45 protein-coding genes are annotated in these 45,150 nt (G+C 71.8%); 24 read left to right on the top strand and 21 right to left on the bottom strand.

What is annotated here, in order from left to right; translation table 11 throughout:
• Positions 1 to 517: 517 nt before the first annotated feature.
• The 4 genes from ABZ842_RS18125 to ABZ842_RS18110 all read right to left on the bottom strand — a co-directional run bounded on the left by ABZ842_RS18125 (position 518) and on the right by ABZ842_RS18110 (position 5,082).
• Positions 518 to 1,273, bottom strand: a complete 756-nt coding sequence (locus tag ABZ842_RS18125; RefSeq protein WP_361537689.1) for an SDR family oxidoreductase — start codon at positions 1,271 to 1,273, stop codon at positions 518 to 520.
• 4 nt (positions 1,274 to 1,277) lie between these two features.
• The gene (locus ABZ842_RS18120) at positions 1,278 to 3,065 is read right to left on the bottom strand and encodes a glycoside hydrolase family 15 protein (protein ID WP_361537688.1); all 1,788 of its coding nucleotides are present in this window, start codon (positions 3,063 to 3,065) and stop codon (positions 1,278 to 1,280) included.
• A 118-nt stretch (positions 3,066 to 3,183) separates the two neighbouring features.
• Complete coding sequence (locus tag ABZ842_RS18115) at positions 3,184 to 3,975, bottom strand: SURF1 family protein (RefSeq protein WP_361537687.1); 792 nt, start codon at positions 3,973 to 3,975, stop codon at positions 3,184 to 3,186.
• Positions 3,976 to 4,059: 84 nt separating this feature from the next.
• Entirely contained in the window at positions 4,060 to 5,082 is a 1,023-nt protein-coding gene (locus ABZ842_RS18110) for a DEDDh family exonuclease (protein ID WP_361537686.1), read from the bottom strand.
• 279 nt (positions 5,083 to 5,361) lie between these two features.
• Between ABZ842_RS18110 and ABZ842_RS18105 the strand changes: the two genes are divergently transcribed.
• The 3 genes from ABZ842_RS18105 to ABZ842_RS18095 all read left to right on the top strand — a co-directional run bounded on the left by ABZ842_RS18105 (position 5,362) and on the right by ABZ842_RS18095 (position 7,776).
• Positions 5,362 to 6,039 carry a VIT family protein gene (locus ABZ842_RS18105; protein ID WP_361537817.1) on the top strand — a complete coding sequence of 226 codons (678 nt, stop codon included), beginning with the start codon at positions 5,362 to 5,364 and terminating at the stop codon, positions 6,037 to 6,039.
• Between the two features lie 148 nt (positions 6,040 to 6,187).
• Entirely contained in the window at positions 6,188 to 7,093 is a 906-nt protein-coding gene (locus ABZ842_RS18100; protein ID WP_361537685.1) for a sterol desaturase family protein, read from the top strand.
• A gap of 26 nt (positions 7,094 to 7,119) precedes the next feature.
• Complete coding sequence (locus tag ABZ842_RS18095) at positions 7,120 to 7,776, top strand: lysoplasmalogenase (protein WP_361537816.1); 657 nt, start codon at positions 7,120 to 7,122, stop codon at positions 7,774 to 7,776.
• A gap of 168 nt (positions 7,777 to 7,944) precedes the next feature.
• On the opposite strand, the gene ABZ842_RS18090 is transcribed toward ABZ842_RS18095, so the two are convergent.
• Entirely contained in the window at positions 7,945 to 9,486 is a 1,542-nt protein-coding gene (locus ABZ842_RS18090) for a S8 family serine peptidase (protein WP_361537684.1), read from the bottom strand.
• A 288-nt stretch (positions 9,487 to 9,774) separates the two neighbouring features.
• On the opposite strand from ABZ842_RS18090, the gene ABZ842_RS18085 reads away from it, so the two are divergent.
• From ABZ842_RS18085 to moaA, 3 genes are all read left to right on the top strand, one after another.
• Positions 9,775 to 10,146, top strand: coding sequence for a DUF485 domain-containing protein (locus ABZ842_RS18085; protein WP_361537683.1), 372 nt, complete (start codon positions 9,775 to 9,777; stop codon positions 10,144 to 10,146).
• A complete protein-coding gene (locus ABZ842_RS18080) occupies positions 10,143 to 11,789 on the top strand; it encodes a cation acetate symporter (protein WP_361537682.1) in 1,647 nt (548 codons plus the stop codon). Before ABZ842_RS18085 ends, ABZ842_RS18080 begins: the two co-directional genes overlap by 4 nt.
• Positions 11,790 to 11,996: 207 nt before the next feature.
• Complete coding sequence (moaA, locus tag ABZ842_RS18075) at positions 11,997 to 12,986, top strand: GTP 3',8-cyclase MoaA (protein WP_361537681.1); 990 nt, start codon at positions 11,997 to 11,999, stop codon at positions 12,984 to 12,986.
• Between the two features lie 40 nt (positions 12,987 to 13,026).
• Here moaA and ABZ842_RS18070 read toward each other — a convergent pair whose 3' ends face one another.
• Entirely contained in the window at positions 13,027 to 13,506 is a 480-nt protein-coding gene (locus ABZ842_RS18070; RefSeq protein ID WP_361537680.1) for a carboxymuconolactone decarboxylase family protein, read from the bottom strand.
• Between the two features lie 208 nt (positions 13,507 to 13,714).
• On the opposite strand from ABZ842_RS18070, the gene ABZ842_RS18065 reads away from it, so the two are divergent.
• Complete coding sequence (locus ABZ842_RS18065) at positions 13,715 to 14,650, top strand: RNA polymerase sigma-70 factor (protein ID WP_361537679.1); 936 nt, start codon at positions 13,715 to 13,717, stop codon at positions 14,648 to 14,650.
• Between the two features lie 123 nt (positions 14,651 to 14,773).
• Here the strand turns inward: ABZ842_RS18065 and ABZ842_RS18060 are convergent, their stop codons facing one another.
• Together ABZ842_RS18060 and ABZ842_RS18055 are read right to left on the bottom strand one after the other, a co-directional pair.
• Complete coding sequence (locus tag ABZ842_RS18060) at positions 14,774 to 15,013, bottom strand: hypothetical protein (RefSeq protein WP_361537678.1); 240 nt, start codon at positions 15,011 to 15,013, stop codon at positions 14,774 to 14,776.
• A 175-nt stretch (positions 15,014 to 15,188) separates the two neighbouring features.
• The gene (locus ABZ842_RS18055) at positions 15,189 to 15,539 is read right to left on the bottom strand and encodes a DUF3099 domain-containing protein (protein ID WP_361537815.1); all 351 of its coding nucleotides are present in this window, start codon (positions 15,537 to 15,539) and stop codon (positions 15,189 to 15,191) included.
• Between the two features lie 208 nt (positions 15,540 to 15,747).
• On the opposite strand from ABZ842_RS18055, the gene ABZ842_RS18050 reads away from it, so the two are divergent.
• Positions 15,748 to 16,023: a GlsB/YeaQ/YmgE family stress response membrane protein gene (locus ABZ842_RS18050; RefSeq protein WP_361537814.1), complete on the top strand. Its 276-nt coding sequence runs from the start codon at positions 15,748 to 15,750 to the stop codon at positions 16,021 to 16,023.
• Positions 16,024 to 16,104: 81 nt separating this feature from the next.
• Here ABZ842_RS18050 and tyrS read toward each other — a convergent pair whose 3' ends face one another.
• From tyrS to ABZ842_RS18035, 3 genes are all read right to left on the bottom strand, one after another.
• Complete coding sequence (gene tyrS / locus ABZ842_RS18045; protein WP_361537677.1) at positions 16,105 to 17,367, bottom strand: tyrosine--tRNA ligase; 1,263 nt, start codon at positions 17,365 to 17,367, stop codon at positions 16,105 to 16,107.
• Positions 17,368 to 17,478: 111 nt separating this feature from the next.
• On the bottom strand, positions 17,479 to 18,870 hold the full coding sequence (locus tag ABZ842_RS18040) for a metallopeptidase TldD-related protein (RefSeq protein ID WP_361537676.1): 1,392 nt from the start codon (positions 18,868 to 18,870) through the stop codon (positions 17,479 to 17,481).
• A complete protein-coding gene (locus tag ABZ842_RS18035) occupies positions 18,867 to 20,390 on the bottom strand; it encodes a TldD/PmbA family protein (RefSeq protein ID WP_361537675.1) in 1,524 nt (507 codons plus the stop codon). The genes ABZ842_RS18040 and ABZ842_RS18035 overlap by 4 nt, the downstream gene beginning before the upstream one ends.
• Before the next feature lie 256 nt (positions 20,391 to 20,646).
• Between ABZ842_RS18035 and fabG the strand changes: the two genes are divergently transcribed.
• The 3 genes from fabG to ABZ842_RS18020 all read left to right on the top strand — a co-directional run bounded on the left by fabG (position 20,647) and on the right by ABZ842_RS18020 (position 22,760).
• Complete coding sequence (gene fabG / locus ABZ842_RS18030) at positions 20,647 to 21,351, top strand: 3-oxoacyl-[acyl-carrier-protein] reductase (RefSeq protein ID WP_361537674.1); 705 nt, start codon at positions 20,647 to 20,649, stop codon at positions 21,349 to 21,351.
• Between the two features lie 4 nt (positions 21,352 to 21,355).
• Positions 21,356 to 22,129: an enoyl-ACP reductase FabI gene (fabI, locus tag ABZ842_RS18025; RefSeq protein WP_361537673.1), complete on the top strand. Its 774-nt coding sequence runs from the start codon at positions 21,356 to 21,358 to the stop codon at positions 22,127 to 22,129.
• Between the two features lie 187 nt (positions 22,130 to 22,316).
• Positions 22,317 to 22,760, top strand: a complete 444-nt coding sequence (locus tag ABZ842_RS18020; protein ID WP_361537672.1) for a hypothetical protein — start codon at positions 22,317 to 22,319, stop codon at positions 22,758 to 22,760.
• Here the strand turns inward: ABZ842_RS18020 and ABZ842_RS18015 are convergent.
• A complete protein-coding gene (locus ABZ842_RS18015) occupies positions 22,732 to 23,418 on the bottom strand; it encodes a FadR/GntR family transcriptional regulator (protein WP_361537671.1) in 687 nt (228 codons plus the stop codon). The genes ABZ842_RS18020 and ABZ842_RS18015 overlap by 29 nt on opposite strands.
• A gap of 154 nt (positions 23,419 to 23,572) precedes the next feature.
• On the opposite strand from ABZ842_RS18015, the gene ABZ842_RS18010 reads away from it, so the two are divergent.
• The 4 genes from ABZ842_RS18010 (at position 23,573) to ABZ842_RS17995 (ending at position 26,136) form a co-directional block, all read left to right on the top strand.
• On the top strand, positions 23,573 to 24,937 hold the full coding sequence (locus ABZ842_RS18010; RefSeq protein ID WP_361537670.1) for an MFS transporter: 1,365 nt from the start codon (positions 23,573 to 23,575) through the stop codon (positions 24,935 to 24,937).
• A 4-nt stretch (positions 24,938 to 24,941) separates the two neighbouring features.
• Entirely contained in the window at positions 24,942 to 25,061 is a 120-nt protein-coding gene (locus tag ABZ842_RS18005) for an SGM_5486 family transporter-associated protein (protein ID WP_361537669.1), read from the top strand.
• 177 nt (positions 25,062 to 25,238) lie between these two features.
• The gene (locus ABZ842_RS18000) at positions 25,239 to 25,451 is read left to right on the top strand and encodes a hypothetical protein (RefSeq protein ID WP_361537668.1); all 213 of its coding nucleotides are present in this window, start codon (positions 25,239 to 25,241) and stop codon (positions 25,449 to 25,451) included.
• 124 nt (positions 25,452 to 25,575) lie between these two features.
• Positions 25,576 to 26,136 (top strand): histidine phosphatase family protein, encoded by a 561-nt coding sequence (locus ABZ842_RS17995; RefSeq protein WP_361537667.1) that lies wholly within the window; start codon positions 25,576 to 25,578, stop codon positions 26,134 to 26,136.
• An 84-nt stretch (positions 26,137 to 26,220) separates the two neighbouring features.
• Here ABZ842_RS17995 and serB read toward each other — a convergent pair whose 3' ends face one another.
• Positions 26,221 to 27,444 carry a phosphoserine phosphatase SerB gene (gene serB, locus ABZ842_RS17990; protein WP_361537666.1) on the bottom strand — a complete coding sequence of 408 codons (1,224 nt, stop codon included), beginning with the start codon at positions 27,442 to 27,444 and terminating at the stop codon, positions 26,221 to 26,223.
• An 83-nt stretch (positions 27,445 to 27,527) separates the two neighbouring features.
• Complete coding sequence (locus tag ABZ842_RS17985; RefSeq protein WP_361537665.1) at positions 27,528 to 29,105, bottom strand: streptophobe family protein; 1,578 nt, start codon at positions 29,103 to 29,105, stop codon at positions 27,528 to 27,530.
• A 262-nt stretch (positions 29,106 to 29,367) separates the two neighbouring features.
• Between ABZ842_RS17985 and ABZ842_RS17980 the strand changes: the two genes are divergently transcribed.
• Positions 29,368 to 31,986 carry an FHA domain-containing protein gene (locus tag ABZ842_RS17980; protein WP_361537664.1) on the top strand — a complete coding sequence of 873 codons (2,619 nt, stop codon included), beginning with the start codon at positions 29,368 to 29,370 and terminating at the stop codon, positions 31,984 to 31,986.
• Positions 31,987 to 32,064: 78 nt separating this feature from the next.
• Here ABZ842_RS17980 and ABZ842_RS17975 read toward each other — a convergent pair whose 3' ends face one another.
• From ABZ842_RS17975 to ABZ842_RS17965, 3 genes are all read right to left on the bottom strand, one after another.
• Complete coding sequence (locus tag ABZ842_RS17975; RefSeq protein WP_361537663.1) at positions 32,065 to 32,811, bottom strand: transglycosylase SLT domain-containing protein; 747 nt, start codon at positions 32,809 to 32,811, stop codon at positions 32,065 to 32,067.
• Between the two features lie 311 nt (positions 32,812 to 33,122).
• Complete coding sequence (locus ABZ842_RS17970; protein WP_361537662.1) at positions 33,123 to 34,211, bottom strand: S-adenosylmethionine:tRNA ribosyltransferase-isomerase; 1,089 nt, start codon at positions 34,209 to 34,211, stop codon at positions 33,123 to 33,125.
• Between the two features lie 47 nt (positions 34,212 to 34,258).
• Positions 34,259 to 34,954, bottom strand: coding sequence for an SDR family NAD(P)-dependent oxidoreductase (locus ABZ842_RS17965; RefSeq protein ID WP_361537661.1), 696 nt, complete (start codon positions 34,952 to 34,954; stop codon positions 34,259 to 34,261).
• 226 nt (positions 34,955 to 35,180) lie between these two features.
• Here ABZ842_RS17965 and ABZ842_RS17960 point away from each other — a divergent pair, with 226 nt between their 5' ends.
• The 3 genes from ABZ842_RS17960 (at position 35,181) to ABZ842_RS17950 (ending at position 37,361) form a co-directional block, all read left to right on the top strand.
• A complete protein-coding gene (locus ABZ842_RS17960) occupies positions 35,181 to 36,326 on the top strand; it encodes a GAF domain-containing sensor histidine kinase (protein ID WP_361537660.1) in 1,146 nt (381 codons plus the stop codon).
• On the top strand, positions 36,319 to 36,963 hold the full coding sequence (locus tag ABZ842_RS17955; RefSeq protein WP_361537659.1) for a response regulator transcription factor: 645 nt from the start codon (positions 36,319 to 36,321) through the stop codon (positions 36,961 to 36,963). The genes ABZ842_RS17960 and ABZ842_RS17955 overlap by 8 nt, the downstream gene beginning before the upstream one ends.
• A gap of 152 nt (positions 36,964 to 37,115) precedes the next feature.
• A complete protein-coding gene (locus tag ABZ842_RS17950) occupies positions 37,116 to 37,361 on the top strand; it encodes a chaplin (protein ID WP_361537658.1) in 246 nt (81 codons plus the stop codon).
• A 434-nt stretch (positions 37,362 to 37,795) separates the two neighbouring features.
• Here ABZ842_RS17950 and ABZ842_RS17945 read toward each other — a convergent pair whose 3' ends face one another.
• Positions 37,796 to 38,590: a hypothetical protein gene (locus ABZ842_RS17945; protein WP_361537657.1), complete on the bottom strand. Its 795-nt coding sequence runs from the start codon at positions 38,588 to 38,590 to the stop codon at positions 37,796 to 37,798.
• Positions 38,591 to 38,788: 198 nt separating this feature from the next.
• Here ABZ842_RS17945 and ABZ842_RS17940 point away from each other — a divergent pair, with 198 nt between their 5' ends.
• From ABZ842_RS17940 to ABZ842_RS17925, 4 genes are all read left to right on the top strand, one after another.
• Entirely contained in the window at positions 38,789 to 39,580 is a 792-nt protein-coding gene (locus ABZ842_RS17940; RefSeq protein WP_361537656.1) for an ABC transporter ATP-binding protein, read from the top strand.
• 110 nt (positions 39,581 to 39,690) lie between these two features.
• Complete coding sequence (locus tag ABZ842_RS17935; RefSeq protein ID WP_361537655.1) at positions 39,691 to 40,119, top strand: NfeD family protein; 429 nt, start codon at positions 39,691 to 39,693, stop codon at positions 40,117 to 40,119.
• A gap of 88 nt (positions 40,120 to 40,207) precedes the next feature.
• Complete coding sequence (locus ABZ842_RS17930; RefSeq protein WP_361537654.1) at positions 40,208 to 41,158, top strand: SPFH domain-containing protein; 951 nt, start codon at positions 40,208 to 40,210, stop codon at positions 41,156 to 41,158.
• A gap of 54 nt (positions 41,159 to 41,212) precedes the next feature.
• Positions 41,213 to 41,989, top strand: coding sequence for a sulfite exporter TauE/SafE family protein (locus tag ABZ842_RS17925; protein ID WP_361537653.1), 777 nt, complete (start codon positions 41,213 to 41,215; stop codon positions 41,987 to 41,989).
• Positions 41,990 to 42,049: 60 nt separating this feature from the next.
• Here the strand turns inward: ABZ842_RS17925 and ABZ842_RS17920 are convergent, their stop codons facing one another.
• From ABZ842_RS17920 to ABZ842_RS17910, 3 genes are all read right to left on the bottom strand, one after another.
• Entirely contained in the window at positions 42,050 to 42,559 is a 510-nt protein-coding gene (locus tag ABZ842_RS17920) for an HNH endonuclease (protein ID WP_361537652.1), read from the bottom strand.
• A gap of 211 nt (positions 42,560 to 42,770) precedes the next feature.
• Positions 42,771 to 43,310: a YbhB/YbcL family Raf kinase inhibitor-like protein gene (locus tag ABZ842_RS17915; protein WP_361537651.1), complete on the bottom strand. Its 540-nt coding sequence runs from the start codon at positions 43,308 to 43,310 to the stop codon at positions 42,771 to 42,773.
• Between the two features lie 57 nt (positions 43,311 to 43,367).
• The gene (locus tag ABZ842_RS17910; RefSeq protein WP_361537650.1) at positions 43,368 to 44,150 is read right to left on the bottom strand and encodes a sporulation protein; all 783 of its coding nucleotides are present in this window, start codon (positions 44,148 to 44,150) and stop codon (positions 43,368 to 43,370) included.
• An 83-nt stretch (positions 44,151 to 44,233) separates the two neighbouring features.
• On the opposite strand from ABZ842_RS17910, the gene ABZ842_RS17905 reads away from it, so the two are divergent.
• Positions 44,234 to 44,875, top strand: a complete 642-nt coding sequence (locus tag ABZ842_RS17905; protein ID WP_361537649.1) for a DNA-3-methyladenine glycosylase — start codon at positions 44,234 to 44,236, stop codon at positions 44,873 to 44,875.
• Positions 44,876 to 45,150 lie beyond the last annotated feature (275 nt).

Here is a 45,150-nt window from a genome sequence, read left to right as displayed (position 1 = left end):
GGCTCCTGCGGCTCGGTGGGTGGCTTGTCGCGCAGTTCCCCCCGCCCCTAAACCCCTCGCCGTCACCCTGCGGGAGCGTGGGTCTCTGCGGCCTGTGGTCGGTTGCTCGCGCAGTTCCTCCCGCTGTGCCCTGCGGGCACGGGGGTACCCCACCTACGCCCAGAGGGCGTGGGTGGGGACCCCCAGCGCCCCTGACACCCCCGCCGTGGTGCTACGGACGGGTGCATTGGCTTCCGCCCCCTACGCCCAGCAAGCGCGGGGGACCCACAGCGCTCCCAAGGACCACTTCCCCGCAGGTAAGGCACCACGGGATGTGGCACCAGGGGCGCGGGGAACTGCGCGACAAGCCACCCATGGTCCGCAGGGACCAACGCTCCCGCAGGGTTACGGCGGGGGTGTCTTAGGGGCGCGGGGAACTGCGCGAACAACCACCACCGGGGCGCGGAGACCAACGCACCCGCAGGGAAACGGCGCGAGAGGCCGCAGGCCGCAACCCGCAGGGGAAGGCGCGGGTGGGTTAGAAGCCGCGGCGGGCTCCGCCGTCGACGGGGAGCATCACGCCCGTCACGTACGACGCCGCCGGCGACAGCAGAAACGCCGCCGCGCGGCCGAACTCCTCCGGCGCCCCGTACCTCCGCAGGGGGATCCGCGCCTCGTGCCCCTCGCGCGCCGCCTCCGCGTCCCCCGTCAGCGCGTCCAGCTCCCGCACGCGGTCCGTGTCGATGCGCGCCGGCAGCAGGCCGACGACCCGGATGCCGCGCGGGCCCAACTCGTCCGCGAGGGACTTCGCGAAGCCGGCGAGCCCCGGCCGCAGGCCGTTGGAGATGGTGAGCCCCGGCACGGGCTCGTGCACCGAGCTGGAGAGCACCAGCCCGATGACGCCCCCCTCGCCCAACTCCTCCGCCGCGGTCCGCGCCAACCGCACCGCACCCAGGAAGACCGACTCGAACGAGGTCCGCCACTGCTCGTCCGTGTTGTCGGAGACGAAGCCCGGCGCCGGCCCGCCGACGCTGATGAGGATGCCGTCGAACCGCCCGAAGTGCGCACGGGCCGCGGCGACCAGCCGCTCCGCACCCGTCGCATCGGAGTTGTCGACGGCGATGCCCACCGCGTCCGGCCCGAGCTCCGCCGCCGCGTCCGTGACCGTGCGCTCGTCGCGGCCGGTGATGACGACCTTCGCGCCGTCCGCGACCAGCGCCCGTGCCGACGCGTTGCCCAGCCCCCGCGACGCACCCGTGACGACGTACACGCGGTCCTTCAGTCCAAGATCCATGGGCCTATCCTGCCTGCTCCTCGTGGGCGAAGGCGAGGGCGGTGTTCACCAGGGCGATGTGGCTGAACGCCTGGGGGAAGTTCCCCAGCTGCCGCCCGGCCACCGGGTCGTACTCCTCGGCGAGCAGGCCCACGTCGTTGCGGAGCGCGAGCAGCCGCTCGAACAGCTCGCGCGCCTCTTCCGTGCGCCCCGTCATGCGCTCCGCGTCCACCAGCCAGAACGAGCAGGCGAGGAACGCGCCCTCGGACCCCGGCAGCCCGTCGACCGCCGTGCCCTCGGTGCTGTAGCGGCGGACGAGGCCGTCGGGGGAGCCCAGCTCCTCGCGGACCGCGGCCACCGTCCCGACGACCCGGGGGTCGTCCGGCGGCAGGAAGCCCACCCGGGGGATCAGCAGCGTCGCCGCGTCCAGTTCGCGCGAGCCGTAGTACTGGGTGAACGTGCCGCGCCGCGGGTCGTACCCCTTCTCGCAGACCTCCCGGTGCACCTCGTCCCGCATGGTGCGCCAACGCGCCACGTCCCCGCGCAGCGACGGATCGGCCTCCAGGGTGCGCACGGCGCGGTCCGCCGCCACCCACGCCATCACCTTGGAGTGCACGAAGTGGCGCCGCGGGCCGCGCACCTCCCACAGCCCCTCGTCGGGCTCGCGCCACTTCGACTCCAGGAAGCCCAGCAGGCTGAGCTGGAGGAACCAGGCGTGCCGCTCGCTGGGGATGCCCTCCTGCGCGGCGAGGAAGAGGGAGTCCATCACCTCCCCGTACACGTCGAGCTGGAGCTGGTCGACCGCCGCGTTCCCGGTGCGTACGGGCGCGGAGCCGGCGTATCCGGCGAGCCAGGGCAGCTCCGTCTCGGGCAGTCGGCGCTCCCCGGCCAGCCCGTACATGATCTGGAGGTCCGCCGGGTCGCCGGCCACCGCCCGCAGCAGCCAGTCGCGCCACGCCGCGGCCTCCTCCTGGTAGCCCGCGGTGAGCAGGGCGCCCAGGGTGAGGGTGGAGTCCCGCAGCCAACAGAAGCGGTAGTCCCAGTTCCGTACGCCGCCGATCTCCTCGGGCAGCGACGTCGTGGGCGCGGCGACGATCCCGCCGGTGGGGCCGTACGTCAGGGCCTTCAGCGTGATCAGGGAGCGGACCACGGCGTCCCGGTACCGGCCCCGGACCTGGCACCGGTCGGACCACTGGGCCCAGTCCGACAGGCTGCACCTGAGCGCCTCGTGGGGGTCGACGAGGTCCGGCCGCTGGTGGTGGGAGGGGTGCCAGCTGAGGACGAAGGCGACCCGCTCGTCCGCGGCGACCGCGAACGACGAGACCGTGCTGAACTGCTGCCCCCACGTCTTGACCGGCGGCTCGCTGCGCAGCCACACCGAGTCCGGCCCCGCGACCGCCACCCGGTGGCCGTCGGAGCGCCGCATCCAGGGCACGATCGAGCCGTGGTCGAAGCGGAGCCGCAGCACCGCCTCCATCTCCACCTCGCCGTTGACGCCCTCCACGATCCGCACCACGTCGGGGGTGACGTCCCGCTGCGGCATGAAGTCGATGACCTTGACGGTGCCGGTCCGGGTCTCCCACACGGACTCCAGGACGAGCGAGTCGTCGACGTAGCTCCGTCGGGTGCAGCGGGTGGCGCCCTTGGGGGCCAGGCGCCAGTGCCCGTTCTCCTTGTCGCCGAGGAGCGCGGCGAAGCAGGCGGCGGAGTCGAAGCGCGGCAGGCAGAGCCAGTCGATGGAGCCGTCCATGCCGACGAGCGCGGCCGTCTGGAGATCGCCGATGAGGGCGTAGTCCTCGATGCGTTGGGTCACGCTCTGGCGTGTTCCCGTCTTGTCCGCGAACCAATCAGAGTGGCGCCGTCACTCGTTCGGGGCGGATGGGGCGGGCGGGGCGTGAGGAACGGGGGGGCTGACGCGGGGCGGGCCCGCCTCAGGCGTGCGCGGGCTCCGGCTGCTGGCTGGTCTCGCGCGCCGCCGCCGCGCGCCGGTCACGGACCTCGCGACGGACGAGGACCACCCACCCGACGGGCACGGCCGTGGTGAACAGCCACCACTGGATCGCGTACGCCATGTGCGCGCCGATGGACTCGTGGTCGGGGTCCGGGATCTGCTTGGGGTTGTTCTCCGCGGACTTGGGCGAGGTCTGCTCGACGTAGCCGGCGAGCACAGGCTTGCCCAGCGCCTTGGACTGCTGCTCGCTGTTGATCAGCATCACCTGGCGCGGCGGCAGCCCCGCGAGGTCCTTGATGCCGCTGGCCTTCGTCGTCTCGTCGGCCTTGAGGCGGCCGACCACGGTCACCGTGCCCTTGGGCGGGGGCGGGACGTCGGGGTACGCCTTGGGGTCGGCGGGCGTGGCGACCCAGCCGCGGTTGACCAGGACGACCCGTCCGTCGGTGAGGACAAGCGGGGTCAGCACGTGCGCGCCGACCCGCTCGTCCGCGTCGGTGCGGCGGCGCACGACGACCTCGTTCGCCGGGTCGAAGGTGCCGGTGGCGGTGGTGCGGCGCCACTTGTCCTCGCGCGGGACCGTGTGGCCGGGGGAGGTGAGCTCCTCGATCGGCACCGGTGGGGCGTCGAGGTTGCGGGCGATCATCGCGTTCTGGTCGACCCGGCGTTCGTGGCGGTTGAACTGCCAGAAGCCCAGCTCGATCATCGTGGGGATGAGGACGAGCCCGATGAGGGTGAGGATCACCCACTGCCGGGTCAACAGGAAGCGGTACACGGATCGACGGTACCTGCCGCCGCTCCGGCGCCCGGAGGTGGGGCCCCTTCCCGGGCCGGCCGCGCCCTCGTCGCCGCCCGTGCCCTACCCTCCGCCCCTGCCGTCTTCGTCCGCCGGGGCCACGTCCCGCAGCAGCTGGGTGAAGGCGGCCTCGTCCATGACCGGAGTGCCGTACGTCTTCGCCTTCAGCGTCTTGGAGGTGGCCGAGTCCGGGTCGTTGGTGACCAGCAGGCTGGTCAGCCGGGAGACGCTGGAGGCGATGTGCAGCCCGGCGTCGAAGGCCCGGTCCTCCAGGAGGTCGCGCTCGACGGAGGTGTCGCCCGAGAAGGCCACCCGCATGCCCTGCTTCAGCGGCTGCCCCGTCTCGTACCGCCCCGGATTCGGATAAGGGCAGGCGGGCCGCTTCCGCGAGGTCCGCCACGTCCCTCCGTACGACGGGGCGCCCGCGGGCCGGTGTCCGTACGAGGGCTGATGGCCGACGCGCGGCCGGGGCGGGCCGTCCGACCACTCCGTGAGCGGGCGGCACTCCAGCAGCGGCAGCCGCACCCCGTCGCGCGCGGCGGCGTGCAGGCTCGGCCGGAACGCCTCCGCCAACACCCGTGCGTCGTCCAGCGCGTGGTGGGCCTGTCGCTGCACGACGCCGAAGTGCGCGGCGAGCGACTCCAGTTTGTGGTTGGGCAGGGGGAGGGCGAGCTCCTTGGCGAGGGCGATGGTGCACAGCCGCTGGCGCACGGGGGCGGTGCGGCTGGCGCGCGCGTACTCCCGGGCGATCATGGACCAGTCGAAGATGGCGTTGTGCGCGACGAGCACCCGGTCGGCCAGCCGCTCGGAGAACGCGTCGGCGACGTCGACGAACAGGGGGGCGTCGACCAGGACCTCTTGGGTCAGGCCGTGGATCCACACGGGGCCCGGATCGCGCTCCGGATTGACGAGGGTGTACCAGTGGTCCTCGACGTCGCCGTGGGCGTCCAGGCGGTACACGGCGGCGGACACTATCCGGTCGTCCCGGGCGAGACCGGTGGTCTCCACGTCGACGACCGCATACCCCTGGGGGTATGCGGTGGGCCAGTGTGCCGCTGCCGTCGTCCTGTCGTCGAGCATGGTCACAGAGAATACGGGGCGGCACTGACAGCCCTGTCGGCGCCGCCGCTCCCGCCGCGCCCCCGCGCCCTTCTTCCGCTTCGGCGCAGCCGAGGTGACGAGCCGTGGAACTGGCGGGTCGACAGATGCCCCACCAGTACGCCGACCCGCCCGCGCTCCTCCCGGGGCGGGTCGGTGCGGGTGCGGGGGCCCCATCGGTGGGAACCTCCCGGGGTGACGCACGACGAACTCCCCGCCCCGGACCCGGGCGGCGCCGGCCCCCACCACGAGCCCCACGCCTCCGGCATGGGCACCCGGCTCAACTGGCTGCGCGCCGCCGTGCTCGGCGCCAACGACGGCATCGTGTCCACCGCAGGGCTGGTCGTCGGCGTCGCCGGCGCGACCGGCGACCGGGGGACCCTGCTCACCTCCGGCCTCGCCGGACTGCTCGCCGGCTCCATGTCCATGGCGGCGGGCGAGTACGTCTCCGTCTCCACCCAGCGCGACTCCGAGAGGGCCGCGCTCGCGGTCGAGAAGCGGGAGCTGCGGGAGGAGCCGGAGGCGGAACTGGAGGAGTTGACGGGGCTGTTGACGCAGCGCGGCCTGTCGCGCGAGGTCGCCCGGGAGGCCGCGGTCCAGCTCACCGAGCGCGACGCCCTGCGCGCCCACGCGCGCGTGGAGCTGGGCATCGACCCGGACGCCCTGGCCAACCCCTGGCACGCGGCCGGCGCCAGCTTCCTCGCCTTCACCGTGGGCGCGCTGCTGCCCCTGCTGGCGATCGTGCTGCCGCCGGCGTCCGTACGGCTGGCGGTGACCGTGGGCTCGGTGCTGCTGGCCCTCGCCTTCACCGGCTGGTGGAGCGCCCGGCTGGGCGCGGCGCGACTGGGGCCCGCGGTGGCGCGGAACGTGGCCGGGGGAGCGCTCGCGATGGGCGTCACGTACGCGGCGGGGTCCCTGCTCGGCGCGGTGGGGGTCGGCGGCTGAGCTCCGGCGGGCGGGCATGGGTGGGGGCATCGGTGGGTCATTGGTGGGTCATTGGCGGAAGTCACCAAAGCCTGCTGACAATTCGTCTCGCATACTTGTGGGTAACAACGTCTAGTCGCGGCCCGGGCGCCGCACCTACGGTGCAGCCATGCCCAACCTGCCCGATGTCGTGCTGTGGTCGGTCCCCGCGTTCGTTCTGCTCACCGTGGTCGAGATGGTCAGCCACCGGCTCCGTCCGGACGAGGACGCGGCGGGCTACGGCGCCAAGGACACCGCCACCAGCCTCACCATGGGGCTCGGCAGCCTGGCCTTCGACCTGCTGTGGAAGGTGCCGATCGTGGCCGTCTACACGGCGGTGTACGAGCTGACCCCGCTCAGGGTCCCCGTCCTGTGGTGGACCGTGCTGCTGATGCTGCTCGCGCAGGACTTCCTCTACTACTGGTCGCACCGCGGCCACCACGTCGTCCGGGTGCTGTGGGCCTGCCACGTGGTCCACCACTCCAGCCGCAAGTTCAACTTCACCACCGCGCTGCGCCAGCCCTGGACCACCTGGACGGTGTGGCCGTTCTATCTGCCGATGGTCGCGCTCGGGGTCCACCCGGCCGCGGTCGCCTTCTGCTCCTCGACCAACCTCGTGTACCAGTTCTGGGTGCACACCGAGCGGGTCGGCAAGCTGCCGCGGCCCTTCGAGTACGCACTGAACACGCCCTCGCACCACCGGGTGCACCACGCCTCGCAGGGCGGCTACCTGGACCGCAACTTCGGCGGCATCCTCATCGTCTGGGACCGGCTCTTCGGCTCCTTCGTGGCGGAGACCGAGCGGCCCGTGTACGGGCTGACCAAGGACATCGACACGTACAACCCGCTGCGCGTGGCCACCCACGAGTACGCCGCGATCGCCCGGGACGTCCGGGCGGCGACGACGTGGCGCGAGCGCGCGGGGCGGGTGTTCCGCGGGCCGGGGTGGCAGCCGGCGTCCGCTCCGCCCGGCCCTTCGACGTCCGGCGACGACGCCTCGACCACCCCTCAGCTCACCCAGGGACGTGCCGCGTGACCACCCCACCCACCTCCACCGCGGCCCTGTCGGCGCAGACCGTGCGCCGCGTGCTGCTCACCGTCTTCGCCCTCGTGCTCCTCGTCGACCTCGGCTCGCTCGTCGTCGACGCGGAGAAGGGCCACTGGATCGCCAAACCGCTCCTCATGCCGCTGCTCGTCGCCCTGGTGCTGCTACGGGGCGGGCCGCGGCTGCTGGTCGCGGCGCTGCTGTTCGGCTGGGGCGGCGACGTGTTCCTGCTCTCCGGCGCGGAGTGGGCCTTCCTCGCCGGAATGGGCTCCTTCGCGGTCGGCCACGTCTGCTACCTGGTGCTGTTCCGCCGTACGTGCGAGGGGGCCCGCCCTCCTGCGGCGCTCGCCCCCGCGTACGGGCTGGCGCTCGTCGTCGCGGTGGCGCTGCTGTGGCCGGGGCTGCCGGCGGACCTCAGGATCCCCGTCGCCGGGTACGCGCTGCTGCTGACCGCGATGGCCTGGCGCGCGAGTGCGTTGGGGCGCGTGGCGGGGTTGGGCGGTCTGTTCTTCCTGGTCTCGGACCTGATCATCGCGAGCGGTGTGGCGGAGTGGCCGCAGCCGCCGGTGCCGGACGTCTGGATCATGCTCATCTACGGCGCGGGCCAGTTGCTCCTGACACTGGGCGTCCTGACCCACGCGGAGCCCCACACCCCGACTCCGCCCGTCCGGTAGCGGAAACCTTCTCGCGGTTTCCCTGCGCGAGCACCCCACACCGGGCCGCAGAGACCAGTGTTCGCGCGGGGAAACGGCGAGGGTGTCAGCCGCAGAGGCCGCAGAGGCCGCAGAAGTCGCAGAACAGAGGTGCGGGCCCCACAAAGAGGCCCGCACCCCGGGGCGCTGCTAGCGGCGGACCGCGTCGAGCGCGTCGGTGACGCCCTCGCCGTAGAAGCCGTTCTTCCGGACGTCGCCCTCGCACACCGCGTCGACCACGCCGTCCCCGTTGATGTCGTACGGGTTGGTGCACTCGCGGTCGTCCGCCTGCCCGGCCAGCAGCGCCTTCACGGCCGCCGGCGAAGCGTAGGGGTGCTTCGACTTGATGAGCGCCGCCACGCCCGCGACGTGCGGCGAGGCCATCGACGTACCGGCCTTGTAGCCGTACCCGCCGTTCGGCAGCGTGGACAGGATGCGGCCGTCGACCGCCGGGCCCTCCGGCGCCTGGTAGCGGGTGGAGTCACCGCCCGGCGCGGAGATGTCGACCACGCCGTTGCCGTAGTTCGAGAACGACGACTTCAGCCCCTTCGCGCCCAGCGAGGACGTCGTCACGACGCCCGGCAGCTGCGTCGGGATGTCCAGGCACTCGCTCGGGTCGATGGTCCGCGTGACCTCGGTGCTGTCGTTGGGGCTCGTGGTGTCGGTGAGCTCGTCGGCTGCGAGGTCCATCCGCGAGTTGCCGGCGGCGGCCACGTTCACCGCGCCCTTGCGCTCCGCGTACCGCGTCGCCCGGGCGAGCGCGTCCACCAGCGCGGCCTGGTCGGCGTCGTTGCGGCAGTTGAACAGCCACGGGTCGACGTAGTAGCTGTTGTTGGTGACCTCGACACCGTTCTCCGCGGCCCACATGAAGCCGCAGACCACGGCCTCCGTGTAGAAGAACCCGTCGGGGTTGGACACCTTGATGCCGGAGACCTTCACGCCGGGCGCGACGCCCGTGACGCCAACCCCGTTCTTGGCCGCGGCGATGGTGCCCGCGACGTGCGTGCCGTGGTCGGACTCGGTCGGGCCGGGACGCCAGGAGCCGGGCGTGGTGTCCGCCTTGCCGGTGACGCAGTTCGCCGACGCGCGGGTGTCGAAGTTGGGCGCCAGGTCGGGGTGGGTGTCGTCGACACCGGTGTCGATGACGGCGACCGTGACCTTCTTGCTGCCCAGGGTGCGCTCGTGCGCCTTATCCGCCTTGATGGCGGGCAGGCTCCACTGCAGCGGCTCCAGCGGGTCCTGGCCGCCGTCGGCGATCCGGGCCGCCGCAGCGGCCTCCTGGGAGGTCAGCGGGCGCTCGGAGTCGATCGCGGTGTCCTTGGCCGCGGCGATCGGCGCGGTGCGGGTGGCGCCCGCCGACTGCACGCCCTTGACCGCGCGGATCGTCGGCCCGAAGGCCGGGTTCTGGGAGTGGACGACGATGACGCCTATCTGGTCGTAGGACGTCACTATCGTGCCGCCGGCCGCGGCTATCGCCTTCTTGACCGACTTGGCGACCCCGTGGCCGCCCTTCACGTTCACCACGTACGACAGCTTGGGACCGTCGGTCGAGACGGCCTTGACCGCCGGTGCGCCCTCCGCGGCCGGGGCGGCGGTCGCGGCCCCCGCGGGGAGGAAGCCGAGCGAGGCCGTGAGCGCCAGACCGGCGGGCAGGGCGATGACACGCCGTCGTCTGGATCCCGGATGAGCCATGGGTTCTCCACATCATCGGTGTCGAAACACTGGTGTCCACCCGTCCGGCACGGTGTGCTTTTTGGGCGGGTACATGACGAGCGAAACTATCGTTGATCTTGGTCGTCATCAATGCGTTCGAGCGGAAAAACGAAAGAAAGCTCCAAGAAAAAAGACCGAAGTTGAACCGGCCCGGCGTGCTCCCCGTGCCGTTGTCAGGGGGTGGAGCAACATCAAACCGCCCCTGACCCCGTGGAACGAAGGTCCGCTTTGTCCATTCCGACGACGCCCGCGTCACGAGGAGATTCCGTGACTACCGACGCACCCCCGCCCCCGCCCCCGGGCGACACGGTCCCCGCACCCGCTCAGCCCAGCACCGAGACGTTCGTCCAGGTCCAGCAGAGCGAAGAGTTCGGTCAACTGCGCCACGCCCACCGCTCCTTCGCCTTCCCCCTGACCGTCGCGTTCGTCACCTGGTACCTGCTGTACGTCCTGCTGTCGAACTACGCGGGCGGCTTCATGGGCACCAAGGTGATCGGCCACATCAACGTCGCCCTCGTCTTCGGCCTCGCCCAGTTCGCCACCACCTTCCTCATCGCCTGGCTCTACTCCCGCCACGCCGCCGCCAAGCTCGACCCCCTGGCCGAGTCCATCAAGTCCCGCATGGAGGCGGACGCATGAGCGCCACCTACCCCGCCGTCGAGTACGACGCGGTCGTCCTGGCCGCCGAGAACGCGACCAGCGAGCACCGGCCGCTGATCATCACCCTGTTCGGCCTCTTCGTCGTCGCCACCCTGATCATCACCGTCTGGGCCGGCCGGCAGACCAAGAGCGCCGCCGACTTCTACGCCGGCGGCCGTCAGTTCACCGGCTTCCAGAACGGGCTGGCGATCTCCGGCGACTACATGTCCGCCGCGTCGTTCCTCGGCATCGCCGGCGCCATCGCCCTCTTCGGCTACGACGGCTTCCTGTACTCCATCGGCTTCCTGGTGGCCTGGCTCGTCGCCCTGCTGCTGGTCGCCGAGCCGCTGCGCAACTCCGGCCGCTTCACCATGGGCGACGTCCTCGCCTACCGGATGCGCCAGCGCCCGGTCCGCACCGCAGCCGGCACCTCCACCATCGTCGTGTCGATCTTCTACCTGCTCGCCCAGATGGCCGGCGCGGGCGTCCTGGTCTCCCTCCTGCTCGGGATCACCAACGACGCCGGCAAGGTGTTGATCGTCGCCCTGGTCGGCATCCTGATGATCCTCTACGTCACCATCGGCGGCATGAAGGGCACCACCTGGGTCCAGATGGTCAAGGCGGTGCTCCTCATCGCCGGCACGCTCCTCATCACGTTCCTCGTGCTGCTGAAGTTCAACTTCAACATCTCCGACCTCCTCGGCACCGCCGCGGAGAAGAGCGGCCACGGCGCGTCCTTCCTGGAGCCGGGCCTGAAGTACGGCGCCACGGAGACGTCGAAGCTGGACTTCATCTCCCTGGGCATCGCCCTCGTCCTCGGCACCGCGGGACTGCCGCACATCCTGATCCGGTTCTACACCGTCCCCACCGCCAAGGCCGCCCGGAAGTCCGTCAACTGGGCCATCGGCATCATCGGCGCCTTCTACCTGATGACCATCGCCCTCGGCTTCGGCGCCGCGGCGATCGTGGGACCCGCCGAGATCAGCGAGTCCAACAAGGCGGGCAACACCGCGGCCCCGCTGCTCGCCCTGCACATCGGCGGCACCGACTCCGCCGGCGGAGCGATCCTGCTCGCGGTGATCTCCGCGGTGGCCTTCGCCACCATCCTCGCCGTCGTCGCCGGCCTCACGCTCGCCTCGTCGTCGTCCTTCGCCCACGACATCTACGCCAACGTCATCCGCAAGGGGAAGGCCACCGAGAAGGAGGAGGTCCGCGCCGCACGCTGGGCCACCGTCGCCATCGGCATCGTCTCCATCGCGCTCGGCGCCCTCGCCCGCGACCTGAACGTGGCCGGGCTCGTCGCCCTCGCCTTCGCCGTCGCCGCGTCCGCGAACCTGCCGACGATCCTCTACAGCCTCTTCTGGAAGCGGTTCACCACCCAGGGCGCCCTCTGGTCCATCTACGGCGGACTGATCTCCTCCGTCGTCCTGGTCCTCTTCTCGCCGGTGGTCTCCGGCAAGCCGACGTCGATGTTCAAGAACGCCGACTTCTACTGGTTCCCGCTGGAGAACCCGGGCATCGTCTCCATCCCGCTGGGCTTCCTGCTCGGCTGGCTCGGCTCCGTCCTCACCAAGGAGAAGCCCGACAAGGGCAAGTACGCGGAGCTGGAGGTCAAGTCCCTCACCGGCGTCGGCGCCCACTGACCGACCCCGGCGCACCGGTGATCGCATAGCGCACCGGCCACCGGACCGCGGCCGTGCCGCAGGACTTCGTAGGGTCCTACGACACGGCCGCGCCACGTGTGGCAGCACCGTGACTACGCGTGCTGTCGTACGTCTGGCGTAGGCTCGTACGAAGCAGCGGTACCTCGTGTACCAGCCGTCTTCGTCTCGTCGGGGGAGGGGCCGAACGTGCTCGTCGACACCTACGGCCGGACCGCCACGGACCTACGGGTCTCGTTGACGGACCGGTGCAATCTGCGGTGCACCTACTGCATGCCCGAAGAAGGGCTCCAGTGGCTGGCCAAACCGGACCTCCTCACCGACGACGAGATCGTCCGGCTGGTCCGCATCGCCGTCACCGACCTCGGCATCACCGAGGTCCGCTTCACCGGCGGCGAGCCCCTGCTGCGGCCCGGGCTCGTCGGGATCGTGGAGCGCTGCGCCGCCCTCGACCCCCGCCCCCAGCTCTCGCTGACGACCAACGGCATCGGGCTCGGCCGCGTCGCAGCCGCCCTCCAGAGCGCCGGACTCGACCGGGTGAACGTCTCCCTGGACACCCTGCGGCCCGACGTCTTCAAGACCCTCACCCGGCGCGACCGCCACCAGGACGTGATCGACGGACTGGGCGCCGCGCGCGCCGCCGGCCTCGCCCCCGTCAAGGTGAACGCCGTGCTGATGCCCGGCCTCAACGACGACGAGGCCCCCGACCTGCTCGCCTGGGCCGTCGCCCACGACTACGAACTGCGGTTCATCGAGCAGATGCCGCTGGACGCCCAGCACGGCTGGAAGCGGGACGGCATGATCACCGCAGGTGACGTCCTCGCCTCGCTGCGCACCCGCTTCGCCCTCGCCCCCGAGCCCGGCGAGGAGCGCGGCTCCGCGCCCGCCGAGCGCTGGATCGTGGACGGCGGCCCCCACCGGGTCGGTGTGATCGCCTCCGTCACCCGTCCCTTCTGCGCCGCCTGCGACCGCACCCGGCTCACCGCCGACGGACAGGTGCGCACGTGCCTGTTCGCCCGAGAGGAGACCGATCTGCGCGAAGCCCTGCGCTCGGGCGAGCCGGACGGGGAGATCGCCCGCATCTGGCGGCTCGCGATGTGGGGCAAGAAGGCGGGCTCGGGGCTCGACGACCCCACCTTCCTCCAGCCGGACCGCCCCATGTCCGCCATCGGCGGCTGAGCCGGTCCGTGCGACCCCCTCCGTCCGACGGCACGGCCCTTCAGTTCGACAGCGCGGAGAACATCCCGGGCTCGTACGAACCCCCCGGGTTGTGCACGATCACGTTCATCCGCGTCGCCGCGTTGATCAGGGAGACCAGGCAGACCAGCGCACCCACCTGGTCGTCGTCGTAGTGCTTGCGCACCTGGGCCCACGTCGCGTCGGACACGCCCTCGTCACCGAGCCGGGTGCCCTCCTCCGCCAGCGCCAGCGCGGCCCGCTCGGCCTCGGTGAAGACCGTGCTGTGGCGCCACGCGGCGACCAGGTTGAGCCGGACCGAGCTCACGCCGGCAGCCGCCGCCTCCTTGGTGTGCACGTCCACGCAGAAGCCGCAGCCGTTGAGCTGCCCGACCCGCAGCTCCACCAACTCCCTCAGCGCCTTCGGCAGCGTCGACTGCTCCAGCACCGACGACACGTTGTAGAACCGCTTGGCGATCCTCGCGGCGGTCGGGCTGTCGAACAGGTTGAAACGGGGTTCCATGACGTCGTCCTCACTCGTGGAGTTGCCTGCCGCGCGGATCGTTCCCGCGGCGTCGTGACGGACATGGAGATGCCGCCGCCCCACACCCTGTGACAGCCGCGGAGTGTGACGAGCGCCACTGGCCGAGGCTGTCACGGGGCGGTGCCGGCCGGCGTCTTGTGCGCGGCACGGACGACACCGATACGGCTTCGACGGACGGGAGAACACCATGGGAGCGCACGGCGAACGAGCGGAACACCGGGCCGGGCCACCCGCCCGGGAACCCCGTACGGACCCCGCCACCGAGGCGTTCGTCGCCCACCGCAACCTGCTGTTCACCGTCGCCTACGAGATGCTCGGCTCGGCCGCCGACGCGGAGGACGTCCTCCAGGAGACCTGGATGAAGTGGGCGGACGTCGAACTCGACGCGGTACGGGACCGGCGCGCCTATCTGGTCCGCATCACCACCCGCCAGGCGCTGACCCGGCTGCGCACCCTGCGTCGGCGCAAGGAGTCCTACATCGGACCCTGGCTGCCCGAGCCCCTCCTCACCACGCCCGACGTCGCCGACGACGTCGAACTGGCCGACAGCGTCTCGACCGCGATGCTGCTGGTGCTGGAGACCCTCGCCCCGACCGAGCGCGCGGTCTTCGTGCTCCGCGACGTCTTCGACCTCGGCTACGACGAGATCGCGGACGCCGTCGACAAGAGTCCGGCCGCGGTACGCCAGATTGCGCACCGGGCACGGGGACACGTCGCGGCACGTCGACCGCGCGGCGCGGTGTCCCCGGCCCGGACCCGGGAGGCGATCCGGGCGTTCCACGGAGCGGTCGCGACGGGTGACCTCCAGGCCCTGCTCGACGTCCTCGCGCCGGACGTCGTCTTCCTCGGCGACGGCGGGGGAGTCGTGCAGGCGGTGCTGGCCCCCGTCGTGGGAGCCGGTCCGGTGGCCGAACTGATGGCCGGCATCGGCAAGTTCGGCGCCACGGCCGCACTGACACCGGCGCAGGTCAACGGCCACCCGGCGCTGATCCTCCGGCTCGACGGCGAGGTCGACACCGTCGTGACCGTACGCATCGACGACGGCCTGGTCACCGGCCTCTACGCGGTGCGCAACCCCCAAAAACTGGCCCGCGTCGAACAACCGACCCCGCTGCGCCGCTAGGGCGCTTCTGATGGACCTTGCTGGGCTCGCGTGCCCTGGCACCCCTCCCCCTACGCCCGGAGGGCGTGGGAGGGACCCCCACCCTGATCCAGCCTGATCCGTCAGAAGCGCCCTAGTCGCCGTCTACGCGGTGCCGCCCGGGCGGGCGTTCCACTCCGTGAGGGTGACGACCTCCTTCAGGAAGCCGCGGACGTCGAGGAAGTCGGCGAGGTGCTGCCGGTGGTCGTCGCAGGCGATCCAGGTCTTGCGCCGCTCCGGGGTGTGCAGCTTGGGGTTGTTCCAGGCCAGCACCCACACCGCCGCCGCACGGCAGCCCTTGGCGGAGCAGATCGGGTTCTCGTCGTTGACCGGGTCGAAGATCACCGGCCCATTCTCCCCCGCCGCGAACGCGCCGCCGGCGCGGGGCCCCGTACAACGGCGACGCCGAGCAGCCACGGGGGGAGCTGCCCGGCGTCGGTCCATCGCTCCGACGGGGGATGCGGAGCGCGTAGGAAGTATGTCACGGGTAACGGCCCGCGGTGCACCGGAACTTCACTATTCAGTTGCGCTTTTCCTGAGCCCGGTGGGAGCCTGCGGCGTGACCTCCGCCGGCGTCGCCTTCGAGCATCGGACGAGGCGCGGCGGACACGAAGGTCGACGGCAGCGAGGGCGGCCGTTCGCGACCCGCGTTGGCGATCACGACCGAGACGTAGGGCAGCAGCATGCCCAGCACGATCGCCACCACGGCCACGTGCCGCTCCACGTTCCACAGCACGGCCCCGGCCACGAAGGACAGCGTCCGCACCGACATGGTGATCACATAGCGGCGCTGGCGTCCGCGCACGTCGTCGGCGAGCCCCTGTCGCGCCCCGGTGATCCGGAAGACCTCCGAGCCCACCCGTCTGCGCATCGCGTCCCACCGCCCGTCGTCCCCGGCGACCCCAACGGTCACGCCGTGTTCCACCGTACGCCCGGCCCCGTACGGCCACGAGACCGGGGGACGCCACCTCGCCGCCCGACATGCGGCCCATGACGGACAGGCCCAGAATGGCGGCGTAACTGCTGATGCAGTGGCCTTGCGCGCCCCACGGGCGCAGGGGCCGGACGAGGAGGCCGCGATGGGCTGGCTGTGGGCGATCATCTTGGGCTTCATCCTGGGGCTGCTCGCGAAGGCGATCCTGCCCGGGAAACAGCACCTCCCCCTGTGGCTCGCCACCATCTGCGGCATCGGGGGCGCCGTGATCGGCAACTGGATCGCGGCCGGGTTCGGCGTCGAGGAGACCCCCGGCTTCGACTGGAGCCGCCATGCGTTCCAACTCGTCGCCGCGATCATCCTGGTCGCCCTGGGGGACCGGGCGTGGGCGGCCACCCGCGGCAAGAAACAGCGGGTCTGACGCGATCCCGCGACTCCGCGACGCACCACGGGTCGGACGGGTCGAGCCCGTCCGACCCGTGGTGGGCGACTGCCGACGAGGTCAGCCGACCTCGACCGCCGCGAGGTTCTTCTTGCCCCGGCGCAGCACCAGCCAGCGCCCGTGCAGCAGCTCGTCCCGGCTGACGACCGCGTCCTCGGCGGTGACCTTCGCGTTGTTCACGTACGCACCGCCCTCCTTCACCGTGCGCCGCGCCGCGGACTTGCTCGCGACCAGCCCCACCTCGGCGAACAGGTCGACCACCGCGCCCGGCTCGGCCACGGTGACGTGCGGCAGCTCCGACAGCGCCGCCCGCAGCGTCGGCTCGTCCAGCTCCGCCAGCTCACCCTGCCCGAACAGCGCCTTCGACGCGTTGATCACCGCGGCGCACTGGTCGGCGCCGTGCACCAGGGTCGTCAGCTCCTCGGCCAGCGCCCGCTGGGCCGCCCGCGCCTGCGGACGCTCCGCGGTCTGCTTCGCCAGCTCTTCGAGCTCCTCGCGGCTCTTGAAGCTGAGGACGCGCAGGTACCGGTCGACGTCCCGGTCGTCGGTGTTCAGCCAGAACTGGTAGAACGCGTACGGCGTGGTCATCTCGGGGTCGAGCCACAGCGTGCCCGTCTCCGACTTGCCGAACTTGGTGCCGTCCGCCTTCGTCATCAGCGGGGTGGCCAGCGCGTGCACCTCGGCGTCGGGCTCCAGGCGGTGGATCAGGTCCAGGCCCGCCGTGAGGTTGCCCCACTGGTCGCTGCCGCCCTGCTGGAGGGTGCAGCCGTAGCGCCGGTACAGCTCCAGGAAGTCCATGCCCTGCAGCAGCTGGTAGCTGAACTCCGTGTAGCTGATGCCCTGCTCGGACTCCAGGCGCCGGGCCACGGAGTCCTTGGTGAGCATCTTGTTGACGCGGAAGTGCTTGCCGACGTCCCGCAGGAACTCGATCGCGGACATGCCCGCGGTCCAGTCCAGGTTGTTCACCATGACCGCGGCGTTGTCGCCCTCGAACGAGAGGTACGGCTCGATCTGGGCGCGCAGCCGGGCCACCCACTGCGCGATCGTCTCCGGATCGTTCAGGGTGCGCTCGGCGGTCGGCCGCGGGTCACCGATCTGGCCCGTGGCCCCGCCCACCAGCGCCAGCGGCCGGTGCCCGGCCTGCTGGAGCCGGCGCACGGTCAGCACCTGCACCAGGTGCCCGACGTGGAGGCTCGCCGCGGTCGGGTCGAAGCCGCAATAGAACGTGACGGGCCCGTCCGCGAACGCCTTGCGCAGTGCGTCCTCGTCGGTGGACTGGGCGATCAGCCCGCGCCACTTCAGCTCGTCGACGATGTCCGTCACGTCTCTCGTGTCTCCTCGGTACTCGCTTCGGTACTCATCCGGTACGCATTTCGAAGGGGCGGACCGTCGCACGCGCGCGTGGTCCGCCCCCTTGAGGTTATACGCCCGAGGCTATACGCCCTGGCTGACCGAGCTCATGTGGAAGTCCGGCACCCGCAGCGCGGGCATCGCGGCCCGGGTGAACCAGTCGCCCCACTCGCGCGGCAGGGTCTTCTCCGTACGGCCCGCCTCCGAGGCCCGCGACAACAGGTCCACGGGGGACTCGTTGAAGCGGAAGTTGTTCACCTCGCCCACCACCTCGCCGCCCTCCACCAGGTACACCCCGTCCCGGGTGAGCCCGGTCAGCAGCAGCGTCGCCGGGTCCACCTCGCGGATGTACCACAGGCAGGTCAGCAGCAGCCCCCGCTCGGTGGCCGCGACCATGTCGTCCAGCGACCGCCCGTCCCCGCCGTCCAGGATCAGGTTCCCGGCGCCGGGCGCCAGCGGCAGACCGGTCAGCCCCGCGGTGTGCCGGGTGGTCACCAGGTGCTCCAGCTTCCCGGCCCGCATCCAGTCGGTGGCGGCGATCGGCAGCCCGTTGTCGAACACCGACGCGTCGTCCCCCGACGCGTGCGCGATCACGAACGGCGACGACTCCAGGCCCGGCTCGTGCGGATCGCTGCGCAGCGTGAGCGGCAGCGGGCTCAGGGTGTCCCCGACGCGGGTCCCGCCGCCCGGCCTGGAGAAGACCGTACGGCCCTCGGCCGCGTCCCGCGCCGCGGACGACCACAGCTGGTAGATCAGCAGGTCCGCCACGGCCGTCGGCGGCAACAGCGTCTCGTACCGGCCCGCCGGCAGCTCGATCCGGCGCTCCGCCCAGCCCAGCCGGCGCGCCAGCTCCTCGTCCAGCGCCGTGGGGTCCACGTCCGTGAAGTCCCGGGTGGCGCGCCCCGCCCACGCCGAGCGCGCGCGGTCCGGCGACTTCGCGTTCAGCTCCAGCGTCCCGTTCGGCTGGTCGTGCCGCAGCCGCAGCCCCGTCGACGTCCCCAGGTAGGTGGAGGTCATCTCGTGGTTGGCGAATCCATACAGCTCGCGCCCGCCCGCCCGGGCCCGCGCGAACGCCTCGCCGAGCGCCGGAGCGAAGTCGGCGAAGACCGCCGCCGACGTCTCGGCCGGCGCCTCGGTGAAGCCGGGCGCCGTCGTGCCCCCGGTCACCAGCGGCTGCGCGTCCTCCGCCGGCTCGGACGTCCGGGCCGCCGCCTCCGCCGCCCGCACCAGCGGCTCCAGGTCCGCGGCGGTGACCGCGGAGCGGGACACCACGCCCGACGCCGAGCCCCGCGCCCCGTCGACGGTCGCGATCACCGTGAGCGTACGGCCCCGGGTCACGCCGTTGGTGGTGAGCGCGTTCCCCGCCCACCGCAGGTTCGCGGTGGACTCCTCGTCCGCGATGACGACGCAGCCGTCCGCGGTGGACAGCTCCAGCGCGCGCTCGACGATCTCGTGGGGCTTGCTGGTACGGCTCATCGGCCGGCCTCCTGCGTGGTGTTCAAGATGTTCACGCCCCGGAACAGGGCCGACGGGCAGCCGTGGGAGACCGCGGCCACCTGGCCCGGCTGGGCCTTGCCGCAGTTGAACGCGCCGCCCAGGACGTACGTCTGCGGACCGCCGACCTGCTCCATCGAGCCCCAGAAGTCCGTCGTCGTCGCCTGGTACGCCACGTCCCGCAGCTGCCCGGCGAGCCGGCCGTTCTCGATCCGGAAGAACCGCTGCCCGGTGAACTGGAAGTTGTAGCGCTGCATGTCGATGGACCAGGAGCGGTCCCCGACGACGTAGATCCCGCGCTCCACCCCGCCGATCAGGTCCTCGGTGGACAGCCCGCCCGGCGCCGGCTGGAGGGAGACGTTCGCCATCCGCTGCACCGGCACGTGCCCGGGGGAGTCCGCGAAGGCGCAGCCGTTGGAGCGGCCGAGGCCGGTCAGCTTCGCGATCCTGCGGTCGAGCTGGTAGCCGACGAGCGTGCCGTCCTTGACCAGGTCCCAGGACTGCGCCGCCACGCCCTCGTCGTCGTACCCGATCGTGGCCAGGCCATGCTCCGCGGTGCGGTCGCCGGTCACGTTCATCACGGACGAGCCGTACGCCAACTTGCCGAGCTGGTCGAAGGTGGCGAACGACGTGCCGGCGTACGCCGCCTCGTAGCCGAGGGCCCGGTCCAACTCGGTGGCGTGGCCGATGGACTCGTGGATGGTCAGCCACAGGTTCGACGGGTCGACCACCAGGTCGTAGCGGCCGGGCTCGACGCCGGGCGCCCGCATCTTCTCCGCCAGCAGCTCCGGGATCCGCTCCAGCTCGCCGTCCCAGTCCCAGCCGGTGCCCGTCAGGTACTCCCAGCCGCGGCCCGCCGGCGGCGCCAGCGTGCGCATCGAGTCGAACTCGCCGGTGCTGCCGTCCACCGCGACGGCGGTGACCTCCGGGTGCAGCCGGACCCGCTGCTGGGTGGTGACCGTGCCGGCGGTGTCCGCGTAGAACTTGTTCTCCTGCACGGTCAGCAGCGAGGCGTCCACGTGCGCCACCCCGTCCGCGGCCAGCAGCCGGCTGCTCCACCCCGCCAGCAGCGCCGTCTTCTCCTCGTCGGCGACGTCGAAGGGGTTGACCTCGTAGGAGGAGACCCAGGTCCGGTCCGCGTGCACCGGCTCGTCCGCCAACTCCACGCGCTCGTCGGAGCCGGCCGCCGCGATGATCCGCGCCGACAGCTTCGCCATCTCCACGGCCTGCCCGGCGACCCGCGCCGCCGCGTCCATGGTCATGTCGACGCCGGAGGCGAAGCCCCAGGCGCCGCCGTGCACGACCCGTACCGCGTACCCCAGGTCCGTGGTGTCCGACGAACCGGCCGGCCGGGCGTCCCGCAGCCGCCACGCCGCGCTGCGCACGCGCTCCAGCCGGAAGTCGGCGTGGTCGGCGCCGAGGGCCCGCGCCCGCGCGAGCGCCGCGTCGGCCAGCGCCCTCAGCGGCAGCGCCGTGAACGACGCGTCGATGGAATGAGGCACGAATGTCTCCTTGTTCGTCGTGACCGGCAGCCTCGGTCGCCGCACCGGTCGTGCCGATCATCGCGCGAGCGCCCGGCGCTTGCCCAGCCGCTTTCACCACCCGGTCCGCCCCGGGCGGCGCACGGGCGCTTCTGTAGGGATCCAACAGCGCCGTGCCGGACGCGCTGTCAGGCCCCGATTCTCCGGGAGCGTCCCGAGACCGATAGTTTCGAGGGGAGTACGGGGGAGACCCGTCCGCTATCGAAAGGGTGATCCGTTGAGCCGCTCGGTTCTTGTCACCGGAGGAAACCGGGGCATCGGCCTCGCCATCGCCCGGGCGTTCGCCGACGCCGGCGACAAGGTCGCCATCACCTACCGGTCCGGTGAGCCGCCGACGGGCTTCCTCGCCGTCCGGTGCGACATCACCGACGCCGAGCAGGTGGAGCAGGCGTACAAGGAGATCGAGGAGAAGCACGGCCCGGTCGAGGTGCTGGTGGCCAACGCCGGCATCACCCGGGACCAGTTGCTGATGCGGATGTCCGAGGAGGACTTCACCTCCGTCATCGACACCAACCTCACCGGAACCTACCGGGTGGTCAAGCGGGCCAACCGGGGCATGCTGCGCGCCAAGAAGGGCCGCGTGGTGCTGATCTCCTCCGTCGTGGGGCTGCTCGGCTCCGCCGGACAGGCGAACTACGCCGCGTCCAAGGCGGGCCTCGTCGGCTTCGCCCGCTCCCTCGCCCGCGAACTCGGCTCGCGGAACATCACCTTCAACGTCGTCGCGCCCGGCTTCGTCGACACCGACATGACGCAGGCGCTCACCGAGGAGCAGCGCGCGGGCATCCTCGCCCAGGTGCCGGTCGGCCGGTACGCACGCCCGGAGGAGATCGCCGCCGCGGTGCGCTTCCTCGCCTCCGACGACGCCTCGTACATCACTGGAGCCGTCATTCCCGTTGACGGCGGATTGGGCATGGGTCACTGATCACATGAGCGGAATCCTCGCCGGCAAGCGCATCCTCGTCACGGGCGTCCTCACCGACGCCTCGATCGCCTTCCACGCCGCGAAGGTGGCGCAGGAGGAGGGCGCCGAGGTCATCCTCACCGGCTTCGGCCGGCTCTCCCTCGTCGAGCGCATCTCCAAGCGGCTGCCGAAGCCCGCGCCCGTGATCGAGTTGGACGTCACCAACCAGGAGCACCTGGACGGGCTCGCGGACCGCATCCGCGAGCACTCCAGCGACGACACCGGGCTCGACGGCATCGTGCACTCGATCGCCTTCGGCCCGCAGAACGCCTTCAACTTCCTCCAGGCCGAGTGGGAGGACGTCTCCACCGCCGTCCACGTCTCCGCCTACTCCTACAAGGCGCTGGCCACGGCCTGTCTGCCGCTGATGGAGGAGCGCGGCGGCTCGGTCGTCGGCCTCACCTTCGACGCCACGGTCGCCTGGCCGGTCTACGACTGGATGGGCGTCGCGAAGGCGGCGCTGGAGTCCACCAACCGCTACCTGGCGCGCGACCTGGGCCCCAAGGGCATCCGCTGCAACCTGGTCTCGGCCGGCCCCCTCAAGTCGATGGCGGCGAAGTCGATCCCCGGCTTCGAGACCCTGGCGGACGGGTGGAACGAGCGGGCGCCGCTGGGCTGGGACCTGACCGACCCGGGCCCGGCGGGGCGCGGCATCGTCGGCCTGCTGTCGGACTTCTTCCCCAGCACGACGGGCTCGGTCGTCCACGTCGACGGCGGCGTGCACACGATGGGCGTCTAGCCCCCGGCCGGACGGCGCACGACGTCGACGCCCCGTTCCCCGCAGCGCGCGGGGGCGGGGCGTCGCCCGTTCGGCGCCCAGCGCGCGCGGTCCGCGCCGCGGCGGGGGAGGGTGGAGGAGCAACCCCCCTTGTGGTGCAGCCGAAGCGGCCCCGCGGGTCGTCGGTACGGCCGAGGAGGTCCCTGCTGTGCGTACTGTGCGGACGATCCTGCGCGCCGCCCCCGCCCCGGTCCTGGCGACCGTGCTGACGGGGGCGCTGTCGGGGGGCCTGCTGTGGGCGACGCCCCGGGCGGCGTCCCACGAACACGGCCCGGCGCGCGCACACGGCTCCGCCGACGAACGCGAAGAGCGTGAGGCGCGTGAGGTCCTCGAAGTACGCAAGAGGCAGCGCACGTACCGCGCCGACTGCCGCACCGAGGTCCGGGGCTCCCGGGCCTTCGCGTACTGCCACAACCCCTACCCCGTCGTCGACCGGGTCCGGCTCCACGTGGAGTGCGACCGCTGGTGGGACGTGGACGCGGACAGCGAACCCGCCGACGTCGGCCCCGCGCAGTACCGCGAGCTGACCGAGCGCTGCTGGAAGGAGGTCCGCGCGGTCTGGGTCAGCCACCAGCCCCTTGTAGACGGCTGAGGCACATGAAGGGGTAGCTCGCCGCCTCCGTCGCCGCGGTCTCGCCGTCACCGGCCCGGATGGCCTCCACGAGCCGGGCGTGGTCCATGTGGTGCTCCGGCCGCAGTTCGCTGCCCACGTCGTCGGCGAGCCACTGCCGCAGCACGTCGCCCAGGTCCGCGTACAACTCGCCCAGCACGTCGTTGTGCGCCGCGGCGACGACCGCGAGGTGGAAGGAGATGTCCGCGGCGACGAACTGCGCCGCGTCCCCGCTGGCCCACGCCTGCTCGCGGCGGACCAGCAGCGCGTCGAGCTGTCTGAGGTCCCGCTCGGTGCGCCGCTCCGCGGCCAGTCGGGCGGCGGTCGACTCCAGCGTGGAGCGCACCTCTGCGACGTGCCGGGGCGCGGCGTCCGCGAAGCGCCGGTGCATCACCCCGGCGAGTTCGCTGGTCGCGATGACGTACGTGCCCGAGCCCTGGCGGATGTCCAGCAGACCGTTGTGCGCGAGGGCGCGCACGGCCTCGCGGACGGTGTTGCGGGCGACCCCCAGCTCCTCGACGAGCTCCGGTTCGGTCGGAATGCGCGAGCCCACCGGCCACTCGCCCGACGTGATCTGGTTCCGCAGCTGGGCGATCACCTGATCGGTGAGGCCCGAGCGCCTGGGGGAGGTCAGCGACATGAGTGCTCCTAGGGGGCTTCTGGCGGATCGGGCTGGATCAGGGCCGAGCTGATAGACCGGTGCGGCCGGTGACGGCCGGTGCCTCCGCGGTCGGGATCATTATGGCGCCTACCGCATTGGACAACCAATCATCCCATGATTCTATGATGGTGCTATGTCGCCCTCCGAGCCCGCCGCGCCACCCGCGGCTCCGTCGCGCACGCAGCCGCCCGCCGGCCCCGCGCGCCCAGCGCCCGCGAGCCCCGAGCTCGGCGACCCGGCGCGGCCCTCCGTCTGGTACGTACGGCTCGTCATGGTCGCTGTGGTACTCGCGGCGCTGAACCTGCGCCCCGCCATCACCAGCCTCGGCGCGCTGCTGGAGGAGGCCCGCACCGGACTCCACATGAGCGGGGCCGTCGCCGGCGTCCTCACGTCCGTGCCCGCGATCACCTTCGCCGTCTTCGGCGTGGCCGCACCGCGCCTCGCCCGTCGCTTCGGGCCGGGCGCCGTGGTCTGCGCCGGCCTGGTCGCGATCGCGACCGGACTGCTGCTGCGCCCGTACGCAGGGGGCGCGGTCGGCTTCCTCGCCGCCAGCGCGCTCGCGCTCATCGGCATCGCCGTCGGCAACGTCCTGATGCCGGTGATCGTGAAGCGGTACTTCCCGGACCGCGTCGGCACCATGACCGGGCTGTACTCGATGGGGCTGGCGATCGGCACCTCGGTGGCCGCTGCCGCCACCGTTCCGCTGACGGGCGCGCTGGGCGGCAGCTGGCGGACCGGGCTCGCGGTGTGGGGGCTGCTCGCCGTGGTCGCCGTGGTGCCCTGGACGTACCTGCTCCTGCGCGACCGCGGGCGGGCCCGCGCGGTCCGCGAGCCGGCGGCCGAACCCGACCGGTCGGCCGGGCACCAGGCAGTGAAGTCCGCAGCAGAGCCGGCAGTGAAGCCGGCGGGGAAGATCGTGCGCAGCCCCACGGCGTGGGCGCTCGGCGGCTTCTTCGGCCTCCAGGCCACGGGTGCGTACATCACGATGGGGTGGATGCCGCAGATCTTCCGCGACGCCGGGGTGCCGGCCCAGACGGCGGGACTGCTGCTCGCGGTCACGATGGTGATGGGCGTGCCACTCGCGTTCGTCATTCCGCGGCTCGCCACCCGGTTCAGGACCCAGGGCCCCATCGCCGCCGTCCTCGGCCTCAGCGGACTGACCGGCTATGCCGGCCTCTTCTTCGCCCCCGCCGAGGGCGCCTGGGTCTGGGCCCTGCTGCTCGGCCTGTCGAACTGCGCCTTCCCGCTCGCCCTGACCATGATCGGCATGCGCGCGCGGACGTCCGCCGGGGTCGTCCGACTGTCCGCCTTCGCCCAGTCCACCGGCTATCTGATCTCCATCCCCGGGCCGCTGCTGGTGGGCGTCCTCTACGAGCACAGCGGCGGCTGGGACCTTCCGGTCGCCCTGATGGCGGCGCTGCTGGTGCCGCAGATCGCGCTCGGGCTGCTCGCGGGCAGGGACCGCACGATCGAGGACGAGACGGGGATGCGAGACTGAGGCCATGCAACCAGTTCTCGAACCGAACCCCCAGAACGGACAGAAGAAGCTGCTGCTCGTCTTCGCGACGATGATCGGCTTCTTCGTGGTGGTCGGCGTCATCGCGACCATCGCCTCGCCCTGATCCGACAGTTGGCGCCCGGGGCGTGCTGACACCCGGATGGTGGGGCTGGCCCCACCATCCCCTAGGGGGCCAGGGTCAGGGGTAAGTGGGTGGCTTGCCGGATGGGTTCCGCGGGGCGTGCTCCGTACGGTGGAAGCAATCCCGCCGGACCTGCGCAGAGCCCCCGAGGAGGCGTCCATGTCGGCCCCCAGCCCCGCGTCCACCCCCGTCCGGGGCGGTGTCCACCAGCACGTCAGCAGCCGGCTGCCCTGGTGGGGCCTGGTGCTGCCGATCCTCGCCTTCGTGATCCTGCTCGCCCTGATGGCCGAGCCGGCCCAGGCGCAGCCGCCGGGCGGCCAGTCGGCGGTCGGCCCCTTGCTGGACTCCCTGAGGTTCCTGCTGTCCCACTGATCCCGGGCCCGCCCGAGGCCGCCGGGGCAGTGCCGTCCGGCCTGCACCTTCGCCCCCTTCGGTCCCGGGTTTCGACGCCCAACACCCCGCGCCCGTCGGCTCATTTCGTGCGAAGCTGGAGAGCATGAGCGTCGCCACGTCTTCCGGAGGCTCGTCCTCTGGATCCTCCGTATCTCCCGAAGCCCGTAGGATCGTCCTGCTCCGGCACGCGAAGGCCGACTGGCCGGACGTCTCCGACCACGAACGTCCCCTCGCCGAGCGCGGGCGCAAGGACGCCCCCGTCGCGGGCCGCAAGCTCGCGGACTCCGGCATCGCCTTCGACCTCGCCCTCTGCTCGACGGCGGCCAGAACGCGCGAGACGTGGAAGCTCGCCGTCGGCGAGTTGCCCTCCCGGCCCAAGACCGTCTACGAGGAGCGGTTGTACGAGGCGTCGCTCGGCGAGCTGATCGCCGTGCTGAACGAGGTCTCCGACGAGGTGAAGGACCTCCTCCTCATCGGCCACAACCCCGGGATGCACGCCCTGGCCGACGCGCTCTCCGGCGAGGTCGAGGGCGATCTGCTGCCCCGGATGAACCGCAGCGGATTCCCCACCGCCTCCTTCGCGGTCGTCGGCTTCAACGGCTCCTGGAAGTCCGTCGAGCACGGCGTCGGCACCCTGACGGACTTCTGGACGCCGCACGGCTGAGCGACCCGTCCGGCCGACACCACGGGCCCCGGCGCACAAGTGCGCCGGGGCCCGTGAACGGCTGGGGGCGGGGGAGAGCGGGGCTCAGTGTTCGACGGCCGCTTCGCTCTCGGCGTCCGCGGCCTCGACCTCCTCGCGGGTGATGCCCAGCAAGTACAGCACCGTGTCCAGGAACGGCACGTTCACCGCGGTGTGCGCCGCCTGCCGCACCACGGGCTTGGCGTTGAACGCCACCCCCAGCCCCGCCGCGTTCAGCATGTCCAGGTCGTTCGCGCCGTCGCCGATGGCCACCGTCTGCGCCAACGGCACCCCCGCCTCCGCGGCGAACCTCCGCAGCAGCCGCGCCTTGCCCGCCCGGTCCACTATCTCCCCGGTGACCCGACCGGTGAGCTTGCCGTCCACGATCTCCAGGGTGTTCGCCGAGGCGAAGTCCAGCCCGAGACGCTCCTGCAGGTCGTCCGTCACCTGGGTGAAGCCGCCCGAGACGACCCCCACCTGGAACCCGAGCCGCTTCAACGTACGGATCAGCGTCCGGGCGCCCCGGGTCAGCCGCACCTCGGAGCGCACCTTGTCCACCACCGAGGCGTCCAGCCCCGCCAGCAGCGCCACCCGGGCGTGCAGCGACTGCTCGAAGTCCAACTCCCCGCGCATCGCCGCCGCCGTGACCTCGGCGACCTCGTCCTCACAGCCCGCGTGGGCCGCGAACAGCTCGATGACCTCGTCCTGGATCAGCGTGGAGTCGACGTCCATGACGACCAGCCGCTGGGCCCGGCGGTGCAGCCCCGCCGAGACCACGGCCACGTCGACCCCGATCTGCGCGGCCCGGGTCACCAGCGCGGTCCGCAGCGCCTCCGTCTCCGCGCCCGAGACCGCGAACTCCACGGCCGTCACCGGATACTTGGCGAGTCGGAAGATGCGGTCGATGTTCCCGCCGGTCTCGGTGATCCGCGCCGCTATGGCGGCGGTCGACTCCGCGGTCAGCGGATGGCCGAGCACCGTGACGTGGGAACGCCCGCTCCCGCGCGGCCTGTTGTCCCCCGTGCCCGAGATGATCTCCGCCTGGAGCTTCAGGGACTCGGCCCAGCTGTGCACGGTGGCCCTCAGATCGCCCTCGTCGCCCGGCCGTGTCGGCGCGCTGACCAGGGCGCACAGCACCAGCCGGCCCCGTGAGACGACCTGCTCGATGTCGATGACGTCCACCGCATAGGCCGCGAGTGTGTCGAACAGTCCTGCGGTGATCCCCGGCCGGTCCTTCCCGAAGATCTTCACCAGAAGGGTACGTACGTCGGAATTCTGCGAAGCGCTCATGGTGTCTCCACCGTAACCGCGAAAGGTTACGGCGAGACGACGCGTCCCGGCTGCTGGACACCGTCAGGCCCGCCGCGCGCAGGTCAGCCAGCGGGCTCCCGGTCGCCCCGACCGCCCTCCTCCGGCGGTGGGGGACGGCGCAGATAGGGGTTGGTGTCCGGGTTCGGCGGCCGGTAGGGAGCGCTCGGATCGTATGGCCCCGGATCGTACGACTGAGCGATGGGCCCTTCCGCCGCTGCCCGTAGCGCCGCACCCCGTCGGACGGCGGCGTGCACCAGCAGCGCCCCCGCCCCGCCGGCTCCCGCCCCCCACGCCGCACCGAGCAGCGCCGCCGCACCGAGGTCGCCGTGGAGTTCGACGGCTGCCCCGAACGCGTCGACGCCGAGGACCGAGAGCGAGGCGCCGACGGAGACGCCCGTCAGCCACACCGCGAGCGGCAGCGCCAGCGCGCCCAGCGCCCCGAGCCGTAGCGCGCACCGCGCCGCGAACCCGAGCGCGCCGCCCGTCGCGCCCGTGCCCCCCGGCCCGAGCGGGGTGCGCGCCGCCGCGAGGACCCCCGTGTGCAGCATCATCACGGCGGTCGCCACCGCCAGCAGCCACACCGCCCCGTCCAGTTCCGCCAGTCGGGCGACGGTCACGGGCTCGTCCCCCGATACGCGCAGGTACTCGTCCAACGGATCCGGCAGCAGGCGCGCCAGGTCACCGTCGGCCCGGCCCTCCCACGGCACGAACAGCCCCAGCGGGATGCCCAGCCACACCCCGTTCGGGGCGCCGAGCAGCGCGGAGCCGGCGATCAGCTTCGGGTTCTCGTCGCCGATCGCCGCGTACCCCGCAGCCGCGTACCCGGCGAGCACGGCGACGACGGCCACCGAGACCAGCGCCGAAGCGGCCGGCCGCAGCGGGCGGACCAGTCCGTCCAAGGAGCGCGGCAGCGGTGCCCGCCGCCCCGCCAGCAGCGCGATGACCAGCACCCCGACGACCCACACCAGCGCCGCGAGCAGCGAAGGACCCGTCTCGACGCGGTAGCCGACCGACGCCTGTGCGTCCACGAGGTCGCCCAACCGGTCCGGCAGCAGCCCGCCGAGGTCACCGACGCCCGGAACGTCCACGTCAGGAAGGTCGACGTCGCCGATGCCGGGCAGCTCGACGCCGCCGTCGGAAGCGCCGCCGGAGCCCAGCTTCCCGCCGTCGAAGGTGATCGCCTCGTGCCCGGCCCACGCGAGGCCGGCGGTCACCGCGACGAACAGTGCGACCACGGCGCCCGCCCGGGCGGCGAGTTCGCTCCCCGGGACGTACACCCTCGCCCGCCGCAAACTGCGCAGGAAGACGTACGCCAGCAGCAGTGCCCCGACCAGGCTCACCCCGAGCGGCGTGATGTCGATCGCCGTCCGCGCCCCGGCCCCTTCCAGGCCGAACGCGGACACGTCTCCCGACGGCTCGACCGAACCGCCCACCGCGAGTACGACCACCGCCGCGGTCATCGGGCCGAGCGACCCGGACGCGTCCGCCTCCAACAGGTGCAGCCCCAGCGCCGCCACCCCGGCCATCCCGACGAACGCCCAGCTCACCGCGGCGACGGCGGACAGCACCACCTCGCCCCACGGCACCCGAGCCGCACGGCCGGCGCCGGTCGTGCCGTCGATGCGGTCGGCGTCGCGCACGAGACCCGCCCCCCCGAAACCCACAGAGCCGAACTGCCGCTTGTGTCCACCGGCCGCCGCGGCATGCTCGCACCCCGCCGCGGCACGGGACGGCTACCACTGTCCGCGCCCGCCCCGCTGTCGTCAACGGGCCGTCCCCACAAGGCACTTGAGGGCCGCCACCAGCCCGACTACCAGCTACGGGGCCGCGCCTGAAATAGTTCCCCCCATTGTTCGCCATCCCTAGACTCCCCGTGGCGGGGGTAATTCGGGGGACAAGCTAGTGGGGCATGGAGTGCGAGAACTCGTACTGGAATTGAACGGAAGGACCTGGACGCTCGACCCGTCCAGGTCGTACACCCTCGGTCGGGATCCCCAAGGGGACGTGGTCTTCGAGGACGCCCGGGTCTCCTGGCGGCACGCCAGCATCAGCTGGAGCGGGCGCGGCTGGGTGATCGAGGACCACGGCAGCACCAACGGCACGTACGTGGAGGGCCATCGGATCCAACAGACCGAGATCGGGGCCGGCTCGGCGGTACGGCTGGGCAACGCCACCGACGGGCCGCGGCTGGGCCTCTCCGCCCCGCCCGCGAGCGCCCTCGGCGCACCGTCCGCGACTGCGGCTGCGGCGCCTTCGGTCGCGCCCGTCGCGGCTCAGGCCGCGCCGGCGCAACCGGCTCAGGCCGCGCCCCACGGCCAACCGCCGCAGGGCTGGCCACAACCACAACAGCAGCAGCAACACCACATACCGAACCAGCACCAGGCGCCGCACCAGGCTCAGCAACAACCCGTGCCGCAGCACCTGCCGCACATACCCCCTCAACACGGAGCCGCGCAGCCGGCGCACGGCGGGGCCGCGGGGGCCCCGCCCGTGTACGGCGACCGCAGCCCCACCACCTTCCACCAGCTGGCGCTCGGCCGCGTCATGCGCATCGGCCGCGCCCTGGAGAACGAACTCGTCGTCGCCGACCTCCAGGTCTCGCGCCACCACGCCGAGTTCACCGCCACCCCCGACGGCCGCTTCCAGCTGCGGGACCTCGGCTCGCACAACGGCACCTACGTCAACGGCCAGCCGATGGCCAAGTCCCAGACCGTCGTCATCGGACCGGGCGACATCGTCGGCGTCGGCCACTCCACCTTCCGGATCGTCGGCGACCGGCTGGAGGAGTTCGTCGACACCGGAGAGGTCACCTTCTCCGCCCGCAACCTCACGGTCACCGTCGACGGCGGCAAGCAGATCCTGCGGGACGTCTCCTTCGGCGTCCCGGAGAAGTCCCTGATCGGCGTGATCGGCCCCTCCGGGTCCGGCAAGTCGACCCTCCTCAAGGCCCTCACCGGCTACCGCCCGGCGAACCAGGGCGACGTCCTCTACGACGGCCGGAGCCTGTACAAGCAGTTCGCCGAGCTCCGCCAGCGCATCGGCCTGGTCCCGCAGGACGACATCCTCCACAAGGAGCTGACCGTCCTCAAGGCGCTGCGCTACGCGGCCAAGCTCCGCTTCCCCGGCGACACCGCCGCCGCGGAGCGCGAGGCCCGCATCGAGGAGGTGCTGCGCGAGCTGAAGCTCGACATCCACAAGGACAAGAAGGTCACCTCCCTCTCCGGCGGCCAGCGCAAGCGGGTCTCCGTCGCGCTGGAGCTGCTGACCAAGCCGTCGCTGATCTTCCTGGACGAGCCGACCTCCGGCCTCGACCCCGGCATGGACCGCGACGTGATGACGCTGCTGCGCGGACTCGCCGACGACGGCCGCACCGTCCTGGTGGTGACCCACTCCGTCGCCGAGCTGAACCAGTGCGACAAGCTGCTGGTGATGGCGCCCGGCGGCGCGGTCGCCTACTTCGGCCCGCCCGGCGAGGCCCTGAACTTCTTCGGCTACGGCACCTGGGCCGACGTCTTCTCCGCGTTCGAGAACTACCGCGACTACGACTGGGCCGGCCGCTGGCGCGGCTCGCAGCACTACCAGATGTACGCGGCGGAAGCGGGCGGCGAGCAGACCGGCGCCGCCCAGGCCGTCAGCCTGCCCTCACCGCAGCAGATCCGCCCGCCGAAGCCGCAGAGCTGGGGCGCCCAGCTCTTCACGCTGATGCGCCGCTACCTCGCCGTCATCCGCTCCGACAAGGGCTTCATGGCCCTGATGCTGATCCTGCCGGCCGTCCTCGGCCTGGTCAGCGTGGTCATCCCGGCCGACTACGGCCTCACGGCCCCCGACGACGGCAAGGCGCGGTTCAACAGCGAGGCCGGCACGATCATGCTGATCCTCGCGGTCGGCATGTGCTTCTCCGGCGCGGCGAACTCGGTGCGCGAGCTGATCAAGGAACGGGTGATCTACGAGCGCGAGCGCGCCACCGGCCTGTCCCGCTCCGCGTACCTGATGTCCAAGGTGCTCGTGCTCGGCCTGATCACGGCCGTCCAGGGCGTGATCATCTGCGGCATCGGCTTCGCCACCCGCGAGCTGCCCGCCGAGGGCCTGCTGATGCCGCCGGCCGTCGAGATGTGCCTGGTGGTCATCGCCCTCGGCTTCACCTCGATGATGTTCGGCCTGGTGATCTCCTCGCTGGTCAAGACCGCCGAGAAGACCATGCCGCTGCTGGTGATGTTCGCGATCGTCCAGGTCGTCTTCACCGGCATCCTCTTCAAGGTGTACGGCTCGCCGGGCCTGGAGCAGTTCGCCTACCTCATGCCCTCCCGCTGGGCCATCGCGGGCACCGCCAGCACCCTGGACCTCGGACGGCTGATGCCGCCGTGGGACCAGGAGAACCCCGGCGACCTCGACCCGCTGTGGGAGGCCAGCGCGGGCCAGTGGGGCATGAACGTCGGAGTGCTGCTGGCCATCGGCGTGGTCTGCGGCATCGTGGTCGCCCGGCTGCTGCGCCGGCACGAGCCGGAGGTCATGCGCAAGTAGCGACCGGCCCCGCATACGCGCCGAGGGCGGCACCCCTTTCGCGGGGTGCCGCCCTCCGGCGTCTGCGTGTCCCTCGGCTCAGTAGGCGCCGAAGACGTTGTCGATCGAGCCGTAGCGGTCGGCGGCGTAGTTGGCCGCGGCCACGATGTTGGCGACCGGGTCGTACAGGTCGAACTTGGTGCCGGCCACGTGGTACGTGTTGAAGGTCGGCTGGATGACCTGGAGCAGGCCCTTGGACGGGATGCCGTTCTGGGCGTTGATGTCCCAGTTGTTGATCGCGTTCGGGTTGCCGCTGGACTCCCGCATGATGTTGCGGTGCAGACCCTCGTAGGAACCCGGGATGTCGTGCTTGTCCATGATGGACATGGCCTCGCGGATCCAGCCGTCGAGGTTGTTCGGGAAGGACTTCGGCGCGGCGGCGGCGACCTCCTTCGCGACCGGCTTGGCGGCCTCGACGACCTGCGCGGCCTTCTTCTCGACCTCGGCCTTCTTGGCGGCGGCCTCGGCCGCGGCCTTCTGCACCGCGGCATCGGCGGCGGCCTTGGCGTCCTTCTCGGCCTGCACGGCGCCCTGCACGGCCTCCTGGACCTGGGCGTCGATGCTGGACTTCTGGGCCTCCAGGCCCGTCTTGAGGACGCCCGCCTGGACGGCCTCGGTGTTCAGGGTCGCGGCGGCGGCCGGGGCGGCGGAGGTGACCGTGGCGGCCTGCGCCTCGGTGGCGCCACCGGGCACCAGGGAGAGGGTGACAGCTGCAACACCGGCGGCGGCGATACCGGCGATCGAGACCTTGCGGGCCTTGGTCATACGGATACTGGTCGCGGACATACAGACGTACCTCTTCGAATCGGGGAAGTCGCAATCAGCTCGCCGGAATGGCGCTGCGCTCCACGGCGGGCGGCGACGAGAGGTAATTCTTAGCGCCAGCAAAAACCCATGGCAATCATGTGACGTACGACCCTGGATAGTGGAGAAGGGCGCCGAGAAGGCGCCCTTCCTACCGCTCAATCCCCGCTCACAGGGTCTTTATATCTCCACTAGGTGGATTCGTAAGTGACCTGCGTCCTATGCCCGGGCTCACATCGAGCCCCCTTCGATTTCACAATGAGTTGCACCAGCAACTCAATGAGTGAGGACTCTTATCGATGGTCATCCGGGAGGACGAGATGCACGTCCCCGAACTCATGCCACAGATAGCGGCCCCGTAGCGCCGCCTCATACGCACGGACGAGGGCCGGCCGCCCCGCGATCGCCTCCAGCATCAGCAGATGCGAGGCCGCGGGCTCGTGCAGCCCGGTCAGGAGCCCGTCCACCACGCGCACCCCGCGCTCGGGGGTGACCACCAGGTCCGTCCACCCCACCGCCGCCTGCACCACCCCGCGCCCGCCCGCCCCCGCCCCCGGCCCCGCCGTCCGCGCCGCCGCGGACTCCAGCGCCCGTACGGCCGTCGTCCCCACCGCCACCATCCGGCCACCGCCCGCCCGGGCCGCGTTCACCAGCCACGCCGTGGTCGCCGGCACCGCGTACCGCTCCGGATACGGCGGCTCGTGCGCCTCCGCCGACGCCACCCCCGTGTGCAGCACGACCGGCGCGAACTGCACCCCCCGACTCACCAGCTCCGCCACCAGACCCGCGGTGAAGGGCCGCGCCGCACTCGGCATCTCCGCCGACCCCGCCCCGTCGGGGGAGGGGAGCGCGAAGACCGTCTGGTATGCCGACAGCGGCTGGTCACGCAGGGTGTACGCGTAACGGATCGGCCGCCCGTACCGGCGCAGCAGCCCCGGCACCGGCACCGACACCTCCGCCCACCACAGCCGGTCAGCCCCCGGTGACAACGGCCGCACCAGCACCAGCCGCGCCCCGCCCGGCAGCCGCACCGCGGCGCCCACCGGCCCGCCCGCGCGCCGCCGGGTGCTCCCCGCCCCGTCCGGCTCCCGCAGCTCCACGGCCCACCGGCCGTCGTCCCCGCGCGTGGAGAAGTGGACGACGACCGGCGCGCCGCCCAGCCGGCCGTTCACGGCCGCGGGCAGCGTGGCGGAGGTGTTCACCACCAGGACGTCCCCGGCCCGCAGCAGCGCGGGCAGCGCACGGAAGGAGTGGTGGGACACCCGCTCCCCGCGCGACACCAGCAGCCGCACGTCGTCCCGGCCGGCGCCCCGCACCTCCGCCGGCACCCGCGCCGACAGCCCGTCGGGCACCGCCAGCGACTCCAACGCCGGCTCCACCACCGCGGCGGCCCCCACCCCCTGGTGACGACAGGGGCCGCCCCGGCCGCTCACACCGACCCCAAGAGCGCCGGCGCCCCGTACCGCCCGCTCACCGGGCGCTCGTCCAGCAGCCGCAGGAAGCCCGGGACCACCGACTCGGGCGTCGGTCGCGGCTCGCCGTCGTCCGGCACCGCGGCGGCGTACAGATCGGTGTCCATGTCACCCGGGTCCACCGCCCACACCCGCAGTCGCGGCTCCTCGACCCCGAGGACCGCGGCCAGGTGGTCCAGCGCCGCCTTCGACGCCCCGTAGCCGCCCCACGTCTCGTACGCCTCCGCCGCCGCGTCCGAGCTGACCGCGATCACCGTCCCCGCCGGCGACTCCCGCAGCAGCGGCAGCGCCTCCTGGACCAGGCCCAGCGCCGCCACCACGTTCGTCTCCAGCGCCGTGCGCAAACCGTCCAGGGACTGCTCGTCCAACCGCACCAAGGGCTCCGCCCCCAGCACGCTCGCATTGCTCACCAACAGGTCCAGACCGCCGAGCCGCCGCGCCGCCGCCACCAGCTCACCGCGGTGCACGGCGTCCGTCACGTCCCCCGCGACCGCCACCACCCGCGTCCCGTGCACCCCCACCCGCTCGGCGCTCTCCGCCAGCACGGCCGCCGTCCTGGCGCTCAGCACCAGGTCCCAACCGCGCTCGGCCAGCGCCAGCGCCAGCGCCCGTCCCAGCCCCTTCGAACCACCCGTGATCAGCGCTACCGGCATGTCGGCCATCCCCTCGTGTTCCGTGCTCTGGTCGCCCGCGCCTGACGCGGGCCCGGGCGCGGGACACGCCGACGCCCGACGCCCCCACCGTAAGAAGGGGTCACGGCCCGCCACCTCGTCCCCGAGACCCCATCCGACAAGGCACTTCGACCTAGGACCCGAGCCCTAAGCGGACGCCGTCGACGGGCCGATACGCACGGTCACCTCCGCCGGTACCGTGAGGTCCATGAGCCATCGACCCAGCTCCGGCCTCTCGGCCGTGAGCACCGCACTGCTCGCCATGAGCCGGCACCTGGAGGTCCGCGACGTCCTCAAGACGATCGTGGCCTCGGCGCGGGAGCTGCTGGACGCGGAGTACGCGGCCCTGGGCGTCCCCGACGACCACGGCGGCTTCGCCCAGTTCGTGGTCGACGGCGTCAGCGACGCCCAGTGGAAGGCGATCGGCCCGCTGCCCCGGCAACACGGCGTCCTCGCCTCGATGCTCCGCGACGCCCGCACCGAACGCCTCGCGGACGTGCGCCAGGACCCCCGCTTCGGCGGCTGGCCCAGCGCCCACCCCGAGCTGTCCGACTTCCTCGGCCTGCCCATCAAGGACGGCGACGAGATCATCGGCGCCCTCTTCCTCGCCAACAAGCGCTGCCCGAGGACGGACGGCGGCTGCGGCTTCACCGAGACGGACGAGGAACTGCTCTCGATACTCGCCCAGCACGCGGCCATCGCCCTCACCAACGCCCGGCTGTACGAACGCAGCCGCGAACTGACCATCGCCGAGGAGCGCTCCCGCCTCGCCCACGAACTCCACGACGCCGTCAGCCAGAAGCTCTTCTCCCTGCGGCTGACCGCACAGGCCGCCGCAGCCCTCGTCGACCGCGACCCCGGCCGCGCCAAGGGCGAACTCCAGCAGGTCGCCGCCCTCGCCGCGGAAGCCGCGGACGAGCTGCGGGCCGCCGTCGTCGAACTGCGCCCCGCCGCCCTCGACGAGGACGGCCTGATCAACACCCTGCGCACCCAGATCCAGGTGCTCGACCGCGCCCACTCGGCCCGGGTCACCTTCGACACCTGCGGCACCAAGGCCCTGCCCGCCGCCCAGGAGGAGGCCCTCCTACGCGTCGCCCAGGAAGCCCTCCACAACGCACTGCGCCACTCCGAGGCCGACCGCGTCGACGTGGTCCTCGCCCGCCGCGGCCAGGGCGCCGTCCTCAGCATCACCGACAACGGCAAGGGCTTCGAGCCCCGCACGGTCCGCCGGGCCGGCCGGCACCTGGGCCTGGTCTCCATGCGCGACCGCGCGAGCGGCGTCGGCGGCCGGCTCCGCGTCCACTCCGCGCCCGGCAAGGGCACCACGATCGAAATGGAGGTCCCCGGTGGGTGACCGAAAGATCCGGGTCCTACTCGTCGACGACCACCAGGTAGTCCGCCGCGGACTGCGGACGTTCCTGGAGATCCAGGACGACATCGAGGTCGTCGGCGAGGCCGGCGACGGCGACGAGGGGGTCGCCCGCGCCGAGGAACTGAAGCCGGACGTCGTCCTCATGGACGTCAAGATGCCCGGCACCGACGGCATCGAGGCCCTGCGCCGGCTGCGCGAGCTGGCCAACCCGGCGAAGGTCCTCATCGTCACCAGCTTCACCGAACAGCGCACCGTCGTCCCCGCCCTGCGCGCCGGCGCCTCCGGATACGTGTACAAGGACGTCGACCCCGAAGCGCTCGCCGGAGCCATCCGCTCCGTACACGCCGGGCACGTGCTCCTCCAGCCGGAGGTCGCCGGGGCCCTGCTCACCCAGGACGACCCCGCCACCGGCACCGGCCGCGGCAGCAGCCTCACCGAACGGGAGCGCGAGGTCCTCGGCCTGATCGCCGACGGCCGCTCCAACCGGGAGATCGCCCGCGCCCTCGTCCTCTCCGAGAAGACCGTCAAGACGCACGTGTCGAACATCCTGATGAAACTCGACCTGGCGGACCGCACCCAGGCCGCGCTCTGGGCCGTACGCCACGGCCTGACCAGCTGACCCGGGCGTCCCGCCGGGGTTCCCCGTTGATCGGAGATTCATACTGTCGGGTGGACATCACCCGGACGGCGCATCCTGACCGTCCGTTCGCCGTTCTCCAGTGCGTGCCGCGGCGGACCCGCCGCGGCGAACGCCCAGTGAGGATGACCCACGTGAAGAACCTGAAGAAGGCCGCCGCCATCACCATGATCACCGGCGGTCTCGTCGCCGCCGGCGCCGGCATCGCCTCCGCGACCCCCGGCGCTCACGCGCACGGCGCCGCGACCAACTCCCCGGGCGTCGCCTCGGGCAACGCGGTCCAGGTCCCGGTCCACGTCCCGGTGAACGTCTCCGGCAACTCGATCAACGTGATCGGCCTCCTCAACCCCGCCTTCGCCAACGCCGCGGTCAACGGCTGACCTCCACCCGCCCGTTTCCCCGCGCCCCGTGCACCCAGGGGCGCGGGGTGACCCCCAGCGCTCTGAAAGCCTGTCCTCCAGCCCGCAGATATGTGACGGGGGAAGTCAAACAGGGGCGCGGGGAACTGCGCGACAAACCACAACGAACGGTTGGCCGCGCGATATCGGTCCGTCCCGAGTGGGTAGGCGCTTTGGGGCGCTGGGGGTCCCACCGTGCCCGCAGGGCGCAGGTGGGGGTTCCCCCACGCCCCTGGGCGTAGGGGGAGGAACCGCGCGACAAGCCACTGCGGACGGTTCGCCGCACGACGGCAGGTCGTCCCGAATGGGTGGGCGACAAGGGGCGCGAGAGCGTGCGTGGCCAACCACGACGAAACCGCCAGCCGCCAGCCGGCACCCCGCATCGCGTGCCCATGCGCAGGCTGGAGCGGGCGCGCCTACACCCCCCGCTCCAGCCCCTCCACGTAGGAGTTGTACGCAGCGACCCGCGCCCGCCGAGCCACCCGCTCCACCGGCCTCAGCGCCTCCCCCCGCGCCGCCATCTCCGACGCGCTCACCGCACCGCCGTGCCCCCGCTCGTGCGCCAGCGCAATCAGCAGCCCCACGCGCTGCGCCAGTTCCCACACCCGTACCGCCCGCGGCGGATACCCCGGGGCCAACCCGGCCCGCCCCGCCTCCGCACGCGCCCGGTACGCGTCGATCGCCGCCTCCGCCACCGGCCCCGACGCCGCCACGTCGAGCCGCGACAGCGTCGCCGTCGCCTCCCGAAGCCCCTCCGCCAACTCCCGTTCCGCCTCGCCGAGGGACGGCACGTCCGCCGGCATCGCCTCCCGCACCGGCAGGCACTCCCAGACGACCTCCACGTGCAGATCGCCCGGTGAACCCGCCTCGTGCACCTGCGGCACCAGCCCGTACGGCGCGCCGTACCCGACGACCGCCTCCTCCGCCTCCAGCGCCCGCGCATTGAACTCCGGCGGCCCGCTGAGCCCCAGCGGATGCCCCGGCACCGGCAGCGCGACCCGCCACCCGCTGACCCCGAGCGACCGCAGCCGCCCCAGCGCCAACGTCAGCCCGACCGGCCCCGACTCGCCCGGCAACCCCGTCACCCGGTGCACCGCGTCGTCGCCGACGATCGCCTCCACCGCGTCGTCGGGCGACACGGCCCCGGCCAACAGGGCGTTGCCCCACGCGGCCAGCCGTCCTGAACGTGGTTCCGAAGGATCCAAGAGCATGCCCCCAGCCTAAGGACACGGCGCCGACGCCCCCAAGTGCGACCGCCGCCACCACCCGTGCACCGACCAAGGATCGGACCGGGGCGCCGGCCCGTCCCACCGGTGGCGTAGATTTCACTGAGGGGGCCGCCCACCGGCGTCAAGCCCTCGCGACCTGAACACGACTGCATCACGACTGCATGGGGAGACAACGCGCTCATGAGCGATGTACTGGAGCTGGTGGACGTATCCGTGGTCCGCGACGGACGCGCTCTGGTGGACGACGTCTCCTGGTCCGTCAAGGAAGGGGAGCGCTGGGTCATCCTCGGTCCCAACGGCGCGGGCAAGACCACCCTGCTCAACCTCGCGTCCAGCTACCTCTTCCCGACCACCGGCACCGTCCGCATCCTCGACGAACGCCTCGGCGATGTTGATGTTTTTGAACTCCGCCCCCGCATCGGCGTGGCCGGCATCGCCATGTCGGAGAAGCTGCCCCAGCGCCAGACGGTCCTGCAGACCGTGCTGACCGCGGCGTACGGCATGACCGCCACCTGGCACGAGGACTACGACCCGATCGACGAGGAGCGCGCCCGCGCCTTCCTCGACCGCCTCGGCATGACCGAGTACCTGGACCGCCGGTTCGGCACCCTCTCCGAGGGCGAGCGCAAGCGCACCCTGATCGCCCGCGCCATGATGACCGACCCCGAACTCCTCCTCCTCGACGAGCCCGCCGCCGGGCTCGACCTCGGAGGCCGCGAGGACCTGGTCCGCCGCCTCGGCCGGCTCGCCCGGGACCCGCTGGCCCCCTCCATGATCATGGTCACGCACCACGTCGAGGAGATCGCCCCCGGCTTCACCCACGTCCTGATGATCCGCCAGGGCAAGGTGCTCGCCGCCGGCCCCATCGAGATGGAGCTGACCTCCCGCAACCTCTCCCGCTGCTTCGGCCTCCCCCTGGTGGTGGAACACACGGCCGACCGCTGGACCGCCCACGGCCTCCCCCTGGGCTAGACCCTCTCTTACGGACTCTTACGGATCTTGCTGGGCTCCGATCCGGCCCGATCCCCTTCCGGGGCCGATGCCCCCTGTCCCGAGCCGACCGGCGCACCTACCATGACCATGTGGAAATCGACGCATGGGTGTGGTGGCTGATCGGCGCGGTCGGACTGGGCATTCCGCTCGTCATGACGGCGATGCCCGAATTCGGCATGCTGTCGGCGGGCGCGGTCGCCGCGGCCGTCGTCGCGGCGCTCGGCGGCGGGATCGTCGCCCAGGTGCTCGTCTTCGTGGTCGTCTCCGTCGCGCTCATCGCCGTCGTCCGACCCCTGGCCGCCCGGCACCGCACGGGACGCCCGGAGTTCAGCAGCGGAGTGGACGCGCTGAAGGGCCGTCAAGCGGTCGTACTGGAACGGGTCGACTCCAACGGAGGCCGGATCAAGCTGGCCGGCGAGGTGTGGTCGGCCCGCCCGCTCGACTCCGCGATGAGCTTCGAGCCGGGCCAACAGGTCGACGTGGTCGAGATCGACGGCGCCACGGCCGTCGTCATGTGACCGGAACGGCCCCCATACCGGCCTCCGATCTGGGAAACTCGATCATCATCACACCATCATCCGGCAGCGAAGGAACACGGGGAACGCGATGCAACCGATCATCATCGTCCTGATCATTTTGGTGGTGCTGGTCTTCATCGCCCTGATCAAGACGATCCAGGTCATCCCGCAGGCCAGCGCAGCCATCGTCGAACGGTTCGGCCGCTACACCCGCACCCTGAACGCCGGCCTGAACATCGTGGTCCCGTTCATCGACTCCATCCGCAACCGCATCGACCTGCGTGAACAGGTCGTCCCCTTCCCGCCGCAGCCGGTGATCACCCAGGACAACCTGGTCGTCAACATCGACACCGTCATCTACTACCAGGTCACCGACGCCCGCGCCGCGACCTACGAGGTCGCCAGCTACATCCAGGCCATCGAGCAGCTGACCGTCACCACCCTGCGGAACATCATCGGCGGCATGGACCTGGAGCGGACCCTCACCTCCCGCGAGGAGATCAACGCGGCCCTGCGCGGCGTCCTCGACGAGGCCACCGGCAAGTGGGGCATCCGCGTCAACCGCGTCGAGCTGAAGGCCATCGAGCCGCCCACCTCCATCCAGGACTCGATGGAGAAGCAGATGCGCGCCGACCGGGACAAGCGCGCCGCCATCCTCACCGCCGAAGGCATCAGGCAGTCGCAGATCCTCACCGCCGAAGGCGAGAAGCAGTCCGCCATCCTGCGCGCCGAGGGCGAGGCCAAGGCCGCCGCCCTGCGCGCCGAGGGCGAGGCCCAGGCCATCCGGACCGTCTTCGAGTCCATCCACGCCGGCGACCCGGACCAGAAGCTGCTCTCGTACCAGTACCTCCAGATGCTCCCGAAGATCGCCGAGGGTGACGCCAACAAGCTCTGGATCGTCCCCAGCGAGATCGGCGACGCCCTCAAGGGCCTCTCCGGCGCCTTCGGCAACCTCGGCAACGGCGCCCCCGGCTTCAACACCGGCACCAAGGCCCCCGGCACCGGCGTCGAGCGCCGAGAAGAACCCCCCGTCGACTAGGACCGCCGCCACTTGGCATGATCGGTGCTCACCGCACCGATCATGGGGGGCCACGTGACCATCTGGGAGATGCTCGCCGTCTTCGCGGCGGGCATCAGCGCCGGGACGATCAACACCATCGTCGGCTCCGGCACCTTGATCACCTTCCCGGTGCTCCTCGCCGTCGGCCTGTCGCCCGTCACCGCCACCGTCTCCAACGGCCTCGGCCTGGTCGCCGGCTCCATCAGCGGCGCCATCGGCTACCGCGCCGAGCTCACCGGCCAGCGCCGCCGCGTACTGCGCCTCGCCGCCGTCGCCACCGTCGGCGGCGTCACCGGCGCCGCCCTGCTGCTCACCCTCCCCAGCACGGCCTTCGAGACGATCGTCCCGATCCTGGTCACCCTCGCCCTCGCGCTGGTGATCCTCCAGCCCCGGATCTCCGCCGCCGTCCAACGCCGACGCGAGGCCAACGGCACCACCGCCCACCCCGACGGCGGCCCCCTGCTGCTCGTCGGCATCCTGCTGGCCAGCGTCTACGGCGGCTACTTCACCGCAGCCCAGGGCATCATCTACATGGCCCTGATGGGCATGCTGATCAACGACACCCTCCAGCGCCTGAACGCCACGAAGAACATCCTCGCCGCCGTCGTCAACAGCGTCGCCGCGGTCTTCTTCCTCTTCGTCGCCGACTTCGACTGGACCGCCGTCGCCCTGATCGCCGTCGGCTCCACCATCGGCGGCCAGCTGGGCGCCAAGGTCGGCCGCAAACTCTCCCCGAAGTTCCTGCGCGTCCTCATCGTCGTGGTCGGCACCGTCGCCCTCGTCCAGCTCGTCCTGTACCGCTACGGCTGAGCCGCCACGAGCACGCACGACGAAGGGCCCGTCCCCGTACGGGAACGAGCCCTCGAAGCGTCAAGCAGCAGGTCGGGCCTTCAGCCACGCCGGCAGCGCGGTCCGCTCGCCGACCCGCATCCCCAGCAGCATCGCATCCGCCGGAGACGGCACGAACGGCTCGAACAGCAGCGGCATCCCCGCCTGCTCCGGCGTACGGTCCGCCTTGTGGTGGTTGTCCTCGGCACAGGAGGCCACCGTGTTCAGCCAGCTGTCCGCACCACCGTGCGACCGCGGCACCACGTGGTCCACGGTCGTGGCGCGCCTACCGCAGTAGGCGCACCGGTGCTGGTCCCGCACCAGCACCCCCCTGCGCGACCACGGAGCCTGTCTTCGGAACGGCACCCGCACGTACCGGCAGAGCCTGATCACCCGGGGCACCGGTAGGTCCACCGCGGCGGCGCGCACACGGAGGTCGGGGTGGGCCTGTTCCACGACCGCCTTGTCCTGGAGCACCAGCACCACCGCACGGTTCAGCGTCACCGTGGACAGCGGCTCAAAGCTCGCGTTCAGCACCAGCGTGTCCCGCATCTTCCCCCGCCTCCGTTCACCGGCCCGGCGCCCCCCGCGGGCCCCGGATGGATCAACTCTGGCTGGGCAGGCCGAGATGGACAACGCAATATCCACGCCCTCCGGGAGCCCTGGAGACCGCCGGTGGAGAAAAAACTGCCCTGTCCTGATCTCTCCAAGACCAGGACAGGGCAAACAACAGTCGAACTACCAGTACGACCGCGGGGGAGCGTCAGCCGGCTGCCGGAACCTCGTACTCCCCGACGAGCTGGGCGCGGCCCAGCGTGTGGAACCGCAGATTGAACCCGACCACCGCGGGCGACACGTCGGCGTCCGGCCCCAGCTTCTCGCTGTCCACCGCGTACACAGTGAACACATAGCGGTGCGGCCCGTCGCCCGCCGGGGGAGCGGCGCCGCCGAAGTCCTTCGACCCGTAGTCGTTCCGTACGTGCACGGCGCCGGCCGGCAACCCCTCCAAGGAGCCGCTGCCCGCACCGGCCGGCAGCTCCGTCACCGACGCCGGAATGTCGAAGAGCACCCAGTGCCAGAACCCGCTGCCCGTCGGCGCGTCCGGATCGAAGCAGGTCACCGCGAAGCTCTTGGCACCGGCGGGGAAGCCCTCCCATCGCAGGTGCGGCGAGACGTTCCCCTCCGCGTAGACCTGATCGGCCTTGAGCACCGCCCCCGGCGCCACGTCATCGCTCACCACGGTGAACGACGGCACCTCGGGGTGGAAGTCATGCGGCAGAGGGGCCCTCTTCTGCTCGGTCACGTCCGAACCTTCCGTTCGCAGTCCAGTAGTGCGGTAGTGCCCGACCCTAGGGCTTCGTCAGAGCCAGTTGCGCCGGCCCCCGACGTCGGCGAGCCACTGGTTCAGATACGCGGCCCAGTCCGTCGACGCGTAGTCCTGGTGCCCGACCTTGAATGCCTTGTACGAGTCGCTGCCCTCGCTGAACAGCCCCGGCTTCTTGTCCATCTCCACGACGACGTCCATCCCGCGGTCGTCGGCGACGAACGACACCTCGACCTGGTGCAGCCCCCGGTACTGCTGCGGCGGGTAGAACTCGATCTCCTGGTAGAACGGCAGCCGCTGGCGGGTGCCCCGGATCTGCCCGCGCTCCATGTCCGCGCTCTTGAAGCGGAAGCCGAGCTGGATGAACGCGTCCAGGATCGCCTGCTGCGACGGCAGCGGGTGCACCTGGATCGGGTCCAGGTCGCCCGAGTCCACCGCACGCGCGATCGCCAGCTCCGTCGTCACCCCGATGTCCATCCCGCGCAGCTGCTGCCCGGCGATGGCGGTGACCGGCGTCTCCCAGGGGATCTCCAGCCCGAACGGCACCACGTGCACCGCCCCGGCCTTCACCTCGAACGCGCCGCCGAGCTGCTGCTTGACGAACTCGATGTTCTGCTTGACCTCCTGGTCGCCGCTCTCGACTTCGACGCGCGCCTGCAGACCGACGGACAGCGCCTCGATCTGCTGGTCGACCGAACCGCCCTGGATCCGCACCTCGCCCTGGACGACACCGCCGGGCACGACGTTCTCCTCGGTGAGCACCGTCTCCACCGAGGCACCGCCTGCACCCAGGCTGGCGAGCAGCTTCTTGAAGCCCATTCCCGTTCCACTCCCTTAGCTATTGCCTCGTCGACTCAAACGCACGGCGCCCCCAACCGGTTCCACCGGTACCCTCGGACGCCATGATCGAGCGCCCCGACCGTACGCCCATCCCTCGGTCGTTCTTCGACCGCCCCGTCCTCGACGTGGCACCGGAGCTCCTCGGCTGCACTCTGGTGCGCCGCACCGACGACGGTCTGATGGAACTGCGCATCACCGAGGTCGAGGCGTACGCGGGCGAGGTCGACCCCGGCTCCCACGCCTACCGCGGCCGGACCCCGCGCAACGAGGTCATGTTCGGCCCGCCCGGACACGCGTACGTCTACTTCACCTACGGCATGTGGCACTGCCTCAACGTCGTGTGCGGCCCGGAGGGCCGGGCGAGCGGTGTACTGCTGCGCGCAGGGGAGATCCTGGAGGGCAAGGAGCTCGCTCGCAAACGTCGAGTCTCGGCCCGATACGACAAGGAACTGGCCAAAGGCCCGGCGCGCCTCGCGACCGCCCTCGACGTCGACCGCGCCCTCAACGGCACCGACCTCTGTACGGACGGCGACGCCCCCCTGACTCTCTACCCGGGCCAGGCGCCCGCCTCTGACCTGGTGCGCAACGGCCCCCGCACCGGAGTGGGCGGCGACGGAGCACATCACCCCTGGCGCTACTGGATCAACGGGGACCCCACGGTCAGCCCGTACCGGGCCCACGCGCCGCGCAAGAGGGCAACTTGACTCGTCGATCCGAGCCGCCTAACGTAGCCCGAGCCGCTTGAGACGGGGCCTGCTGTTCAGCACCCCGGAGCGGCCATCCACTACTCACGACGAACCCAAACGGGTGCGATTTCGGCATGCCGAAATTCAATCCCAAACACTCGATTATGAGTCGCCGGGGAAATCGGTTAACGTAGTGAACACGCCGAAAGGCAAAAGGCCACTCCAATCGGCCACCTGATCGAAATCGAAGTCCGGAAACGGACCGGGAAAAAGATCTGGTAAGGTTGGAAACG

This window comes from Streptomyces sp. NPDC047315 (genome assembly GCF_040643215.1).
GTDB lineage: Bacteria > Actinomycetota > Actinomycetes > Streptomycetales > Streptomycetaceae > Streptomyces.
This window is presented reverse-complemented; position numbering and strand designations above follow the sequence as displayed.

Coding starts and splice junctions, on each gene's coding strand:
- ABZ842_RS17960 (WP_361537660.1), top strand. CDS start 35,181: ATGAGCCATCGACCCAGCTCCGGCCTCTCGGCCGTGAGCACCGCACTG.
- ABZ842_RS18040 (WP_361537676.1), bottom strand. CDS start 18,870: ATGAGCCGTACCAGCAAGCCCCACGAGATCGTCGAGCGCGCGCTGGAG.
- ABZ842_RS18065 (WP_361537679.1), top strand. CDS start 13,715: ATGGGAGCGCACGGCGAACGAGCGGAACACCGGGCCGGGCCACCCGCC.
- ABZ842_RS17910 (WP_361537650.1), bottom strand. CDS start 44,150: ATGGGCTTCAAGAAGCTGCTCGCCAGCCTGGGTGCAGGCGGTGCCTCG.
- fabI (WP_361537673.1), top strand. CDS start 21,356: ATGAGCGGAATCCTCGCCGGCAAGCGCATCCTCGTCACGGGCGTCCTC.
- ABZ842_RS18100 (WP_361537685.1), top strand. CDS start 6,188: ATGCCCAACCTGCCCGATGTCGTGCTGTGGTCGGTCCCCGCGTTCGTT.
- ABZ842_RS17930 (WP_361537654.1), top strand. CDS start 40,208: ATGCAACCGATCATCATCGTCCTGATCATTTTGGTGGTGCTGGTCTTC.
- ABZ842_RS17995 (WP_361537667.1), top strand. CDS start 25,576: ATGAGCGTCGCCACGTCTTCCGGAGGCTCGTCCTCTGGATCCTCCGTA.
- ABZ842_RS18090 (WP_361537684.1), bottom strand. CDS start 9,486: ATGGCTCATCCGGGATCCAGACGACGGCGTGTCATCGCCCTGCCCGCC.
- ABZ842_RS17945 (WP_361537657.1), bottom strand. CDS start 38,590: ATGCTCTTGGATCCTTCGGAACCACGTTCAGGACGGCTGGCCGCGTGG.
- ABZ842_RS18000 (WP_361537668.1), top strand. CDS start 25,239: ATGTCGGCCCCCAGCCCCGCGTCCACCCCCGTCCGGGGCGGTGTCCAC.
- ABZ842_RS18125 (WP_361537689.1), bottom strand. CDS start 1,273: ATGGATCTTGGACTGAAGGACCGCGTGTACGTCGTCACGGGTGCGTCG.
- ABZ842_RS18050 (WP_361537814.1), top strand. CDS start 15,748: ATGGGCTGGCTGTGGGCGATCATCTTGGGCTTCATCCTGGGGCTGCTC.
- ABZ842_RS18105 (WP_361537817.1), top strand. CDS start 5,362: ATGGGCACCCGGCTCAACTGGCTGCGCGCCGCCGTGCTCGGCGCCAAC.
- ABZ842_RS18070 (WP_361537680.1), bottom strand. CDS start 13,506: ATGGAACCCCGTTTCAACCTGTTCGACAGCCCGACCGCCGCGAGGATC.
- ABZ842_RS18080 (WP_361537682.1), top strand. CDS start 10,143: ATGAGCGCCACCTACCCCGCCGTCGAGTACGACGCGGTCGTCCTGGCC.
- ABZ842_RS18010 (WP_361537670.1), top strand. CDS start 23,573: ATGTCGCCCTCCGAGCCCGCCGCGCCACCCGCGGCTCCGTCGCGCACG.
- ABZ842_RS17905 (WP_361537649.1), top strand. CDS start 44,234: ATGATCGAGCGCCCCGACCGTACGCCCATCCCTCGGTCGTTCTTCGAC.
- ABZ842_RS18015 (WP_361537671.1), bottom strand. CDS start 23,418: ATGTCGCTGACCTCCCCCAGGCGCTCGGGCCTCACCGATCAGGTGATC.
- ABZ842_RS17920 (WP_361537652.1), bottom strand. CDS start 42,559: ATGCGGGACACGCTGGTGCTGAACGCGAGCTTTGAGCCGCTGTCCACG.
- ABZ842_RS17975 (WP_361537663.1), bottom strand. CDS start 32,811: ATGTCCGCGACCAGTATCCGTATGACCAAGGCCCGCAAGGTCTCGATC.
- serB (WP_361537666.1), bottom strand. CDS start 27,444: ATGAGCGCTTCGCAGAATTCCGACGTACGTACCCTTCTGGTGAAGATC.
- ABZ842_RS18055 (WP_361537815.1), bottom strand. CDS start 15,539: ATGCGCAGACGGGTGGGCTCGGAGGTCTTCCGGATCACCGGGGCGCGA.
- ABZ842_RS17965 (WP_361537661.1), bottom strand. CDS start 34,954: ATGCCGGTAGCGCTGATCACGGGTGGTTCGAAGGGGCTGGGACGGGCG.
- ABZ842_RS17940 (WP_361537656.1), top strand. CDS start 38,789: ATGAGCGATGTACTGGAGCTGGTGGACGTATCCGTGGTCCGCGACGGA.
- ABZ842_RS18005 (WP_361537669.1), top strand. CDS start 24,942: ATGCAACCAGTTCTCGAACCGAACCCCCAGAACGGACAGAAGAAGCTG.